At 47.5% G+C, this 57,671-nt stretch carries 46 protein-coding genes, 1 pseudogene and 1 riboswitch (1 of these 48 running past the window's edge); of the genes and pseudogenes, 9 read left to right on the top strand and 38 right to left on the bottom strand.

What is annotated here, in order from left to right; all coding sequences use genetic code 11:
* The 6 genes from CHH60_RS25650 to CHH60_RS25625 form a co-directional block, all read right to left on the bottom strand.
* Positions 1 to 866 carry the 5' portion of a CheR family methyltransferase gene (locus tag CHH60_RS25650; protein WP_095361783.1) on the bottom strand. 7 nt of this gene lie to the left of the window's left edge, so 866 of the gene's 873 nt are visible here — the first part of the coding sequence; the start codon lies at positions 864 to 866; the stop codon falls past the left edge of the window.
* Positions 867 to 937: 71 nt separating this feature from the next.
* Positions 938 to 4,657, bottom strand: a complete 3,720-nt coding sequence (locus tag CHH60_RS25645) for a response regulator (RefSeq protein ID WP_095361782.1) — start codon at positions 4,655 to 4,657, stop codon at positions 938 to 940.
* Positions 4,654 to 5,823 (bottom strand): PP2C family protein-serine/threonine phosphatase, encoded by a 1,170-nt coding sequence (locus tag CHH60_RS25640; protein WP_095361781.1) that lies wholly within the window; start codon positions 5,821 to 5,823, stop codon positions 4,654 to 4,656. Before CHH60_RS25640 ends, CHH60_RS25645 begins: the two co-directional genes overlap by 4 nt.
* 334 nt (positions 5,824 to 6,157) lie before the next feature.
* Positions 6,158 to 6,502 carry a general stress protein gene (locus tag CHH60_RS25635; RefSeq protein WP_095292442.1) on the bottom strand — a complete coding sequence of 115 codons (345 nt, stop codon included), beginning with the start codon at positions 6,500 to 6,502 and terminating at the stop codon, positions 6,158 to 6,160.
* A gap of 101 nt (positions 6,503 to 6,603) precedes the next feature.
* Complete coding sequence (locus CHH60_RS25630) at positions 6,604 to 7,137, bottom strand: hypothetical protein (protein ID WP_141236991.1); 534 nt, start codon at positions 7,135 to 7,137, stop codon at positions 6,604 to 6,606.
* Positions 7,138 to 7,207: 70 nt separating this feature from the next.
* Complete coding sequence (locus CHH60_RS25625; protein WP_095361779.1) at positions 7,208 to 7,720, bottom strand: DUF948 domain-containing protein; 513 nt, start codon at positions 7,718 to 7,720, stop codon at positions 7,208 to 7,210.
* 217 nt (positions 7,721 to 7,937) lie between these two features.
* Here CHH60_RS25625 and CHH60_RS25620 point away from each other — a divergent pair, with 217 nt between their 5' ends.
* Together CHH60_RS25620 and CHH60_RS25615 are read left to right on the top strand one after the other, a co-directional pair.
* Positions 7,938 to 8,102: a DUF1328 domain-containing protein gene (locus CHH60_RS25620; RefSeq protein WP_082704249.1), complete on the top strand. Its 165-nt coding sequence runs from the start codon at positions 7,938 to 7,940 to the stop codon at positions 8,100 to 8,102.
* A 418-nt stretch (positions 8,103 to 8,520) separates the two neighbouring features.
* A complete protein-coding gene (locus CHH60_RS25615) occupies positions 8,521 to 8,985 on the top strand; it encodes a hypothetical protein (RefSeq protein WP_095361778.1) in 465 nt (154 codons plus the stop codon).
* Between the two features lie 89 nt (positions 8,986 to 9,074).
* On the opposite strand, the gene CHH60_RS25610 is transcribed toward CHH60_RS25615, so the two are convergent.
* On the bottom strand, positions 9,075 to 9,962 hold the full coding sequence (locus CHH60_RS25610; protein WP_095361777.1) for a cation diffusion facilitator family transporter: 888 nt from the start codon (positions 9,960 to 9,962) through the stop codon (positions 9,075 to 9,077).
* 291 nt (positions 9,963 to 10,253) lie between these two features.
* Between CHH60_RS25610 and CHH60_RS25605 the strand changes: the two genes are divergently transcribed.
* Entirely contained in the window at positions 10,254 to 10,442 is a 189-nt protein-coding gene (locus CHH60_RS25605; protein WP_095292429.1) for a hypothetical protein, read from the top strand.
* Between the two features lie 107 nt (positions 10,443 to 10,549).
* On the opposite strand, the gene CHH60_RS25600 is transcribed toward CHH60_RS25605, so the two are convergent.
* The 6 genes from CHH60_RS25600 to CHH60_RS25580 all read right to left on the bottom strand — a co-directional run bounded on the left by CHH60_RS25600 (position 10,550) and on the right by CHH60_RS25580 (position 19,233).
* Complete coding sequence (locus CHH60_RS25600) at positions 10,550 to 12,175, bottom strand: ABC-F family ATP-binding cassette domain-containing protein (protein WP_095361776.1); 1,626 nt, start codon at positions 12,173 to 12,175, stop codon at positions 10,550 to 10,552.
* A gap of 206 nt (positions 12,176 to 12,381) precedes the next feature.
* Entirely contained in the window at positions 12,382 to 13,422 is a 1,041-nt protein-coding gene (locus CHH60_RS25595) for an MBL fold metallo-hydrolase (RefSeq protein WP_095361775.1), read from the bottom strand.
* A 67-nt stretch (positions 13,423 to 13,489) separates the two neighbouring features.
* A complete protein-coding gene (cydS, locus tag CHH60_RS29995) occupies positions 13,490 to 13,642 on the bottom strand; it encodes a cytochrome bd oxidase small subunit CydS (protein ID WP_170948273.1) in 153 nt (50 codons plus the stop codon).
* A gap of 5 nt (positions 13,643 to 13,647) precedes the next feature.
* On the bottom strand, positions 13,648 to 14,682 hold the full coding sequence (locus tag CHH60_RS25590; RefSeq protein WP_095361774.1) for a cytochrome d ubiquinol oxidase subunit II: 1,035 nt from the start codon (positions 14,680 to 14,682) through the stop codon (positions 13,648 to 13,650).
* On the bottom strand, positions 14,679 to 16,025 hold the full coding sequence (locus CHH60_RS25585; protein ID WP_095361773.1) for a cytochrome ubiquinol oxidase subunit I: 1,347 nt from the start codon (positions 16,023 to 16,025) through the stop codon (positions 14,679 to 14,681). The genes CHH60_RS25590 and CHH60_RS25585 overlap by 4 nt, the downstream gene beginning before the upstream one ends.
* A gap of 361 nt (positions 16,026 to 16,386) precedes the next feature.
* Positions 16,387 to 19,233, bottom strand: a complete 2,847-nt coding sequence (locus CHH60_RS25580; protein WP_095361772.1) for an ATP-binding protein — start codon at positions 19,231 to 19,233, stop codon at positions 16,387 to 16,389.
* 342 nt (positions 19,234 to 19,575) lie between these two features.
* Here CHH60_RS25580 and CHH60_RS25575 point away from each other — a divergent pair, with 342 nt between their 5' ends.
* Positions 19,576 to 20,274: a response regulator transcription factor gene (locus CHH60_RS25575; protein ID WP_095361771.1), complete on the top strand. Its 699-nt coding sequence runs from the start codon at positions 19,576 to 19,578 to the stop codon at positions 20,272 to 20,274.
* A gap of 15 nt (positions 20,275 to 20,289) precedes the next feature.
* Here CHH60_RS25575 and CHH60_RS25570 read toward each other — a convergent pair whose 3' ends face one another.
* Positions 20,290 to 20,754: a hypothetical protein gene (locus CHH60_RS25570; RefSeq protein ID WP_095361770.1), complete on the bottom strand. Its 465-nt coding sequence runs from the start codon at positions 20,752 to 20,754 to the stop codon at positions 20,290 to 20,292.
* A 225-nt stretch (positions 20,755 to 20,979) separates the two neighbouring features.
* On the opposite strand from CHH60_RS25570, the gene CHH60_RS25565 reads away from it, so the two are divergent.
* Together CHH60_RS25565 and CHH60_RS25560 are read left to right on the top strand one after the other, a co-directional pair.
* The gene (locus tag CHH60_RS25565; protein ID WP_095361769.1) at positions 20,980 to 22,122 is read left to right on the top strand and encodes a virulence factor; all 1,143 of its coding nucleotides are present in this window, start codon (positions 20,980 to 20,982) and stop codon (positions 22,120 to 22,122) included.
* A 145-nt stretch (positions 22,123 to 22,267) separates the two neighbouring features.
* A riboswitch (Lysine riboswitch) is annotated at positions 22,268 to 22,488 on the top strand.
* 117 nt (positions 22,489 to 22,605) lie between these two features.
* Positions 22,606 to 24,084, top strand: coding sequence for an amino acid permease (locus CHH60_RS25560; protein ID WP_095361768.1), 1,479 nt, complete (start codon positions 22,606 to 22,608; stop codon positions 24,082 to 24,084).
* 100 nt (positions 24,085 to 24,184) lie between these two features.
* Here CHH60_RS25560 and CHH60_RS25555 read toward each other — a convergent pair whose 3' ends face one another.
* The 8 genes from CHH60_RS25555 to xylA form a co-directional block, all read right to left on the bottom strand.
* The gene (locus CHH60_RS25555) at positions 24,185 to 25,312 is read right to left on the bottom strand and encodes a transglutaminase domain-containing protein (protein ID WP_095361767.1); all 1,128 of its coding nucleotides are present in this window, start codon (positions 25,310 to 25,312) and stop codon (positions 24,185 to 24,187) included.
* Positions 25,313 to 25,508: 196 nt separating this feature from the next.
* Positions 25,509 to 27,890 carry a YcdB/YcdC domain-containing protein gene (locus CHH60_RS25550; protein WP_176476208.1) on the bottom strand — a complete coding sequence of 794 codons (2,382 nt, stop codon included), beginning with the start codon at positions 27,888 to 27,890 and terminating at the stop codon, positions 25,509 to 25,511.
* Positions 27,891 to 28,109: 219 nt separating this feature from the next.
* The gene (locus CHH60_RS25545) at positions 28,110 to 29,045 is read right to left on the bottom strand and encodes an alpha/beta hydrolase (RefSeq protein ID WP_255248088.1); all 936 of its coding nucleotides are present in this window, start codon (positions 29,043 to 29,045) and stop codon (positions 28,110 to 28,112) included.
* A 119-nt stretch (positions 29,046 to 29,164) separates the two neighbouring features.
* Positions 29,165 to 29,797 carry a bifunctional 4-hydroxy-2-oxoglutarate aldolase/2-dehydro-3-deoxy-phosphogluconate aldolase gene (locus CHH60_RS25540; protein ID WP_095361765.1) on the bottom strand — a complete coding sequence of 211 codons (633 nt, stop codon included), beginning with the start codon at positions 29,795 to 29,797 and terminating at the stop codon, positions 29,165 to 29,167.
* A gap of 195 nt (positions 29,798 to 29,992) precedes the next feature.
* Positions 29,993 to 31,063, bottom strand: coding sequence for a glycosyltransferase (locus tag CHH60_RS30580; RefSeq protein WP_369680209.1), 1,071 nt, complete (start codon positions 31,061 to 31,063; stop codon positions 29,993 to 29,995).
* 891 nt (positions 31,064 to 31,954) lie between these two features.
* Complete coding sequence (locus tag CHH60_RS25530; protein WP_255248087.1) at positions 31,955 to 32,671, bottom strand: glycosyltransferase family 2 protein; 717 nt, start codon at positions 32,669 to 32,671, stop codon at positions 31,955 to 31,957.
* A 370-nt stretch (positions 32,672 to 33,041) separates the two neighbouring features.
* Positions 33,042 to 34,535 carry a xylulokinase gene (gene xylB / locus CHH60_RS25525; RefSeq protein ID WP_095361763.1) on the bottom strand — a complete coding sequence of 498 codons (1,494 nt, stop codon included), beginning with the start codon at positions 34,533 to 34,535 and terminating at the stop codon, positions 33,042 to 33,044.
* A gap of 472 nt (positions 34,536 to 35,007) precedes the next feature.
* Entirely contained in the window at positions 35,008 to 36,324 is a 1,317-nt protein-coding gene (gene xylA / locus CHH60_RS25520) for a xylose isomerase (RefSeq protein ID WP_095292400.1), read from the bottom strand.
* Between the two features lie 199 nt (positions 36,325 to 36,523).
* Here xylA and CHH60_RS25515 point away from each other — a divergent pair, with 199 nt between their 5' ends.
* Together CHH60_RS25515 and CHH60_RS25510 are read left to right on the top strand one after the other, a co-directional pair.
* Positions 36,524 to 37,690, top strand: a complete 1,167-nt coding sequence (locus CHH60_RS25515; RefSeq protein ID WP_095361762.1) for an ROK family transcriptional regulator — start codon at positions 36,524 to 36,526, stop codon at positions 37,688 to 37,690.
* A 145-nt stretch (positions 37,691 to 37,835) separates the two neighbouring features.
* Positions 37,836 to 38,033 (top strand): hypothetical protein, encoded by a 198-nt coding sequence (locus tag CHH60_RS25510; RefSeq protein ID WP_053779005.1) that lies wholly within the window; start codon positions 37,836 to 37,838, stop codon positions 38,031 to 38,033.
* A 236-nt stretch (positions 38,034 to 38,269) separates the two neighbouring features.
* Here CHH60_RS25510 and CHH60_RS25505 read toward each other — a convergent pair whose 3' ends face one another.
* Both CHH60_RS25505 and trxB read right to left on the bottom strand, forming a co-directional pair.
* Positions 38,270 to 38,500 carry a glutaredoxin family protein gene (locus CHH60_RS25505; protein WP_095361761.1) on the bottom strand — a complete coding sequence of 77 codons (231 nt, stop codon included), beginning with the start codon at positions 38,498 to 38,500 and terminating at the stop codon, positions 38,270 to 38,272.
* 66 nt (positions 38,501 to 38,566) lie between these two features.
* Positions 38,567 to 39,508 carry a thioredoxin-disulfide reductase gene (gene trxB, locus CHH60_RS25500; RefSeq protein ID WP_095361760.1) on the bottom strand — a complete coding sequence of 314 codons (942 nt, stop codon included), beginning with the start codon at positions 39,506 to 39,508 and terminating at the stop codon, positions 38,567 to 38,569.
* Between the two features lie 256 nt (positions 39,509 to 39,764).
* On the opposite strand from trxB, the gene CHH60_RS25495 reads away from it, so the two are divergent.
* Complete coding sequence (locus CHH60_RS25495; protein ID WP_095292393.1) at positions 39,765 to 40,496, top strand: ZIP family metal transporter; 732 nt, start codon at positions 39,765 to 39,767, stop codon at positions 40,494 to 40,496.
* Positions 40,497 to 40,680: 184 nt separating this feature from the next.
* Here the strand turns inward: CHH60_RS25495 and CHH60_RS25490 are convergent, their stop codons facing one another.
* The 14 genes and pseudogenes from CHH60_RS25490 to CHH60_RS25425 all read right to left on the bottom strand — a co-directional run.
* Entirely contained in the window at positions 40,681 to 42,630 is a 1,950-nt protein-coding gene (locus CHH60_RS25490; RefSeq protein WP_303621388.1) for a heavy metal translocating P-type ATPase, read from the bottom strand.
* A gap of 299 nt (positions 42,631 to 42,929) precedes the next feature.
* Complete coding sequence (locus CHH60_RS25485; protein WP_095361758.1) at positions 42,930 to 44,237, bottom strand: homocysteine synthase; 1,308 nt, start codon at positions 44,235 to 44,237, stop codon at positions 42,930 to 42,932.
* 235 nt (positions 44,238 to 44,472) lie between these two features.
* On the bottom strand, positions 44,473 to 45,318 hold the full coding sequence (locus CHH60_RS25480) for a sugar phosphate isomerase/epimerase family protein (RefSeq protein ID WP_095361757.1): 846 nt from the start codon (positions 45,316 to 45,318) through the stop codon (positions 44,473 to 44,475).
* Between the two features lie 35 nt (positions 45,319 to 45,353).
* Positions 45,354 to 46,106 carry a 2-dehydro-3-deoxy-D-gluconate 5-dehydrogenase KduD gene (gene kduD, locus CHH60_RS25475; RefSeq protein ID WP_095361756.1) on the bottom strand — a complete coding sequence of 251 codons (753 nt, stop codon included), beginning with the start codon at positions 46,104 to 46,106 and terminating at the stop codon, positions 45,354 to 45,356.
* 99 nt (positions 46,107 to 46,205) lie between these two features.
* Entirely contained in the window at positions 46,206 to 46,964 is a 759-nt protein-coding gene (locus tag CHH60_RS25470) for a DeoR/GlpR family DNA-binding transcription regulator (RefSeq protein ID WP_095361755.1), read from the bottom strand.
* Between the two features lie 34 nt (positions 46,965 to 46,998).
* Positions 46,999 to 47,838 carry a 5-dehydro-4-deoxy-D-glucuronate isomerase gene (gene kduI, locus CHH60_RS25465; protein WP_095361811.1) on the bottom strand — a complete coding sequence of 280 codons (840 nt, stop codon included), beginning with the start codon at positions 47,836 to 47,838 and terminating at the stop codon, positions 46,999 to 47,001.
* A 219-nt stretch (positions 47,839 to 48,057) separates the two neighbouring features.
* Entirely contained in the window at positions 48,058 to 48,387 is a 330-nt protein-coding gene (cyoD, locus tag CHH60_RS25460) for a cytochrome o ubiquinol oxidase subunit IV (RefSeq protein ID WP_095292387.1), read from the bottom strand.
* Positions 48,388 to 49,002 carry a cytochrome o ubiquinol oxidase subunit III gene (cyoC, locus tag CHH60_RS25455; RefSeq protein ID WP_095292385.1) on the bottom strand — a complete coding sequence of 205 codons (615 nt, stop codon included), beginning with the start codon at positions 49,000 to 49,002 and terminating at the stop codon, positions 48,388 to 48,390.
* Positions 49,002 to 50,972, bottom strand: a complete 1,971-nt coding sequence (locus CHH60_RS25450; protein WP_095361754.1) for a cbb3-type cytochrome c oxidase subunit I — start codon at positions 50,970 to 50,972, stop codon at positions 49,002 to 49,004. The genes cyoC and CHH60_RS25450 overlap by 1 nt, the downstream gene beginning before the upstream one ends.
* A gap of 21 nt (positions 50,973 to 50,993) precedes the next feature.
* Positions 50,994 to 51,953, bottom strand: coding sequence for a ubiquinol oxidase subunit II (gene cyoA / locus CHH60_RS25445; protein ID WP_095292383.1), 960 nt, complete (start codon positions 51,951 to 51,953; stop codon positions 50,994 to 50,996).
* 318 nt (positions 51,954 to 52,271) lie between these two features.
* Positions 52,272 to 52,535: a hypothetical protein gene (locus CHH60_RS25440; protein ID WP_024631414.1), complete on the bottom strand. Its 264-nt coding sequence runs from the start codon at positions 52,533 to 52,535 to the stop codon at positions 52,272 to 52,274.
* A 324-nt stretch (positions 52,536 to 52,859) separates the two neighbouring features.
* Positions 52,860 to 54,206 (bottom strand): GH1 family beta-glucosidase, encoded by a 1,347-nt coding sequence (locus CHH60_RS25435; protein ID WP_095361753.1) that lies wholly within the window; start codon positions 54,204 to 54,206, stop codon positions 52,860 to 52,862.
* Between the two features lie 19 nt (positions 54,207 to 54,225).
* Entirely contained in the window at positions 54,226 to 56,604 is a 2,379-nt protein-coding gene (locus CHH60_RS25430; protein WP_095361752.1) for a glycoside hydrolase family 95 protein, read from the bottom strand.
* A 274-nt stretch (positions 56,605 to 56,878) separates the two neighbouring features.
* A pseudogene (locus CHH60_RS25425) lies at positions 56,879 to 57,671 on the bottom strand (extracellular solute-binding protein); the annotation flags it as partial.

Genomic DNA, 57,671 nt, shown 5'->3' with positions numbered 1-57,671 from the left:
ATCTTCCGGTATATTTTTTCCGTCCGGTCTAACGGCTCGTAAGCATCGCTGAATTCTGTGAAATGGATCGATTCCTTGGATCCCAGAACAAGAATGCCAAAATGGCTCAAGCTCTCATGAAATAGTCCATGCACATGATTCCTTAGTTCATCATTGAAATAAATCATGACGTTGCGGCAAAAGATAACGTTAAATTCGTTAAATGACCGGTCTGTTGCCAGATTATGCTCTGCAAAAATAATGTTTTTTCGCAGATAAGGATGAAACATAACGGAGTTATACTTCGCTGTATAGTATTCGGAGAAGGCTCTGGTACCCCCTGCCTCCAAATAGTTTGTGGTGTATAATTTCATCTTTTCAATACCGTATACGCCTTCCTTGGCCTGCTGCAGTGAGCGGTCATTCATATCGGTGGCATAGATCCGTGCCTTGTCATACAAACCTTCCTCATGCAGCATAATCGCCATGGAATACACTTCTTCACCCGTGGAGCAGCCTGCGTGCCAAATCCGAATATAAGGATATGTCCTTAACACAGGTATGATCTTTTCACGGAATGTCTTGAAGAGCGCAGGATCACGAAACATTTCGGTCACCGGAATGGACAGATTCTGTACAAATCGTTCGAATGCTGAACGCTCATGCAGAACCTTTTCCTGAAGCCCAGATATCGTTTTAAGACCTTCCGAATGTGCGTAGTGCCAGATTCTTCGTCTCAAAGATGGCAATGCGTAATTTCTAAAGTCATATCCATATAGACGGTGCATACCTTCCAATAACAACTCAATCTCAATCAATTCGCGTTCTTCATCTTGCGGCATGCGGACCGATTGTTCATCAGCCTCGGTAGGTTCCCACGGTGTCATAGATTCTCTCCACTTCTTCATTTGTTACTTGCGTAATCGTTGTATTGTTGTTCATTACCCAAACTATTGGGTTACGAATACAACCACACGCGCATTAATGATAACAATTGATCTGTTTGAATCGGTTTCTTCACATAATCGGATGCACCAGCTTCAATACACTTGCCCCGATCATCTTTCATAGCTTTGGCTGTCAGTGCAATAATTGGTAATTTCTCGAATCTCGGAATCTGCCGAATACGTGTCATTGCCTCGTATCCATCCATTTCCGGCATCATCATATCCATTAACACCAGGTCGATATCCGGATTCTTATCCAAAATCTCAAGAGCTTCCCGCCCGTTCTCAGCAAATGTAACATCCATTCGATAGCCTTCAAGCACACTCGAAAGGGCAAATACATTTCGAATATCATCATCCACGAGCAGTATTTTCTTACCTTCAAACAAAGTTTCCTTGTTATGCAGCTTCTGCAGAATTCTGCGCTTGTCTTCCGGCAGATTGGCTTCTACCCGGTGAAGGAACAAGGTTGTCTCATCCAGCAGACGTTCAGGTGATTTCACGTCTTTGATAATGATGGACTCCGCATATTTGCGCAGCTTCATTTCTTCCTTGCTATCCAGCTCTTTGCCTGTGTAAATGATAATCGGAAGATCATTCAGATATTCATCATCCCTGATCTGGTCAAGCAATTCGAATCCGGTCATGTCCGTCAACATCAGATCCAGCACCATACAATCGTACCGCTGGCTATGGAGCTCGGTTAAAGCCTCGCTGCCTGTAGACACAGCCGTTATGGCAACATCATCATGCCCAATGAGTTCAATAATTGCTTTGCGCTGTATTTCGTCATCTTCCACAATTAGCAAACGTTTCAACTGGTTCTCTGTATAGGATTCGATATGCGAGAAAGCTTTATCCAGCGAATCCTTACTGGATGGTTTTTTCAGGTAGGCAATGGCCCCCATCATCAATCCTTGCTTCATATCATCAATCACGGAAATAACATGAACCGGTATATGGCGTGTTGCCGAGCTGCTCTTCAGTTCGCCCAGAATCGCCCAACCATCCATGACCGGAAGCTGAATGTCGAGAATAATCGCATCCGGCAAATATTGACGAGCCATTTCGAGCCCTTTGTCTCCTTGAGTTGCCACAATTGCCTTAAATCCTCTTCCTCTCGCCATATCCATCAAAATGTGAGCAAAATTCACGTCATCCTCAATAATAAGGAGAATTTTGTCACCATCCGCCAGATTGTCCTGATCATCATCCATCTGAACGGATACAGCTGTGTCGTTTGCTGGCATATTCATTAGGGAAATACTGTCAGGTTCTGGTGCAATGACCGTTTGCCTGTTTGAACGTAATGTCCCGGATCGGCTTGCAGACGAATCATACTCGGCAGATGCGGCCGCCAGGGAAGCACCTTCCTCTTCCGGAGCTGCTTCTTCATGATTGTCCGGAAGGTATAACGTAAACGAACTGCCCACACCTTCAGAGGACTCGACCTGAATCGCTCCGCCAAGCAGACGAGCAAGTTCACGGCTGATGGATAGGCCTAGTCCGGTTCCGCCGTATTTGCGACTGGTAGTTCCATCGACTTGCTGGAAGGCTTCAAAGATCAGATCTGTTTTGTCTGAAGGTATTCCAATTCCTGTATCCTTCACGGTAAATCCGATATATTCCTGATTGGTGTTCAGATACCCCGGAAGTTCTTCCGGTTTCATCTTCCGTCCAATAATGCTCACGGATCCCCGGTTGGTGAATTTGAAGGCATTCGATAGCAAGTTGCGTAAAATTTGCTTGACACGATGGCCGTCAGTGTACACCCATTCCGGTAGATTACTTTCAAATTCAATGTTGAGATCCAGTTCCTTTTTATTGGCCATGGGGCCAAAGTTTTGTTTCACAAAAGCGGTCAACTCATCCATTCGGACTGTCTCATAATTGATATCCATTTTTCCTGCGTCTACTTTGGACAGGTCCAAAATTTCATCAATCATTTTAAGCAGATCCGCACCGGACATATAGATCGTTTGAGCATATTCCTGCTGTTTGCTGCTCAGATTGCCTTCCTTGTTTTCAGACAGTAATTGAGACAGGATCAGCAGACTGTTCAGCGGTGTCCGAAGCTCATGCGACATATTGGCCAGGAATTCGGACTTGTATTTGCTTGTCATCGACAGCTGCATGGCTTGCTGTTCCAACTGCGTTTTCGTTTTCTCAATTTCGTCATTTTTCTCTTCGACTTCACGAACCTGCTCTTCAAGTGCACGCGTCTTGGCAATCAATTCGGTATTAAAATGTTCGAGCTCCTCCTGCTGACGCTGCAGCAATTCTTCGGAACGTTTGAGGGCATCCGTCTGTTCTTCCAGATTTTCATTGGAACGACGCAATTCTTCCTGCTGTGTCTGCAGTTCCTCGGACTGTACCTGAAGTTCCTCTGTAAGAGCCTGTGATTCACGCAGCAGCTCCTCCACACGCAGACGGCGGCGCACGTTATTAAGAATGACGCCCAGATTCATAATGAGCTGAGAGAATAACTGCTTATGCAGATCATTAAAACCTTCAAACGAAGCCAATTCGACTACACCAATGAGTTCATCTTCAAAAACGACAGGGAAGATCATAATGCTGGTCGCGCGGGTAGAACCCGATGCTGAACCAATCTGAATGTAATCTTCAGGCGTATTTTCAAGAATAATCGGTTTCATATCCAGGGCTGCTTGACCAATTAAACCTTCGCCAACCCGATATATTTCCTTGCCAATGTCCTTGTTCTCCTCAAAGGCGTAAGCCCCGTATCGTCTCAACTCATCAGGGTGCTTCTCTTCATCAATCAGATAAACTACGCCGAGCTGTGCTCCAAGGACCGGAGTAAACTCACTGATAAACATTTGCGAGATCTGGCGAATGGAACCAACACCACGCAGCAATTCAGGCACTCTGGCTATGTTGGAGCTCATCCAGTTCTGATCCTGCTGTGCCTGCATATAAGCCTTCTCGACTTCCTGTTTTTCTTCGAGATCGGCTGATACCTCTTTGAATACATTGGCAATCTGCCCAATTTCGTCTGTAGACTTGACCTGAATGCGTCTGATGGTACGATATCGGCCTTTGCCAAAACTTGTAATCATCATCGAGACGGTATTCAGCCCTCTTGTAATACTTGGGAGTACCCATAAAATCACACCAAGTGCAAGCAGCAAACCGCCGACCATAATGCCTACTGTAATCTGAACGGCACGGTTGTATTCCTCGTTCGCCTGCCTGATTTCGGTATCAATCTCCTGATCCTGAAAACGGGAAAGCGCGTTTAGACTATCTACAGCTTCCTTCTGCACGGCAAGGCCCGTTGAATTGCGGTAGTTGTTCCCATCTTCCGCACGTCCCTGGGCCATCAAGCTGATCTGTCTAGTCGCATATGAATTATATGAATCCCAGGCTGCATTTACACGGTCAACCAGCTGATGCTCGCCTGCACTGTCCGCCCGTTCACGAACTTCCTTGAGGTAACCCTCTCCCCGTTCCTGCATTTCCTTGAGTTCATTTTCAGCAGCATTCGTTGAGTTATTCGGGTTTAGCAACAAGTTAGCCAGTACTTTCGCTATATCATTAACTTCTCCACGTACAGACGAAGTATATCTAACCTTTAAGTACCGCTCCTGATACATCTGATCAACCTGTTGATTGCTGCTATTTAGCCGTTCATAGCTTACAAATGTAAGTACAATCAAGATAGCCATGAGAGCGGTAAAACCAATCAGCAGCTTATTTCTGATCTTCATTCCGTTTCCGCCCCTTTATTTAACGTAATCCACACCAGGCACTTATCATCATCTCGCTCTTGGGGAATCTCATCATCAAAGAACAGTGCCTGCATGTGAGCTTCATTCCATTGATGTGTTCCCTTCAGCTGCTCTTTCAGGAATTCCAGTTGTTCCTCCTGCTCCCCTTGAACGGCCTCGAGCAGTCCATCGGTATAAAGCGCAATATGTCCGTCACCCTCGTAGTGGATGGTCTGTGGTTCAATATCCATCTTATCGAACAAACCTACCGGACAGCATACGGCATCAAATGTCGTTACACTTCCATCTTCCTGGAAAAACAGTGCCGGCGGATGCCCTGCGTTGACATAATCAATGCGCTTCATTCGGGTATCTATCACCAGGTATATCGCTGTAAAGTAGTACTGTACCAGCTGCTTCTCCAGATGCAGCTGGTTAAAGCGACGGTTCAGCTCCTGAATCACCTTTTCGGGATCTACGTACGTCGTAACCGTATCCTTCAATACCGAAGCAATAAACATGGTAAATAAAGAAGAAGAAATACCGTGCCCCATCATATCCAGCAGCAATACGCCATAGCGGCCTTCACCAAGCGGATACCAGGAGTAGAGATCTCCTGCCAGTTCAAAAGAAGGTTTATAGATGGCATTCACATGGAACAACGGCTCTTCAATTGCCGGACTTAATACTGCATTCTGCACCATAGCAGCCAGCTTAAGCTCATCCTGAATGCGTTGGTCGCGTTCCTTATGCCAGTCCTTCTCCTGCTTCAAACGGAGAGCCAGCCGAATTCGAGCCATCAGCTCCACCTTGTTAATCGGTTTGGTTACATAATCTGACGCTCCCGCATCCAATGCTTCGGCAAGTTTCTTGGAGTCGCCGATTGCTGTAACCATAATAATAGGAATATCCTTAAGATTTTCGAATTTTTGAACAATACCGCAAGCTTCGATTCCATCCATTTCAGGCATCATCATATCTAGCAGAATCAGGTCAATATCCGACGGTCTGGGACGAAGTTCGTTGTTTTCCTCCCCGATTCCCAAAACTTCAAACATTTCCATGGCCGAACTCGCGGTTATAATGTCACGATAGTTCTCTTTTTTCAGAATCTCTCGAATAATAATGACATTCGTCGGATTGTCGTCAACAATAAGTATTTTCATTTCTATCTCCCTTATCTGTGGCGTTCCGTTCCGGGTTTGTCGATTTTTATCAAGTCATGTAACAACCCAAAATATACATTTTTCGCGATCAATACAGCGGTAGACATAATATTTCCTACTATAACTATAATCGTAAAAGCAAAAAACTTCTATCAGTAAATGGCACCACTACAGGAAAAAACACCTGTTTGCTGCCCTGTTTTTGCCGCGTTCTGATCCCGCTTCCAAACTCGCAAAAACATAGATAAGGAATGGGGATATCCCCATTCCTTATCTATGTTTTTGAATCTGAAGCTCGTCCTGTTCAGGATGCTTCAATTACCATTTGAACCATTTAATCCTTTTTCTTGGCAATAACAAGCACTTTGCCTTTATCGAGTTCACTCTCGTAAAAGTCTGCCTCAGCTTCTGTAAAGCCCATGGATACTATTTTGGCCCGGAGTTCATCACCACGTGATCGGAACAAATTCGCCATGGAGTCGAATACGCCTTCTTCCTTGATACCGATTTCCTTGGCATCCGCTGTATCAGCAATTCGATCCGTACGATCCTTCTCGTGGGCCAGAACGAAGATGTGATCAGCAAGGTAACCGGTATTCTGCAGCTCTTTCACTGCTTCTACCGCTTGAACTCCGTTTTCCACCACTTTTGCATAAGCTTGCGCATTGGTTGAATTCATCGTCTCCACTCTCCTCTGATATCTTCTTTTCGAGCTACTTTTAATATATAACCTTGCTCTATTGGTTTGAAACGCTTCTTTAATAAGAAACCATTTCTCTTCTACTGGAGATGATCTTCAAATAGATCGACTCCGTCAATCTGCTCGGTGCCAGGCTTGATATAAACCTTGATGGCTTGATTACCCCGCAGATACACTTCTCCATCTTCAGCTACCACATACGGTTCACCCAAAGCCTTGCGAATGGATTCGACATTCATGTCTATCCACTGCTGGTTGAGTTTCAACCGCTCCTCGGCTCCATCAATGTGGATATACTGGATCTCTCCGGTATCCTCACAGAGTCCAACCTTGACGTCAGCAAACTCATATTCGGGACAACCCAGATATGGATCTGCCTTTTTGTGACGGGGCTGACCCTTCTCAGATATAATATGACCTTTGCTGTCATCCAGGGAAATGCCATTCAGAGTCTGAAAATGCCGAACCGGTCCGGATCGATCAGCAGCCAGAGTAACCTCTGGCACTTGTTCTTCCACTACCGTCCATTGCATATCTTGAGCAGCAGGTACTGCCGCCGGTTGAACGGAAAAGGGAGAAATAACGCTAAACATAACAAGCAGTAGTTTCATCATGATTCTCACCCTTTCATAAGTTCAGTTCATCACCGCTCCGAAAGACATTCAGGATTACACAGCGGTCATGTTATTTACGCATACGTTGCCACACATTAGCCGCCAGATCGATGTACTTCACCCAATTTTTCCCGCCCTTTGCCGTATCATTATATGTAGCCTGATAACTTTGAAGGGTCCGATCCGTAGGTGTTGCAGGCGCTGTCTGTACTTTGGCTACCTCTGCTCGTTTGTTTTGCGGGTCTTGATTGCTGCGTTTGGTTTGAAATTTGGCGATCATCGTCGTGGATACCTGTTTGGCCGCCTCGGTCACCTCATTCAAAACCTCTCCCAGATTTTGTACCGATTCCATTACCGGATCAATTTGTTTCATCTTGTGCTGCACATCTGCCGTAATATCGTTGGCATGCCTTACCGTCTGCTTCACTTCATAACTCAGTTCATCAATCGTTTTCTGAACTTCCTGAAGTGTCTTGGACACGTTGTCCAGTGAGCCCTGAGCCGATTTTAATGTACGAATCAAAAAGAAAACCAATACTGCAAAAGCCACCGCAATCAAGGCCACACTAATTTGATAGATCATAGAAGAACCTCGCTTTCTCATATACATCGTTTTGTTATTGCTATAGTTACCCGACCATTTCAGGCGCGAAACAAAATCAGAACGGACTTTACCCTTCCCTGTTTTTGGAAAATTGATGGATGTTTCATTAAAAACCCCCCAGGTTAAAGAACAACTACACACGGCAGCGGAATAAACATCGCTGACCCCATATTCCTAAACGAAAGGATGAATACTCATGTTGAAATGGTCTGTACTATTTCTAGTTATTGCTCTTGTAGCAGGGATTTTCGGATTTTTCGGTATTGTTGAGGCAGCCGCTTCCATTGCCAAAGTCCTCTTCTTCATCTTTGTTGTATTGTTCGTCATCTCCCTGATCACTGGACGCAGCCGAATGCGATGAATCGGGTTGCTTTGGATAACCTCTTCATCAGATTACATACAGAAGCCTAGCGTGCTTGCAAAAGCCGTTAGGCTTTTGTTATGTGTCTGTCGTGTCTGTCCTTTTTGAATCGATTGTCCTAGGGCATAAGGTCCCCCCATCTAATTATTATGTATTACACTCCTTTCTTCTCTATTCCATCCGCACTCCTCTTTAAACCGGATTTTTATCCACAAACAGGACTTTTTTTACATAGCCAGCCCGGTTTTCTCCCACTGTGGTCTGATATTTACAAGCTTCCCATATACCCACAATTGCTCCAGTTGACTCTGGAGAATAAAAGAAAATATTGTTAAAATGTTGATTCACAAGTGAGGTCGCTTGGTTACTTTAAACACAGAACAACAAATTACATACCTAACCCGAGGAGGAAAAAACAATGAAAAAAATCGTAAGTTTTGCCGCTGCTTTGACTTTGATGGGTTCAATGGCTGCTGCTGCAGGTGCTGAGGAAGCGGTTACTGGAACAGTAACTCCGGAAACAGGAACCCAGGCAACAAAACCTGTGGAAACAACACCTGCTGTTGAAGTAAACAAACCGGTTGTTGAAACCGTTGAAGGTACAACAGAAACGGTTACTGGCGCAACATATGGCACGGATGATGACAAAATCTTCGACGAGCCTGTTGTAAAACCAGGTGATGAGGTTCTTGTACCTACCATGCTGCTTAATCTTCTGGAGCGCACTTGGTTCTACGATGCACCTAACGGTAAACCAATCGGTGCACTGAGTGCCCAAGTAATCGATACAACTGGTGAAGTTGTAGACGGTTTCGATGGTGGCGAATGGGTTCAAGTATACACTTGGAAAGGCAAAGCGTGGATCCACGTTGCCATTAAATAGTATCGTATAATCGTTCTAAACATAAGTAAAGAGGACAGCGCTCATAGCGACTGTCCTCTTTTTCAAACAAAATATTTAGCTCAAATCACTCAGGTAGGTTCTGCTGTGTCTTCCATTCTCGGCTCAACATGCACGTGAACATGCATAATATTGTGTGAACGCTTCAGCCGTTCCTCCACTTGATCACAGATCCGATGACCTTCAATTAAACTAAGCCCGCCATCCACTTCAATGACTACATCCACAAGCACATGACTCCCATGTACACGTGCCTTGACGTCCTTAATCATCTCTACTCCAGGAACCCGTGCTACAGATGACCTAAGATCCGTTAACTGATCTTGATCGAATCCATCCGTTAAACGATGCGTGGAATCCCGGAAGATTTCCCAGGCGGTTTTGCAAATCAGAAGTCCTACAGCAATTGCAGCTACCTTGTCCAACCACGGTAAACCAAATTGGGCCCCCACAATGCCGACTGCCGCTCCGATACTCACCCAGGCATCTGACCGATTATCCTTGGCCGCGGCCATGAGCGCCTGATTGTTAATCTGCAGCGCCAAGCGATGATTATAACGGTATACGCCCAGCATAACCACCGCACAGATTACAGCGACGGCAGCAGACCATAAGTTAGGTGCTGCAAAGTCCCCTTCATACCATGAACGTACTGCTTCAACCAAAACCTGTAGTCCAACCATGGCCATAATAAAGGATGCAATTAAAGCAGCAACGGTCTCTGCTCTGAAATGACCATAAGCATGGTCTGAGTCAGGCGGTTTCTGGGAAATCCGAAGTCCAATCAATACGGCAACCGAAGCAACAATATCCGTAAGGTTATTAAAACCATCTGCCAGCAATGCGCTGGAAGCGAATAAATATCCACAGATTAGCTTAAAGGCGGACAAGATCAGATAAGCTGCGATGCTGACCCAAGCCCCCCGCTCCCCTTTACGTATTTCTTCATAAGCGTTCAAACCGGGCGACACTCCTTTTACGTTTCGTATTACGGTTTTTACATGGTACCAAATGCCACCCTTGTGGGTCTATAGAAACAGTGTTGCCAAGTTGCATGGCTGTAGGGAAGCCGAAACAAAGTTGCCAAACCGCATGGCTGTAGGCTTAGAGAAAAAGTGTTGGTCTAGTCAAAAAGTGAAGGATCCCCGCTTATTATCAGGTTGCCCTTGTGGGGCTTTTGCAAAACGTATAAAATAGGTACATCCCGTCCAATTCGGACGGCTTACTGTAAGACCGGGAGGGAAACAATGATGAGCGAAAACACTGAACCAAAAAAAATCAGTTTGCAGGATGCCATACGCCAGAAACTGGCGCAGAAGAAACAACAGGCGAACTCTGGTAACCAATCCAGCGCCTACTTTGAAGGCGGACCAAAAGCGATGAAGAGCCAAAACAATAAAAAGCCTAACAATCAGCGCCGCCGTACAGGTGGATCCTAGAGAAATTTCGGATCTGCTTATACAAGAAAAAGAACCGCAAGCTCCTTTCAACAGGGCTTACGGTTCTTTTTTATTACATTGGGGTTCTGGACCCCAATATTTTATTTTTAAGCTTCAACCGGATACATTTTTTTGCGAAGTTCTTTAATTTCTTCACTTTCCAGATATTCATCATAGCTCATTTGGCGATCAATAAGGCCATTTGGCGTAATTTCGATAATCCGGTTCGCAATGGTTTGGATGAACTGATGGTCATGGGACGTGAACAGCATCGTGCCGTCAAAATCAATCATACCATTGTTCAGGGCAGTAATAGATTCGAGATCCAAGTGGTTTGTTGGCTCATCCAGAATCAGTGCATTCGCACCCGTTTGCATCATTTTTGCCAGCATACAGCGAACTTTCTCTCCTCCGGAGAGTACGCTTGCCTTTTTCAAGGATTCCTCGCCTGAAAAGAGCATACGACCCAAGAATCCGCGAAGATACGTTTCGTCCTGATCTTTGGAATACTGACGCAACCAATCCACCAGCGTCATGTCTACACCGTCAAAATATTTGGAGTTGTCTTTCGGGAAATACGCCTGTGATGTTGTTACACCCCAAGTATACTCACCGCTATCCGCTTCCACTTCACCCATAAGGATGTCAAACAACAGCGATTTGGCATTACCATTCGGGCCAACAAATGCGATTTTATCCCCTTTGTTCACCACGAAGCTAATTTCATTCAGCATGTTCACACCATCAATTGTCTTGCTTACACGATCGACAGTCAACAATTGCTTGCCTGCTTCACGCTCAGGTTTGAAGTTGATGAACGGATATTTACGGTTTGATGGACGAAGATCGTCCAGCGTGATTTTGTCGAGCTGTTTCTTACGCGAAGTTGCTTGCTTCGACTTGGATGCATTCGCGGAGAAGCGTTGAATAAAGGCTTGCAGCTCTTTGATCTTCTCTTCTTTTTTCTTGTTCGCATCACGCTGCAACGCGAGCGCCAGTTGGCTGGATTCGTACCAGAAGTCATAGTTACCTACATACAGCTGGATTTTACCGAAATCGATGTCCGCAATGTGCGTACATACCTTGTTCAAGAAGTGACGGTCATGGGATACAACAATAACTGTACCTTCATAATCCATCAGGAAGTTCTCGAGCCATTGAATGGATTCAAGATCCAAGTGGTTGGTAGGCTCATCGAGCAGCAAATTGTTTGGAGTACCAAACAATGCCTGTGCCAGCAAGACCCGAACCTTCTCGTTACCGCTCAGCTCTGTCATCTTCTTCTCATGCATATCACGATCGATACCCAGACCGATCAGGAGCGCCGCTGCATCCGGCTCAGCATCCCAGCCATTCAGCTCGGCGAATTCACCTTCAAGCTCACCGGCACGCAGACCATCTTCTTCGGTAAAGTCCGCTTTGGCATACAGTGCATCCTTCTCTTTCATGATGGAGTAAAGACGGCTGTGGCCCATAATTACGGTTTCGAGAACCGGGTACTCATCATATTCAAAGTGGTTTTGCTTCAAAACGGCCATACGTTCGCCCGGGGTGATGTGCACCTCTCCCGAGTTTGCTTCAATTTCACCGGACAAAATTTTCAGGAATGTTGATTTGCCGGCTCCGTTGGCGCCGATCAGGCCATAACAGTTGCCTGGCGTGAATTTGATATTCACATCTTCAAAAAGTGCACGTTTTCCGTAGCGGAGCGTGATGCCGCTTGTACTAATCATTAAGCATACCATCCTTTATTTTAATAATCTGCTACTGCATTCATAGCAATCATGGATTCAATATCCCGTAGCCTATTCTGGCACCATATTATAACACAAAAAAACGGCAAATTCGAAAATTAGCCGCTTTTTACTCGTTAAAGTTTTGGTAATTGTGCATTTGCTGCGGATATACCCCTACCTTAGCATATTTTTGCCCGCTTTTGTTAGCTCTTTCTATGATCCTCATGACGAATACGCAGGGTCTCACCGTGTCCGAGCACCCGGATTCGTTCTTTGTGGATTCCGAGTCGTTCACGTTCGACTTCCAGCCGATCCAGCGCTTCCTTAGGCGTATCATCCGCGAGTTTAAACGTACCATAATGCATCGGAACCATAAGCTGTGAGCCGGACTCCACGAATCCTTGCAGCGCTTCTTCCGGCGTGACGTGCTGGGATGTCATAAACCATTCGGGTTCATAGGCACCAATCGGCATTAACGTAACACCGATGTCAAATCGCTCTCCAATCGTTTTAAAGCCCTGAAAGTATCCTGTATCCCCAACAAAATACAAAACAGGCGGTCCCTCTGATTGCTGCGATGTCTGCGTTCTTGATTCTGAGGACGGTTCGTTCTGTTCACTTGCAGCCGCACTCTCCTCGGCCGAAGTTGTCAGTGCATGATGCTGCTCCAATACATATCCGCCCCAGTGGGATGTATTCGTATCAAATAACGTCCGGCGGGTCCAGTGCTGTGCAGGGACAAAGGTGATTTTGACGCCGCCGAGCACGATATGCTCCCACCACTTCATCTCATGGCAACGATGGAAGCCCTTGCGCACCATTTTTCGTTTAAGCCCATCCGGTACAATCAGCAAGGTTTTGGCGGTAACCAATTTCCGCAATGAAGCGAGATGCAAATGATCATAGTGAGAATGGGATATCAGGATGACATCCAGCGGTGGAATATCTTGAATCGGAATACCGGGGGCACCCAGTCTCCGTTGAAATCCCATTTTTTCGGCCCACACGGGGTCAGTCACGATGTTCAGTCCATAATATTGAATAAAAAAAGTGGAGTGACCGATCCAGGTAATAGTTGTCTCATCCCGGTTGGCATGCAGGTAATCCAGCTCAGGCGGGTGTTTGGGCACGGTATACGAATAATCCTTCACCTTGCTCCGCCGCTGCTCCCTCCACTGCTTGAATTCCTTTAACGTTTTGTCCGTACTTACATTATCAATGTTGTTATAACGGATTTTCGGCATGAAAGGGCCCTCCTCCCTTCCTAATATCTTAACCCAACCTAAGCCTTTTTGAAAAAAGAGAGGCGGATTAATCTTTTGGGTTTTTGCATACTGCCAGATACACGAACAGAAACGCAATCGCAGCAACAATAATGAGCGGCGGTGCATACATGATCGTGAATTCTTCAAAGAAGCTCAAACCCGTTATGCCCGGAATGCCTGTTGCCCCTTCCAGATTCATGAGGTTCATCCTTTCTTTTTACCCGATTGGCCACGGACGTAATTCGCATCAAACAGGAACAGCTTCATGATGAGGATTAGCGACGGAATCAGTACCAGCAGACCGAGACTGAATGCCGTTATGAGTGCGATCCCCATCGTCCGGTTGGTAAAGCTGTCATAGATGTTGATGTACGGATACAGGATATAAGGCAGATGCGACCTGCCGTATCCATACCAAGCGAAGGCGAACTGAAGCATCACGGCGATAAAGCACCACCCGAGGTACTTTCGCTTCCACACAAGAGAGACCGCAATAACAAAACAAATAAATGATGCGATAAACATCCACGAAATATTGACCATTTGCTCAAAGTGCACGGGATTCTGTTTGTTAATCTGCAGGAACGCCAGGAAGCTGGCAAAAATGGCGGGCAAGCTCCACAGCAGCGCGTATTCCCTCAGCACCTCAAATGCTGCCTCATCTTCAGCTCTCTTGGCATAATAGGACAGAAACATCGCCGAAATATAAAGCACACTGACGAGCGCAAGCAGTACAACCGACCAGGTATATGGGTTCGTCAGGAATTCACCCCAGCGAAAAAACACCTGCTCACCAACCTGCTCAATAATTCCACCCTCTGAAATGGCCAAAATCGTAGAAAAGACAGCCGGGATCAACAATCCCGTCGCACCATATAAAGCCATGTAGATGCGACTGTTTTTACCATGATTGCCATAGGTATTGTACGCGTAGTAGACCCCCCGAATCGCTAGCAGCACAATGGCCAGGGAGCCGGGAACCAGAAGAGCTGTTCCATAATAAAAGGCACTATCCGGATAGAATCCTACCAAACCTACGACGAAGAAGATCAAAAACACATTCGTCACTTCCCACACCGGTGACAGGTAGCGCTGAATAATGTTATGGATCTTGTTCTCATGACCTGTGAGCAAGCTATAAAAACTGAAAAATCCCGCTCCAAAATCAATAGAAGCCACGATCAAATAACCAAACAAAAATGTCCATAATATCGCAATGCCAGCAATTTCGAAGCTCAATGGACAATCCCTCCCTCAAGTCCAAGCGACTCCAGCTCTTTCTCGGCTTCCTTGTTCCGGAACAGCTTGCTGAGTACCCGAATGCAAGAAAAACAAAGGACCAGATATAACAGGATGAACAGAACCAACATCCACCCTACCGAGGTCGAGGTAGTAGCCGCCTCAGACACTTTCATGTATCCCCGCAGAATCCATGGCTGCCTGCCTACCTCGGCAAACATCCAACCCAGCTCAATCGCAACCATGGCTAGCGGACCGAGGAAAACAATGCCGAGCAGGAGCCATTTCGGATACGGCTTTCGTCCCGGAAGCCAGCGGCGGAATACATACAGAACAGGAATCAGCAGGATGATCACCCCTGTCGTTACTTTCAGGTCAAACATGTAATGAATGGACAACGGCGGCCGCAGATCAGCAGGATACTCTTCCAGTCCCTTCACTTCGGTGTCCAGCCGATTTCCCGCGAGAATACTGAGCGCATACGGAATTTCAATCGCATATTTCACCTCATTATTCTCGTCGAGTATTCCGCCATAGACGAGCGGGGCCTCCTTCATGGTCTTGAAGTGCCATTCTGCCGCAGCCAGCTTCTCCGGCTGGTATTTGGCCAGAAACTTGCCCGAGGAGTCGCCGAGCATGACTGTACTAACCGCAAACACTAGGGCACATACCGTGGTGAGCTTAAGTGCCTTTTTGTAATAAACATGGTCACGCCCACGCAGCAGACTGAACGCAGCAATACCTGCAAGAACACCGGCACTGAGCGTATATGAGGATCCCAGCACATGAGAAACCTTGGTTGGCGTAGCAGGGTTCAACATGGCTGCAATCGGATGAATGTCCTTCATGATGCCGTTAATCAAGGTAAATCCTTGAGGCTGATTCATGAAGGAGTTCACAGTTGTAATGAATATTGCCGAAGCGGATGATCCCAGTGCTACCGGAATGAGCAGCAGCATGTGTGTGTATTTCTTCTTGAACCGATCCCAGGTATACAGGTAAATTCCCAGAAAGATTGCTTCCACGAAAAAGGCGAACGTCTCCATAAACAGCGGCAGGGCAATCGCCTGGCCCGCGACCCGCATAAACATTGGCCACAGCAGGCTAAGCTGCAGACCGATGGAGGTTCCGGTGACGACACCTACAGCCACGGTGATGACAAATCCCCGTGCCCATCTGCGTGCCAGCAAGGTGTAATGGATATCGTTCGTTCGCAGCCCCCGCCATTCGGCCAGCGCAATCATTAGCGGAACGCCTACGCCGATGGAGGCAAATATAATATGTACAGCCAGGGTCAGACCGGTCAGAATCCGGCTGAGCAGAACAGGGTCCAGCGATGACATGGGTGACACTCCTCTTCATCATGATGTACAGCTTCATGTATCTGCTTGTCCTAATAGCTCAATAACTCATGATACGCATGATACTTTTCACAACGGCATACAGTACGACCACTGCTGCGACCAGGCAGACAATAATGAGCGTTTTCTCCTGTTTGCGAAACATATACCTGCCATCCTCCTTTTGATCCGATGCAAATTATGGCGCTATAGACAGTTTGCAAAAGTTCATGGTTTTTTATCCTGAAAATTTGAAAAACAAAAAAAGCCTTTATCCTTCAGTACATGGTTCACTGAAAAATAAAGACTTAGTGATGTGTATTCCGGCAATCAGCTACATGGCACCTCTGAACAACTCCCCTGCCTAGAGGAGATCCTCCTGCTTGGGCAAACGTACTTTGAAGGTACTTCCTTTGCCAACTGCGGATATAAACGTAATGGTTCCATGATGATCTTCGACAATTTTGCGTGAGATATACAGTCCAAGTCCGGTTCCACCGATCTGTCGGTGATCTGAGTTATCCACACGGTAAAACTTCGTAAACAGCTGGTCCTGCACATTCTCCGGAATGCCGATTCCGTAGTCGCGTACGTCAATGCATATCCACTCATTTTCTTCCCACATGGTAATGTCTATCCGTTCGGTTCCTGGCGAGTATTTCACTGCATTGCCAATCAGATTATGAAGCACCTGGGTCATCCGATTCTGGTCTGCATAAGCAAAGAAATCGCCGTTAAAGGCATGTACATAGATACGCTGGATGGATTTGATATTCCATTGTTCGGCAACACCTTCCACTAATTCCAGCAGCGGTACATAGGTCATATGATAAGTCATGCCGTCGTTGTCCAGACGCTGGATGTCCAATACATCCTCAAGTAGGCTGCTAAGCCGGCTGCCCTCCGACGAGATCGTTTCCATAAACTCCTGTCGCTGTGAAGCAGGTAAATCATACATCATCATTAATTCTACATAACCCATAATGGTTGCTACTGGGGTCCTCAGCTCATGGGACACCACGCTGATCAACTCGTTTTTCATTCGATTCAGCCGTTCTTCTTCCGTACGGTCACGGAACACAAGCAGGAACCCATGGTTTTTTCCAGGCACATCCACTTGTTTAATGTAGAGGGAAAACACACTCTTCTCCTTGTTATTGAAACTGAATTCCATCTCAACGAAAGCACGTTCTCCATGCAAAAATGCCCTCGTTTGATCCACCAGATTGAAGTCATCCGTCAGAACAACCTTATCCATGGCTTGGGCAAATTCTTCGATGGATCTGCCCAGGAAGTTACCAAGGCCGAACATTTCCTCGACCCTTCGGTTAACGATGGTAATCATGCCAGAGCGATCGGACATGACCAGCCCTTCCCGAACGGATTCAATAAAGTGTTCACTGATATCGCGCTGTTCCTGAATCGCAATTTTTTCATTAAACAATTCTGCATTCAGTTTCTCGAGCGCGAGTGCATGACGCACACGTTCTTCTTCTGCTCGTGTTTTATCCGTAATATCTTTGATAAACAAGTTATAGAGCTTCTCATTATTGCCGAGCTGAATCTCCACAATTCTGTATTCTATCGGGAAAACCGAACCATCTCTGCGAATGCCTGATATCTCCTCGACATTGGCATGCCGCTTGCCACGGATATATTCGTATCGCTCCAGCATTCCCTTGATTTCCACGCAACTCGCCCCCTGAAAAAGGGACGGAGCATCGGTCTCAAGAACGACCTCTTCCCGTTTTAGCCCAAACATTCTTTCGGCTTCGGGATTGAACTCAATGATCAGTCCGTTGGAATCCACAGCAATAATGGCATCAATAGATGAATCGATGATGGCGCGTTTGATTTCCTCACTATTTTTCAGTTCCTTGGTCCGTGCACGAACCCTGTCCTCCAGTGTTAATTTATCCTGGCGGATCTGTTCGAATTGTTCAAGCAGAACATCTGCCATTTTGCGCAGATTGCCAATCAAAATTTGAACTTCCATGACATGGCTTGTTGGCCAATCCATTTTGCCTTTACGAAATAATAATCTCGGGAGTAAACCAGTCATCCGAGTAAGCCTGATCAGAGGACTCACCACCTTTCGGCTTAATGGAGCAGCCACAACCATCGACGTTACAAAAATGAGAAACAGACTCTGAAGGGTCGTCAGATAGATCCTTTCAATTCGTGAATAATAATTGGCTGAACTTGTCTCCACAAAAACACGGTAAGAAGTATCTGACTCAACATCTGCTTTATAGATAAATGAAGCATGCTTCCAGTAGGTGAGCGCATCGCTGTAATAAGCGTCTCCTGAACGGAAGATAATGGAGGACTCCCCCTCTTTCAGGTAACGATAATTGCTTGTATTTAAATATTCGCCAATGATTACGGTATCCAGTCCGGAAGCAATCACGCGATCATTCTTATCCAGAATAATGACGTTTACATCCAATAGATGATGATAGCGCTTCATGCCCCGCTGCATATTTTGAACCGTCAAGAATCGTTCATCCAGATCCTTCGTCACTGCATTCGCTGCGTGTTTCATATTTAATATAATCGTTTCATGAATTTGACTTAACTGTCTGCGGCTATCAGCTGATAAAAGAAATAGGGAGACCACAACAACAAACACGACCACATATTTAAAAGCAATTCGGCTAAGCGGGATGGTGCCTGTCCTTTTCGATGGAAGCTCGCCGTTGGTGATCCAGAAGTCTACTATGATTCCGGCGATTAGCGCGTTAACCATACTGACCACGGCAATATGCATGTATGCATACTTTACTTCATCCAGATTCATGTTCAGGATATAATGCCCATACCCCAAGACAGGTAATAACATCACGACCCAAAACACGGCATTGGCCTTCATAATGCTTCCGTTCTTCCAGCGCATCTGCCAGCCCAGCATCCAGAGCAACTCAATAAAATGACCAAAGACCATGTAGAGACAATGTGAAGTTGGCCCATTATAAAGCAGATGTATTCCACTAATTGCAGCAAGGGTGATAAAACCATACATTCCGCCATGCAAGCGTAGGGCAACAAGGACAGCAGCACTGCCGAACATCAACTGGACGCCATAAAACAAGGTAAGTGGGTATATGCTTCCAATGGCTCCAAGCACAATAAGAATCACAGTTCCTATCCAAGCGATTCGCAATTTCTCTACAATCCATACCAGCATTTTGGCGGCCATTATTCGAAGCATGGATTACAATCCTCTTGGCCTAGTTCTATATCCGTATTCAACAACAACGTTGGTACCTCCTATAAATGAAAGCCGTTCTACCTACTTTTCTTCCCTCAAATCCCTCTGATACATTATACTGTATATATTAAAAGGTTTTTCTGTTGGAAAAATTTGATTGATCGGCAAAATAGCCACAGCTATGGTAAAATACTGAAGCTCTTCTCAAGTTTGTACTCCCCTACATATACATCCTATATATTGGAATATAAACATTAAAAAATTTGTGGTATTTCTACACTAAACTCAGCTTTTTTTTTAGTAATTTCTTAACAAATTCTTTTCATCAGGAGTGTGACCTCTATGTCTATCAAAGTACTTCTTATAGAAGATGAGAAAAATCTGGCTGACATGATTGCTTTCTTTCTTGAGGAGGAAGGATACATAACAGAACGGGTTCATCACGCCCGTGAGGCACTTCAACTATTCCCGCAGTTCGGGCCGGATATTGTTGTGACTGATCTGATGCTGCCCGAAATGGATGGAAATGATCTGGTAGATGCGTTTCGCCAGCATTCCACTGTACCGATTCTCATGATTTCAGCAAGTACAATGCTGAATGACCGGCTCCGAGCATTACATAACGGCGCTGATGATTTTCTATGTAAGCCCTTTAGTCTGAAGGAGCTGGACGCAAGGATCAAGGCACTGCTGCGCAGATCCGCTATTTCTTATCCTGATAAACCAGCAAAAGAGGATAAACCATCAGAACATACGGGACATGTGAGTGTGAATGAATATAGACGGACACTGTTCGTCAACGGGGTAGAAATCGAAGTCACTCATATTGAATTTGAGATTATGAAAGAATTGTACAAATATCCGGGTAAGGTATTTACCCGTAATGAGCTTATGGACCGAATTAAAGGATCGGAACGAGCCTACCTGGACCGTACCATTGATGTTCATATCTCCAGTTTGCGTAAGAAAATCGAACCTGACCCCAAAAATCCACGCTATATCAAGACCGTTTGGGGAACAGGTTATAAGTACGTGACTTAATTCAATATTCCTTAATTAGTGGCTATGCCCTCTCCGTGTGTATTTCTGTATCGACATGACAGAGGGCATAGCTTTTTCTTGATCCTGCAATGTGGAGTACAGCCATTTCTGAATGTCCAAATAAAGCTGATGCGGTTCGCTCTGATTCCACAGCATCAGCTTAATGACACCGTTACCTGTAATCTGCTGCACATGCTGTCTGCGAATCGACGATTGGAAATCGGTAATGACCAGCAGTGGAAGCTGTGGCAAAAAGGCACGAATGGCATTGGATGCCGAGACCGCCTGGCTTGCATCCATGTAATCGACAATGCAATAACATGATCGGCCCCAAGTAGAACTTGAACCCAGCTTCTGGTTTTGTTCCTCGCTTCGGATGGATTCTTCTTGCTCTTCCTCCATCCACTCGTTAAACAATTCGATAATATGCTCATAAGCAATACCACGGCTTCCGTCCGAAAGTACTGTTATACGTTCCATAGTTGTAACCTCCAGTTGTTTCATTCTACTTATTGTGCCGATCTTCATTTAAAAATGTTTGTGAGTGAACATGAAAGAAGTGTTAACTATCTTAGTACTTCTCACACAACTATGTAAGGTTTATCATCCATTTCGCAGTTTGCCTCCATTCATGTAAAATAGGGATATACCCGTTGCTATCACGGGAACTTAAATGATGAATCCGGTACAGGAGGTTATGAACCGATGAATATTGTTTCCATTGAACCAACACCCAGTCCCAATACGATGATGCTTCATCTCGATGAGCGTCTCGAAGACGGGATCCGCAGAACCTACACGCTGGATAATGAACGCTCTGCTCCAGCGTTTATCCGCCAGATGCTCCATATTCCTGGCGTTAAAAGTGTGTTTCATACCACGGACTTCGTTGCGCTGGATCGCAAGGGAAATGCCGACTGGTCCGTCATTCTGGGGGAAGTCCAGAACCGTCTGGGCCAACAAGGAATTGACCTCGACTGGATTGAATCCGAGGATGCGTCAGGCGAGCACTTTGGCGAAGCACAGGTATTTGTACAGTTTTTCCGTGGGGTTCCGATGCAGATTCGGGTTAAGGCCGGTGCAAAGGAAGAACGAATCTCTCTCTCCGATCGATTCGTTAAGGCCGTTACCGAAGTGGCCAGTGCAACGCTGATCAAAGAACGTAAGTTAAGTGATTACGGCGTACGGTACGGCGAACTGCCGGATATTGCCCGTGAGGTTGAGCAGGAGCTGGAGGCAGCCTATCCTCCGGAGCGTCTGAAGCAGGTCATTGAACAGGCCATTGCGCACGGAACCAATACAGAAGAGTTTGTGGAACGCCGCCGCAAGATGGAAGGTGCCGAGCTGGAAGCGGCACTGAGCAGTGAAGATTGGAATGTACGCTATGCAGCTTTTGACGGTATGGAACCTACAGAAGAGAGATTGCCGCTTATTGCCCGCGCCCTGCATGACAGTAAAATGCAGATACGCCGGTTGGCGGTAGTCTATCTTGGAGATATCAAAACGCCGGAAGCCATGGAATTGCTGTATGAAGCACTCAAAGACAGCTCCCCTGCCGTACGTCGTACCGCTGGAGACACCTTGTCCGATATCGGCGACCCGGCTGCAACCGCTGCGATGACGGCTACGCTCACCGACAGCAGCAAACTCGTGCGCTGGCGGGCAGCCCGTTTCTTATATGAAGTGGGAACCGAAGAAGCAGAACCAGCTCTGCGGAAGGCAGCGGACGATCCTGAATTTGAAGTTAGCCTGCAGGCCAAGATGGCACTGGAGCGAATTGAATCCGGTGAACAGGCAGCAGGTACCGTATGGCAGCAAATGGCCGGACGCAACAAAAAGACGGAATAGTCCTTGTTAAGAGAACATCCAACTTTTGTTATTGCATGATGAAACAAGGAAAGGTATACTGAATGTCTGTTTGAGCAACAGAACATGGCATGTAACGTTCTGCTATTCAATAATTTCATAGACAATAGATACACCTCATCCACGATGATGAGGTAGAGGTCGCGGGTGCGATCAGTAAGCTGAAGGAGGCGCTAAGGAGCCGCTCATGAGATCAGCCGAAAGGTGCACCCGCCGAAGCTTGCTGGACGGTTCCTTATATTGTCCAGTATGGTTGGGGCTGCTGCCGAAAGGTACAGAACTGTCACAGAGATACACACCAGCCCGCATGGGTGGGTATGAATTCTTCTGTGTTGAGCTATCTTATAACATCTGGGACAGGTGCGGACAATGGATAATAAGACCGCAGGCTGAAGCCTGCGGTCTTTTGTGTGTATAGTGCCATTGATCCATATCATCAGTACGCTGAATGAAGGAGTGTTTTCATTGCAAGACCGCAACAAGCAAACAACAGCAGGAAACGGTTCTCTGAAAAAAGGATTGCGTGCACGGCATATGACGATGATTGCCCTCGGTGGGTCCATCGGTACAGGGCTGTTCCTCGCAAGTGGTACCGCCATCTCCACAGCAGGACCGGGTGGTGCTTTGATTGCATATGCCGCCGTCGGTATCATGGTTTACTTTCTGATGACAAGCCTTGGAGAACTGGCTACATTTATGCCTGACTCCGGTTCATTCAATACGTATGCCGCTCGTTTCGTCGATCCCGCACTTGGCTTCGCCATGGGCTGGAATTTCTGGTACAACTGGGCCGTTACCATTGCGGCTGAACTTGCTGCAGCTACAGTACTCATCAAGTATTGGTTCCCTGACAGCTCGTCCATGTTATGGAGCCTGCTATTTCTCGTTTTAATCTTTGCTCTGAATGTGCTGTCTGTTAAAGGTTATGGTGAATCGGAATATTGGTTTGCCATCATCAAAGTGGCTACTGTCATTATCTTTTTGACCGTAGGTGTGCTGATGATCTTCGGTATTATGGGCGGAGAAGCCGTAGGTTTCAGCAACTTTACAGTGGGTGATGCGCCCATCCATGGCGGATTCTTCGCCGTACTTGGTGTGTTCATGGCTGCAGGATTCTCCTTCCAGGGAACCGAGCTCATTGGTGTAGCTGCGGGTGAGAGTGAAAATCCGCGTGAGAATGTGCCTCTTGCCATTCGGCAGGTATTCTGGCGGATTCTGATCTTCTATATTTTGGCCATCACGGTAATCAGTTTGATCATCCCGTATACGCATCCGAACCTGCTCAAAGGTGATCTGAACAATATCGGTGTCAGTCCATTTACGCTAGTATTTGAAAAAGCCGGGCTTGCCATTGCAGCTTCGGTAATGAATGCAGTCATTCTGACCTCTGTGCTGTCTGCCGGTAACTCTGGCATGTATGCTTCAAGCCGAGTTCTCTATGCTCTTGCCCGTGATGGCAAGGCGCCGCGTTTCCTTGGACGTTTGAACAAAAAAGGCATTCCGATGAATGCTCTGCTCGTAACTACAGCTGTCGGCATGCTGGCGTTTCTCGCCTCCCTGTTCGGTGACGGTATTGTGTATACCTGGCTGCTGAATGCCTCCGGTATGTGCGGATTTATCACCTGGCTAGGTATCGCAATCAGCCATTATCGCTTCCGCCGGGCTTATGTTGCCCAGGGTAGGGATTTAAAAGACCTGCCTTATCGCGCACGCTGGTTCCCGTTCGGACCGATATTCGCTTTTGTACTCTGTATCATCGTCATTATCGGTCAGAACTACCAGGCGTTTACGGGCGACCAGATCGATTGGAGCGGAGCGCTTGTTGCCTACCTGAGTGTACCGCTGTTCCTGATTCTATGGCTAGGTTACAAATGGATCAAGAAAACCAAAGTGGTACCGCTGCAGGAATGCGACTTCTCCCCTACGGATTCCTCTGTGCAGTAAACGTATAGAAAATCCCCCTGCTTCTGACCGCTCTCTACGGTTTAGAAGCAGGGGGATTTTGTTTTGTATACCATTAAGGCGTTATTTCATCCGCCTTGATTCATAACGTCCAATTGATCTTCACACGCAGATCAGTTGTATCCTCCATTTTGGACACATAATACGATATTGATTTCATCCCAAGCTGATACAAATTCTGCAAATCTTCAACCAGACTGGTCTCGGTACCTTTGTATCTGAAAGTCAGTGTGGTTCCACCTTCCTTCAGCACACTCTGCACCTTGGTTTCCAGTGCGGAATGTCCACTAACCGCATCTTTCTCGTCATAGAGCGAATATTCCAGCGCATGGTACAGCTTCTGATACGCAGGTGCCTTGCTGCCGCCGCTTTGTATCAAGGTTTGCAGGGCCTCCCGGTAGGGAGCTGGTGCAGTCGGATATTTGCCTTTGCCCGTCCAGATATGATCACGTGCCATCTCGTCGTCGCTGAGCAAATAGTAGTTATGGCTAACTTTCCCTTTGCGGTCAGGTGTCGGATCATCCCAGGTCGTGTCCATGTGGTACCATTTGCCGTCCAGCTTAACGATATTCCACGCATGCAGCTGATCACCTGCCGTACCTTCCACAATCCGGTTCTCAATGCCAACCTGTTCCAGCATGCGGTACGCAAGCAGGGAATATCCCTGACATACGGTGCTGCCCGTGACAAGTCCATCATAGGCCGTGTATTTCTGAAGAGAAGTATCGTAGGCAAGATGGAGAACAATCCAGTCATGGATCGCTTTCACCTTTTCATGATTCGTCATGCCTGGTGTGATAATCTCTTTTAAAACATGGGTTACTTTGCGGTTAACGTAATCGGTCTGTTCCTTCGTCTCCCGGTAGGACAGATTCACATGGACCTCGGCCGAAACGTTGGAACCTTTATAATTAAAAGCATAACTTTTGACGGTATATTGGATATAGGGGTCACTGGTCATTGCTTCATCAATGGAGCTCTGGAGCTGCTTTTTGAGTCCTTTCACATCGCCCTTGTATGTAAATACAAGCTCCTCCGTTCGCTGTGACATGGCTGTAAGCAACGTCTGACGTAAATCCTTGGTTGTGGAAATATCTGATGTGTCCGATGCAGCATACAGTTGATCCAGGTCAACCGCACGAGGTAAAGCCACCGCAATCAGACAGCCTGCCAGCAATATGGTTATCACTCGTTTTCCGTTTTTGCCCATGAAAGGATACCACCTCTCTTTGCAACATTCTCATGCCTCATTGTATCACAAAAGGATCTGACGTCAGGCTTCTAGTTTTGTCGAAAAGCATCAAAAGAGACCTTCCGCAGAAGGTCTCCCTTGTCTTCAGCAAAATAACACATACCCGCTATATCCAGCCTATGACTTACCAGAGCGGGTTATGCAAGAATACCTCTTAATACAGACGACTGCCTGTCATAAATGAATCTGTCTTGCCTTGCAGCTTGGCCAATCGCTCCAGCACCTGTGACGCTTCAGCTACAGTCACTTTGCGTGCCGGCATGAAACGTCCTTCAATGGAAGGAAGCAATCCCAGCTTCATGCTAAGAGATACGGCACCTTTATTGGTAATCGAATTCGCATCTACAAGGTTCGGCAGATCCGATGGCATGGTGTAGAAACCAGCCAGCTTCTCGTAACGAAGGATACGAACAAGTAATACAGCCAGTTCTTCCCGAGTCATCTCATCCTGTGGATTCAGACTGACCTCTGGATCAGCGCCAGCGAGCCAGCGCTGGTCAATTAATGTACGCACTGCCTGATAGTAAGGGCTATCGGGCGAAATGTCCGCAAACAGCTTGTCATCCCCGTTCACCGTGTAATAGATATCCAGATTCGGATTAACTGCTCTGGCGAGATAGTTAAACCAATCTCCTCGGGTAATCACCCGATCCGGGAAGACACGTCCCTGCTCATCAGGAACCAGGACGCTATGCTGGGTCATATTAAGAATTGCCTCTTCAGCCACATGACCTGCAATATCACTAGGTGCAGCTTGAGGTGCTGTGCTGGAAGTGTTGTACAAAGACGTCCATTCGCCTGTATTGGCATCAAGTACTTCATAGCTGCCGTAGATCGATTGATCATCCCGTGTAGGCATATACGCAAGATTGATCCCCGACGGAGTGACTTGGCCACTGCTCGTACCATGCCCACCGTAACGGGAGTATGCCAGAACCAGCTTGAATTCTTCGAGGTAGGCCGCTTTTGCCTCTTCGTAGCTGATCGCCGGCACCTTGCTTGCAGGCAGCTGCTCAGGCGTTGCAGCAAGATTGGCATAAAATTCGCCAATCGTTCCATCCTTCAGGACCTGTACCTGCACCAGATCATCCTTAACCGCAATTCCATTCAGGTAGCGCTGAAAAATGAATGTACGTGCGTCCTCTACCTCAAGCACGTTGGACAGCTTAAATTGTTCCGTAGCATCCGGCACAAGTGCAATAACCGAATTGATCGCAAGTTTCTCGGCTTGTGTACGGGTTAAGGACTTGCCTTCATTTTTCTCATCCGGTTTCTCTTGTGCGGCATCCGGACCCATTCGCTGATACAGGCTATAGCTGTAAATTTGTCCGGTGGTGGCATCCACTTGTGCTGAAATGTCCCGCATGAACATATAGGACATATTCGCGTTTCGGTTGCTCCAGCTCAGACTCCAAACCTGATTGTTTGGACTCCAGTAGCTGCCTTTATTTAACTGGCTGTAATCCAGCTTGTATCCTTCCGGAATGTCAAAGCTCTTTTTCACCAGGCTCTCTGCCTGCTGAGCATTCAGTCTCTGTCCTTTCGCTGGAACAAAAGCGGCCACACTGCCTTTCAGCGGTTTGTCCTGTTGTACGGTATCCTCGGTAATGACTTTTCCAGTCATAGCGTCGAACCGTTCCAACGTATTTGCCTCAAGCGGAACCATGCTGGAATCCTTCGGCGTATATCCAAGATAATACTGCTGACCTTGTTTGGAAGACAGGCGATTTTTCGAAATGTAGGCAAGCTCTACATCAAACTGGTCTTCGAATTGCTGTCTTGCCTTCTCTGCAGACACAGCCGGTTTCGATGAAGGATATTCCGCCGCAGTCGTCATTCGTGAATATCCTGTGACCAGGCCACTTTGATCCACACTTATGTAAACCGTCTCCGCCTCAGATAACAAACCGTCATGCTTCAGTTGGTATGCAAATTGATATTCGGTTCTGCCGAACAACGATTGCTGTCCCGCCGTTTGGTACAGGTCTCCCAAAGATGCGTATGCGCCTTCCTTCAAACCAGGGATGGCCTTGTACAGAAAGTCCACAGCCTGCTCTTCCACTTCATCCTTGGTCAGTTTGGCTTCTGACCCAGATAACTGCTTATCCAGTAAATCAGATGGCAAATGTACACTCAGGACTTCCCCTGTCCTTGCATGTACAGATGCGCCGAACCCCATGGAATGATTCCCCTCGGTAATCTGAAACCCGATATCCCATGTTTTGTACTCCAGCGGAGGAAAACGGTTGTTCGGATCAAATTGCGACGAGGTGATGGTCGCTTTTTTCAACATCGGAAACAGTTTCAATATATTCTCACTGGCTTGCTTGGAGGAGATTTTAGCCCCCTCAGGCACGTCATTGCTAGTCACGTCTAGTTGTTCATTTTCCCCCGGTGCAGCTTCTGTTACCTGTTCTGCTTGTGCTGCCGACACGCTGCCTGCAAACCCTGGAGTCTGCGATGCCAGAAGCAATGCCGCCATGGCTGCTGAAGCAGCTTTGGCTGTCATCATTTTGAATCGAATCTGAAAACTCAAATCTGGACCTCTCCCTTCAATTTCATACATGGATGCATGCGAAATAACCCTGCATGAATATTGCCAGTCTATTCTATGATACCATAAGCTTCCTTTTTAATCGTCGTTTTCCCAACAATTTTACAAATGAGAATTTTTGCATAATGGTTAGAACAGACCAAAAAACGCCAACCTGGTTGGCGTTTTCACGGTTAGCCCGATTGTCATGCAGGCTGACGGTTATTTAGATTTATTAGAGGTTATGTCCGAATTGTCCGGTTGAGCCTGAACCTGAACATGTTTTTTCAAGAAAGGAATGACGGTCTCCCAGAAGACAGGGTCTTCTTCTGAGCAGCTGTGTCCGCCGCTATTCACCCACAGATGTTCTACAGGCGGATCAGCCTTGGACATGAAGTATTCCAGCTCACTTGGCGGGATAAAATTATCTCCCTTGGAATGCACCATAAGCATTGGCAGCTGCATACCCTTACGCCGTTCATTCAGCAGCAGGACCGGATCGCGCTGGCGGTACGTTTTCAGTGATTCACCGAGCCTCCAGAACCAGATTCGCGGAATCAACTGCGCCAGTGGGAACAGCGGCAATCGCCGACGTTTCAGCTCCGAACTGACGATTACTTCAAACTGGGATGGCATCGAATCCGTGATGACTGCCGATACCGGAATATGTTCTGTTACCGCCATGATCGTTCCCAGACCTCCAAGGGAATGGCCGAGCACACCGATGGCACCCGGATCGATCTCCGGCCGAGAGGTGGTGTAGCGTAGTGCCGAGAGCAGATCGTCACGGAACAGATAGGCAGACGCTGCTTTTACCGGATCACTGGCCCCATGACTCCGGACATCATACATGAAGAGAGCATATCCGGCTTCCCAGATGGGACGTGCGTAACGGAGCACACGTGATCGGTTGGAACCCCAGCCATGGGCGATAATGATTAGCGGCCATGGTTTGGGAACATGGGCGCTAGCCGGAATAAACCATCCATGAACCCGTCCTCCTCCACTCTCGAAGGTGACATCTTCGAATGGCATGGGCGGAGTAATCGTGATGGGGATCTTTTTGGGTGTCTGACTCTTCACCGCTGCCTTCCATAAGCCACCTGCCGTTACGGCAGCAACCGCAATAACTCCACCAATCATCGTTTTGGCTTTCACTGTGCATTTCTCCTCTCCGGCCTTTGTCATACACCTATTCTACGCCAACACCATTAACGCCCTGTTAAATAGCTACATCTTTTATATATACCCAAATATACATATTGTTGATTGAGTTTTTACTTTTTGACTCTCGCTGCTTCCACAAATGCATGTGTACATGCTGCAATCTGTTCGTGATTCCCTGCAGCCAGTGCCTCTCTCGGCAAAAGTGCACTGCCAAGTCCTACAGCTGCTGCACCAGCAGCAAAGTAGTCAGTAATATTGTCCAGATTAGCTCCGCCCGTTGCAAGCAGCGGGATATGATTAAGCGGTGCCTTGATCTCCCGTAAATACGGCAATCCCAGACTCGCCATTGGAAATAACTTCACCACACGTGCGCCTGCTTCATAGGCAGCAACAATCTCGGTTGGTGTCATGGCTCCCGGCCAAATTTCCACCCCATGTTCTACAGCATATTCAATAACGGACAGATCGACATTGGGCGATACCAGAAATTGAGCACCTGCAGCCACTGCATCCTTGGCCATCTGCACATTAAGAACCGTTCCTGCTCCAACATAAGCCTGTCCTTCATGCCGGGTCCGCCAGTCTCCGATAATCTCATGTGCCCCGGGTGTATTGAGCGTTACTTCCATCAGACGGATTCCTCCGTCTGTCATGCCTTTTCCTGCTGTTATTGCTGCTTCCCGGCTAATGCCGCGAACAATGGCAACCAGCCTCGACTCCAGTAGTACTTCCGTCAAATTCATGCGAGCTTCCCCTTGCTTCATAGATTCGGCAGCCGAAGACAGTATTATTATCACCGCTTTTCCGTTAATTCATATTGTAAAACGAATTTATCCTTGATGAAATACACAACCCAAAAAACCTCTCTTATCAGCATGGACAAATGTCGGTGGATAACACCCATTCAACCCATGACTATAAGAGAGGTTTTGCCGCAATCAATCCTCTTCCAGTACACTTTCCTTTTCCAGATCCTTGAAATATTGATCATTGTACAGCATGCTGGGGTGTGTAGGATGAAATGCCAGAGCAATATCATTGTGCTCCTTCGCCTTGGCACGATTGCCCAGCCGGTCATAACATACACATAGCTGCAAGTGGGGCATCCATGTCCAGGCTGCTTCGTTCAGCACGACCATCGGATCGGCAGGACGAACAGCATGGGTCGCCTGTTCATACCAGAATACCGCCTTGCGATAATCTCCTCGGTCCGCGAAATACCCCCCCAGGCGGCAGCAGATCTCTGCTCTCGGCAAATCATAGGCAAACGACCTTAGAAGCGCTGAAACTTCCTGTTCTGAGCGCCCCAATGCTGCTTCGCAATCTGCAATTTTTTGGCAGGCGGAAATCTGATCCTCCACCCAACCAAGACCCGTATTTAGAAACTTCCCGTAGTATGTAATCGCATCCTCATGCTGTCCATGATCTTTCAGTTCATTACCGAAGTAATAGAGATCCCGGGGAGTAAAATGTTCACCTGCTTCCTCACGCTTGCGGTAAATCCTCAGGTTACGGTCAGTGTACTCCTTGTCTTTCTTATGGGTCACCGCAATATCGCTATGCAGCAAATTGCCGCCAACTTCCAGATATTCATGCACTGCACCAATCCAGCGGAAATTCCGATCCCGTCGCACCAGTCGATTCCTTCTCAAACTGTAGGCAACCTTCCCATCTGGAGTGAATGACAGATTATAGTCCATAGTAACGCTGTCCACCCCAGGATCAAGAGAGTGTTTCAAACCAATAAGCTTCTCCCGGTCAATCGGTTCGAACACATCGTCAGCATCCAGCCAAAGTATATATTCTGCGGTTGCCTGATCGAAGGCAAAATTGCGTGCAGCTGCAAAATCATCGATCCATTCAAAATCTACGATTCGATCTGTATATTTGGCCGCAATTTGGCGTGTGCGATCGGTTGATCCGGTATCCACGATTACGATCTCATCGGCAATGCCCTTCACCGAATCCAGGCATCTGGCGAGGGAAGCCTCTTCATTTTTCACAATCATACACAGCGTAATACGAATAACCTCTTCTCCTCGTCTGACCCTGCGATTGTACGCAGCAGCACCGGGAAGTTCTGATAATCGGTAGATATGATAGGCCGGTAGATGGGTATCCACGTATAAACGAAAACCGAGTGCCTGGGCTCGAATGCAAAAATGACGATCCTCACCCCAGAACGATACATTCGGAATCTGGTCGAAGGAAACCCCACCTACCAGAGCATTCTTGCGAATGAGCGTGCATGCACCAAGCCCACCAACTTCGTAACAGCCTGGCACTCGCAATTGGTTTAGAAAGGCATCGGTTTGCGTATTCTCATCCAGAATTTCCTTACCCGCTTCGGATTTCCCGCCTTTTCGGTACAAAGCGTACTCATCCTGCAGCCATACCTGCGGCATTTCCCTTGTACCCGGCTGCCAGCGCGTCCAAAAAATATTCGATACAATATCCTTCTGCGTGGAAACAAGCTGTTCCAACGTGCGGGGATGCAGCACAAGATCGGAATCAATCAGGAAAACAGCATCGTAATTCTGTTCGCGGGCGTACTGCAAGATGCGGTTTTTCAATCCGGCTACCCGCCAAATCTGTTCGTCGCGCCAGTAATGACCTCCCTCATCCCTGCTGTATGTCCCTTTTCCCTGAGCAGTTCCATCATCGTTATCGGATTCAAATACCGTGCCTTCCTGCTGGGATGCAAAATCACGAAGGATATTGGAAGACGCCTCCTCTTCATTATCATCTATAAACAAATAGTCCGTCTCCACCGTCGTTCGCTCCAAGAAAGTCAGAGATTCCAAAAATTCACGGAGCACTGCTGCGGTTTGACGCACCGGACTGGCAATCAGCACCTTCTCCTTCGGTTTTACCTTTTTCAAGTTCAGGCCCCCCCTTCCTTATTCCATCCAGGGCAGCAGCCTTGGATCTGTATCCAGAATGGATTCATACTGTTCTCTCCAGCCGTACCTTGCATCTGGGTCCAGTGCCTGATAACGTCCGAATTTGCGGATGCGATCCTCCTCGCGAGCCCAGCCGTAATGCTTCACACGAGGCGCATGACATCCATAGGCAAAATGCTGAATCGTAAGAGGGAAACGTCCGCAGTGCTGCGGGGTTTCCTTCCACTCATAAGTCAATCCGGGACGATAACGGACGAGAAAAGGACGGTAATATTCATGTGCCTGCCAATATTGATCCTCCCGGTAGTGCGTATCACTCCACATATCAAACAATCTAAAGTAGATCGCGTCCTCGCTACTTCCCAGGAGTTGATTGCGCTGCATGCCAAAGTCAGCCGTCAGAATCTCATCGGCATCCAGATTCAGAATCCATTCAGGTTCAGTAGCTATCGTTGCCTCCCATTGCTGCTTGCGCAGACTCACTTCATCGGCGAACCGGGACGCCCGATTTTGCACCATGACCAAGGGAATCCCTTCAAGCAGCTCTCGACACAGGGCAACCGTATTATCGGTGCTCCCATCATCTATGATGACCGCACGATCAATCCAAGGCCGGTGCGTTTGCAGCGCCTGTCTTAGATATCGCTGTTCTTCATTGCGTACGATCATGGACAGCGTAATATGTGGTCTTTCGTCTTCCTCACGGTCATTCAAAGCCTCACCCCCGCGGTCTTAAGCTGACTTTTATTATCTCTCAAGGTTTTGCTATCCGATTGCAGATAAGAAAGGGTTATAGGACTGGATCGGAGCCGATTTACAGGCTTAAGTATTCATCAGATAAACTTTCATCTTGACCAATTATCGGTCTCATCTTGTCGTTTGGCTTCTTGGCTTATGCCAATCCTCTATATTCAATCTATGCATATCCTGGATGGGGTTATGTCTGGGAACTCCCCTCTCGCTGCTCACCCGTTACTGTGATCCGGCGCTCTTAGTTGCTGTCGTTGTACAACAAAAAAGCACTCGCTTCCGCGAGTGCCTCGGTTAACCTTTGTTACATATATTGGATGATTCACATTATGAATTAACGGTACTCGGCCAGACGATCATTCAGGCTGCGTGTCTGTCCATAGACTTCCTGATACAGTGCAAAGAGTCCATTATACACGGCTACCGTTTCCGGATTCGGTACATAGGATTTGGCAGGACGAATGAACGCTGCCGCACAATCCTGCAGGGAAGGGAACCAGCCGCTGCCATATGCTGCAAGCATTGCCGCGCCCATTGCTGGGCCCTGCTCACTCTCAAGTTTAACAATCGTAGCATCAAAGATATCCGCCTGCATTTGCAGCCAGGCTTCATTTTTGGCACCACCTCCGATGGAGATGACCTCATTGACCGTTTTGCCTGCACCACGCAGAATATCGATCGATTCCCGCAGGGAGAACGTAATTCCTTCCATGACTGCACGCCCAAAGTGCTCCAGCTTATGTCCAGCATCCATACCGATAAAGCTGCCGCGAATGTTCGCATCCGGATGAGGCGTTCGCTCTCCAACAATATAAGGAGTGAATAACAAGCCGTTGCTTCCCGCCGGAACCTGATCAATCCCCTGCAAGAGCACATCAAATGATTTGTCCGCTGCAAACGTATCCTTAAACCAGGACAGGCTGTATCCAGCGGCAAGCGTTACCCCCATAATATAGAAGGCATCCTTCTCCCCATGGTTGAAAAAGTGTACTTTACCTTCAAAATCGAGATCTTTGCGTTCTTCGTAAGAAAGCACCACTCCAGACGTACCGATGCTGCACATCGTCTGCCCTTCACTCAAGATGCCTGCGCCAATCGCTCCGCATGCATTGTCGGCTCCGCCTGCAAATACTTTAGTCGCAGCCGCAAGACCCGTTTGATCTGCGATCTCAGGAAGCAATGTGCCCACTTCTTCAAACGATTCCACGAGACGCGGACACAGTGAGATCGGCAGTTCAAAAGCTTCCGCAATCTCCTTGCTCCACTGTTTGCCTGCAACGTCCAGCAGCAATGTACCTGCTGCATCCGAATAATCCATGGCATAATCGCCAGTCAGGCGATAACGAACATAGTCCTTCGGCAGCAGGAACAAGGATGCTTGCTGCAACAGCTCCGGCTCGTTTTCCTGTACCCACAGGATTTTCGGCAGCGTGAAGCCTTCCAGCGCACGGTTCCGGGCGATGCTTAATAATTTATTGTCCAATACTTTCTCTATGCGGCGGCACTGAGCCGTCGTACGTGTATCGTTCCACAGAATGGCATTGCGCAGTGGTTTCCCTTCTGTATCTACCAGAACCAGTCCATGCATTTGCCCGGAGAAGCTAAGCCCCTCAATTTCGGAAGGCTGTACGCCGGATACTTCCAGCAATTTGCGCAGGGATACAATGGTCTGTTCTACCCAATCTTCCGGATTCTGCTCACTGTAGCCAGCCTTGGGCTGGTGCAGCGGGTAAGCCTCGGATGCTTCAAATGCCACTTTTCCTTCGCGGTTAACCAGCACCGTTTTGACTGCGCTGGTTCCCAGATCGACACCAATTACGTAACTCATGAGTTAACTCCTCTCGTTTATCACAGGTTATATCCACGAAAAATCCATGTAGACATGAAAGTCACTCCGTGATCAGAAAACCCTGGGATCGCCGTTATCCCCGGATTTCCTTTATTCCCTTTGAAAAGGGAGAAATCCAGGGATAAATGCGAACGCTCCGCTTCCTCGGGTCCTTTCTGCTCACTTCGTTCTGCATTCAATATCATGGACACACATGGTTATGACACGAGTAAAACGTACTCGTTTCTGTAGCTGAAAATCGCGCCAATGACATATATCCGTCATTAGTAATGCCATGCAAACCTTGATGCGCATGAAATTTACTCCGTTCGGGTAGCAAAAAACCGCCCCCGCCTTCCCAGGGGAAAGTCGGGGACGGTCCGAATGTCATGCCTGTTCAACGTCCATGATACAAGCTCGTGCATATATGGACTGTGTCCCTAGCCAAGCTTATACAAGTTGATTCCAGTTATTAGTCAGCCAAGATGTATTGGTTGAGTTTTGCTCTCAGCAATTCTTGACGACCGGATTGGTTTTTGCGTGGGCTTTCGTTGTTCAGTGCGTATTCTGCAAGGGAAGCCAGAGTCGCTTTGCCTGCAACAACCTCAGCACCGATACCTTCTTTGAAGCTGCTGTAACGTTTTTCGATGAAGTCATCGAATACGCGATCTTCGATCAGTTTCGCAGCTACTTTCAGACCTTTAGCGTACGTATCCATACCTGCGATGTGAGCCAGGAACAGATCGTCTGCTTCGAAGGATCCACGGCGTACTTTGGCGTCGAAGTTCACGCCGCCACGGCCGATACCGCCGTTTTTCAATACTTCGTACATCGTCAATGTTGCATCGTACATATCCACTGGGAACTCATCCGTATCCCAACCGATCAGCATATCGCCTTGGTTGGCATCGAGGGAACCGAGCATGCCGTTTGTACGGGCAACACGGATTTCGTGATCGAATGTGTGACCAGCCAGAGTTGCATGGTTTGCTTCCAGGTTCAGTTTGAAGTGTTTGTCCAAACCGTATTTTTGCAGGAATGCAATGGAAGTCGCTGCATCATAGTCATATTGGTGTTTCGTTGGCTCTTTTGGTTTAGGCTCGATCAGGAATTGTGCGTCAAAGCCAATTTCCTTCGCGTAGTCTACAGCCATGTGGAACATGCGGGCAATGTTGTCCTGCTCCAGCTGCATGTCTGTGTTCAGCAATGTGTCGTAACCTTCACGGCCGCCCCAGAATACATAGTTTTCAGCGCCCAGACGTTTACCCACTTCCAAACCTTTCTTGATTTGTGCTGCTGCATGTGCGTACACGTCAGCATTGCATGTGGAAGCTGCACCAAACATGAAGCGCGGGTTGGAGAACATGTTCGCCGTGTTCCAGAGCAGTTTTTTGCCGCTGGATTTCATGTGGTCTTCAATCAGGTCAACGATCGTGTCGATGTTGCTGTAGAACTCACGCAGGCTGTTGCCTTCTGGTGCGATGTCCACATCGTGGAAACAGAAGAACGGGAGATTCATTTTTTCCAAAAATTCAAAAGCCGCTTCCACGCGTACTTTCGCGAGGTCCAGACCCGAGTATTTATCCCAAGAACGAACAGCTGTCTCTGCACCGAACGGGTCACTGCCGCCTGCAGTTAATGTATGCCAGTAAGCCATGCCGAAACGGAAGTGCTCTTCCATCGTTTTGCCGGCAACAACTTCTTCCGGATTATAATGTTTGAATGAAAAAGGATTGGTGGAGTCTTTGCCTTCAAATGCGATTTTATTAACGGATTCAAAATAGGCCATGTAAAATGCCTCCTCAATAGTTTTAAAGAAATCGTTTACACCGTTATCCTATCACATCGGTTATACTTTGTCTATTGGTTAAACAAAGTAAAATAAAATTGTTTTTTCCGGGTTTGTTTACGCTATAATAGTCGAATAGCTTGAGCACGGGATGAATGATTGAACCCTTTTATATACAGAATAGGAGTGCCTGATTGTTATGAAAATTACCGGAGACCAGATGCTGGTCAAAAAAATAAACAAGTCCATCGTCCTTGATACCATTCGCCGTCATGCCCCTCTTTCCCGCGCAAGAGTATCCGAAGTTACGGGACTTAACAAAGCAACCGTGTCCAACCTTGTTGCCGATCTCATCAGCGATGAACTTGTCCAGGAAATTGGTCCAGGTGAGTCCAGCGGTGGCCGCAAGCCGCTCATGCTGCTGTTTCGAGGTACGGCTGGATATGCAGTTGGTCTAGAGCTGAGCGTAACTCACCTGAAGGGTGTGCTTACCGATCTGGAGGGCCATATCATAACGGAGTATGCCATCAAGCTGGAACAGCATGATGTGCCTTCCGTATTGGAACAGTTGAAACGTGCAGCGGAACATCTGATTCAGTCGGCTCCTCCCTCCCCACATGGTGTAATTGGTATTGGCATCGGGGTACCTGGGATGGTAGATGAGGCTGGCACAGTGCTGTTTGCACCCAACCTGGGTTGGGAGAAGGTCGAGCTTCGCTCCATGCTGGAGGAGATGTTTGAGCTTCCTGTAACGATTGACAATGAGGCCAATGCAGGGGCTCATGGGGAATTGAATTTTGGCAGCGGCATTGGGGTACGTCATCTCATCTACATCAGTGCAGGGATGGGTATCGGATCGGGAATTATGGTAGACGGTGAATTGTACAAAGGTGCCTGGGGCTACGCCGGTGAGACAGGTCACATGTCAATTGAAGCTGAAGGCAGACCCTGCTCTTGCGGCAATCATGGCTGCTGGGAGCTCTATGCTTCCGAAAAAGCCTATGAGCACCCTGACCACCAGCTTCATTTGCCAGCTCACACCACCCGCGAGCTCGTAGAACATGCCCAGCAAGGTCATGAGGCAGTATTGAACTTATACGAGAACATCGGCCGCAAACTGGGCGTGGGCATCACGAATATCGTTAACAGCTTCAATCCCGAACGCATCATCATTGGCGGGCCACTCTCCGAAGCAGGTCCATGGATTGAAACAGCTCTCAAGCAAGTCGTCGAAGAACGTACACTGCCCTATCATCGTCGCAGTTTGCAAATCGAATGGGCAGCGCTGGGCAGCCGATCTACCCGTATTGGTGCCGCTTACTCAGCAATTTCCCAGTTTCTAGGTAAAATAAGAGTATCGGTCTAATAACCGTTGAAAATTGACATCATTTCGCCCCATTTCCTCCCTTTTTGTTAAAGAAATCCAGAGTTATAATGAGGATATGTGATTTTTGTCATGGCGAGATGATTGCCGCTGTGTTAATTCCTATAACGAAACGGAGTGAAAACCCGTGACCTACGTGGATACTTCAGATATCTCGGCGCAAATGTTTGTCACCGTACTCCTGTTCTTGATTGTGCTTGCGCCGCTGTTCAGCCTCGGCATACTTCGATTGTTTCAGAGCAAAAAGAAGGCTGGGTTCATGTATATGCTGTCAGGCGTATTGGTGTATGTTGTTTTTCAGACGTTTATGAGCATCTTTTTTTAGATGAAATACCTGGTTTAAATGACGAAATCCCCTTCGCAGTGAATCTTGAGTTCATGTTACCATGTGCTCCTAATCACTGGCGCAAGGGGATTTTTGATTTCAAATAATAACGTAATTCCAACAAAAGAAGCCTTCGTCCAGAACAGGACCAAGGCTTCTTTCTCTATATATTCAAACGGCTCGCGCGAACCGGAATAGCTCAGGTTCAGCTTGTTTTCGTCCCGGGCGGGGGACAATTAAGCGTCCAGTGCTTTTGCGAATTGTGTTTTGTTCATACCCAGGATGCGGTGTTCACCAATAACAGTCAGAGGCACTGCACGAACGCCCATATCCCATACTTGTTGTGCAAACTCGTCACTTGTCTCAATATTGCGCTCTTCATAAGAAATTCCTTTTTCAGCCAGGAACGTCTTCACCGATTTGCAGTTCGGGCAGTTGGTCGATGTGTATACAATTACGTTTTCCATTATTCATTCACCTCATAAAGTTTATATATAGTTATAACGTTAATTTACCCATTTAAAAGAGATACCTTACAGTGCTACTGCGCTATGCTCCAGGCTTTCGATGAATTTCTCTGCATCCATTGCAGCCATACATCCGCTGCCTGCCGCTGTAATCGCTTGTTTGTAGCGTGTATCTTGAACGTCTCCACAAGCGAATACGCCTGGAATGTTCGTTTCAGAAGTACCTGGTGTGGTCATAATATACCCATGTTCATCGGTTGTAATCTGTCCACCAAGGAAACCAGTGTTTGGTGTGTGACCGATCGCTACAAATACGCCGCTTGCCGGAAGAATTTCTTCTTCGCCCGTTGCGTTGTTCAACACTTTCAATCCAGTTACCCCATGATCACCAGCAATGACTTCGATCGGTGTACGGTTCAGAGCCATTTCCACTTTTTCGTTGCTGCGTGCACGGTCTTGCATGATTTTGGAACCGCGCAGCTCCTCACGACGGTGTACCAAAGTTACTTTGGAACCGAAACGGGAAAGGAAGCTTGCTTCTTCCAATGCAGAGTCGCCTCCGCCGATAACGATGATTTCTTTATTGCGGAAGAAGAATCCGTCACATGTTGCGCAAGTGCTGACACCGCGGCCCACGTTTGTTTCTTCTCCAGGAATACCAAGGTATTTAGCAGATGCACCAGTAGACAGGATTAAGGTTTCCGATACCAGTTCACCCATGCCCTCAACCTGAATTTTGAACGGACGCTCACTCATATCGACGTTGTTTACCCAACCTGTGCGGAATTCAGCGCCAAAACGTTCTGCTTGTTTACGCATGTTGTCCATCAGTTCAGGACCCATAATGCCATCAGGGAAACCTGGGAAGTTCTCCACTTCCGTTGTTGTTGTCAGTTGGCCACCAGGTTGTGGTCCTTCGATAACCAGTGGGTTAAGGTTGGCACGAGCCAGATAGATTGCTGCTGTCAGCCCTGCTGGGCCTGTTCCGATAATAATGGATTTATACATGTATAGTTCCTCCCCCGAGTTCTGCAAAAAGGTTGGGCTCACTAGCATCAAAAGCAAATGCCCTTGCATACACTAGATCGATATAAGCCTAAATCATGTCCACAAGACCTGCCCAATATGACAATTGCCCTATGCAGAAATGGAATTCTAATTTATAATCATTCTAATCTGTTGTTCATTATGATCTCTTTTAAGTACGGTGTCAATGCTCGGCAGCGATTATGAAGAAGTCTTCATCAGGAGGGAAAATGGAAGCATGAACGATGCACTCATTGGCAGCTTTATCTCAGCCATGTCTACCGGCCTTGGGGCCGTACCTATTCTATTTATGCGGAAAGTAACACACCGTTTGCGTGATATCTTGCTTGCTTACGCAGCAGGCATCATGACCTCGGCCTCGGTGTACAATCTCATTCCCGAAGCGCTGGGGCAGTCGAACCTGTTCGTGCTTGCTCTTGGGATTATGCTCGGCAGCATGGTTTTGCTGGTACTCGAAATGAAGATCCCCCATGTGGATCTGGAGAATCCAGAGAAGGTGCCATTTAAAATTGAAGCCAAAGCCTTCATGATTATTGCGGCCATCACCATGCATAACCTGCCTGAAGGCTTATCCGTAGGTGTCAGTTACGCCAGTACCGATGCCAGTCTGGGCAACCTCATTGCCTTTTCGATCGGTTTGCAAAATGCTCCCGAAGGATTCCTGGTTGCTCTGTTTCTCGTGAATCAGAACATCGGCCGCTTCAAGGCGCTTGGGATTGCAACCTTGACAGGAGCCGTCGAAATTATTACCGCCATGATCGGCTACACACTTAGCAGTCTCGTCGCAGGACTTGTTCCTTACGGGCTTGCGTTCGCCGCAGGTGCGATGATGTTCATTGTATACAAAGAGCTGATTCCCGAAAGTCACGGAGATGGCAACGCACGTGTAGCTACCGTTTCATTTTTGCTGGGACTCATTACGATGATTGGTTTGACTGAGCTATTCTAAGCAAGACTTTTCCGTAGATAAACGTACATCCCAAAGAACCTGAGGACAGATCATTCTGCCCTGCAGGTTCTTTTTTTGGTCACAAATGAAGATTACATGAAATTGATGGGAAACTTTGTAAGACTGGCTGAATACATCCCATCAGGATGCATAGAACGGTTTCCTACAGGTCAATTTTCGGATATTAACGCAGCAGTCTTAAACCATTGAGTATAACCAGGATCGTGCTGCCTTCATGCCCAACAACCCCCAGTGGCAATGCCACCCCTTGCAGAAAATTCCCCGCAATCAGTGCCAGAATAACCGTAATGGCAAAAAACATATTCTGCTTCACGGTCCGTTGTGCTCTTCGCGCCTGCTCAATCACCCAGGCAATTTCCTCGATATTATCATTCATGAGCACCACATCAGCCACCTCGAGCGCTGTCCCGCTCCCCGACATTCCCATGCCCATACCCACAGTAGCCGCTGCAAGTGCAGGAGCGTCATTCACACCATCACCAACCATGAGCACCTGTCCATACTCTTGACGCAATGCCTGTACCTGTTTCACTTTATCTTCGGGAAGCAAATCGGCATAGACGAGACCTACTCCTGTTTCCCGTGCAATCACAGCTGCAGATTTATCCCGGTCACCTGTCAGCATGGCCACCTTCACGCCCATCTCCTCCAGCTTCTTCACTGCTGCTGCAGCTTGTGGACGAACGGTATCCCGCATGGCGATCAGGCCAGCAAAATGGTTATCCGCCATCACGATGGATACCGTTTTGCCTTCACGCTCAAGTCGGGCACGTTCGTCGTGCCAGTGTGGGTGGGTATCCAAGTGCATTTCATTCGTTTTCCCAATCTTCCAAAGAACACCGTGTACGTACCCTTCAATGCCCCAACCTGTCAGTGTTTGTACCCGTTCAGCTTCTTGAGTCAATATACCTTCACGCACTGCCTGATCTACAATGGCACGAGCCAGCGGGTGCATGGACAAGTTCTCAATTGCAGCTACTGCAGACAGCAGTTCGGCGCGACTTATGCCCTCGGTTGTTATTATATCTGTAACTTGGGGAGTACCCATGGTCAATGTTCCTGTTTTATCAAAAGCCACGACCCGGGTCTGAGCCATATTCTCCACATGGGCCCCTCCCTTGAACAGAATACCGCGACGTGCACTGCTGGACATCGCAGACAGCATGACTGGCATGATGGAGGAGACCAGTGCACAAGGTGAAGCTACAACGAGAAAAACCATCGCTTTATAAAACGCCTCATTCCAAGTCCAGCCCAGCAGCAGTGGAGCTCCGGCGATAACCATCAGAGTTGCACCCACAACCACTCGTGCGTAGATGCCTTCGAATCGCTCAATAAAACGCTGTGAATCCGGTACTTCGGCTTGCGCCTCTTCGACCAGCTTAATGATTTTGCCAAACAGCGAACCTGCAGCTGACTTCGTTACCTCTACATACAAAGCACCTTCGCCATTTACCGTTCCTGCATAAACCTCGTCACCCTCAGCTTTATCCACCGGCAGGGATTCACCCGTAATGGAAGCCTGATTAATGAATGAACTCCCGCGATAAACGGTACCGTCTGCCGGGATTAATTCCCCAGGTTTAACCAGCAGCAGGTCACTAGGCTTCAGCTCATCAATGGCGACAAGGTTCATCTGTCCATTCTCGATGCGCAGTGCTGTCTCCGGCTTAAGTGCCATCAGTGATGAAATATCCTTATGACTCCGTTCCGTCGCATAACTTTCCAGCGCACCACTTAACGCAAAAATGAAGATCAGCATCGCGCCTTCATTCCAATATCCAATAGCTGCTGCACCCAATGATGCAGCAATCATGAGCAGATTCACATCCAGATCGCGGTCCTTGACCAGTGTCTCCATGCCCTCCTTGGCCTTGGTCCATCCTCCGATTGCATAAGACACGATGTACAGCATGATGGATATCGCATTGAAATAGGGTGAAGTTCCCCATGCAACAAGCATTAATAACCCGCTGCCGAGAGCCGCCTGCATCTCCTTATTCCGGAGCATGGCGCGAAAATTAGGTTTACGTCCACGGTTCGGGTTAGGTGACTGGGCGGAGTTCTGTTCTTCTTTTGCCTGGGTCGGTATAGGTTGATGTATCGCTTGCATGTGAATCACGATCCTTTCTTGTTTCGTTAATTTAAGTAGCGTCGTATTGAGAATGAGAGCCATTGTTAATGCCCTAAAAATGACACATGCTGCTGCGGGAATCCCGCAGCAGCATGGTTTTTGAATGAGAATGATAATCATTTTTGTACTTATGCAATTATGTTTACCCAATACAACTTTTAGTATATTATAGGCCTCGATTTGACGTTTGTAAATGGGCAGTTTCCTGATTATAGGCTGCTGAAACGCAAAAAAGCCGCCCGTCCTAAAGGAAGGCGGCTTTCGTATGATCCATTTGGTTACGCTCCAACACTTGCTCCCTGACTCGCCTTGATGGCCTGTTCCAGGTCATACAGGATATCCTGTATATTCTCCGTACCGATCGACAGACGGATGAGTTCAGGGTTAACGCCTGCTGCGGTCTGCTCATCTTCTGTCAGCTGCTGATGGGTTGTGCTTGCCGGGTGAATGATCAGTGACTTGGAATCACCCACGTTCGCAAGGTGTGAGAACAGCTTCACACTTTCGATCAGCTTGCGCCCTGCATCTACACCGCCTTTAATACCAAATGTCAGGATTGCACCCTGCCCTCTTGGCAGATATTTTTGTGCGAGTTCATAGGAGGCATGACTTGGCAGACCCGCGTAGCTCACCCACAGCACGTCCTCGTGCTTCTCCAGATATTCTGCAACAGCCAGCGCATTGGTGCTATGGCGCTCCACACGCAGATGCAATGTTTCCAGTCCTTGCAGAAGCAGCCATGAATTAAATGGCGAGATGGTTGCGCCCAGGTCGCGCAGCAGCTGCACCCGTGCTTTGATAATGTAGGCAATCGGTCCAACGGCTTCGGTGTATACCACACCATGGTAACTGGCATCCGGCTCTGTCAGACCCGGGAATTTGCCGCTCGCTTTCCAGTCGAATTTTCCGCTATCGACAATCACGCCACCAATGGATGTACCATGCCCGCCAATAAACTTCGTCGCCGAGTGAACCACTATATCCGCTCCATGTTCAATCGGACGAAGCAAATATGGGCTGGGGAACGTGTTATCCACGATCAGAGGAATACCATGCTCATGGGCAATCGCCGCAACAGCTTCAATGTCCAGCACGTTCCCTTGAGGATTACCGATCGTTTCCGCATATAAGGCTTTCGTTTTCTCTGTAATGGCCGCCCTGAAATTCTCGGGATCACTGGAATCAACGAACTTCACATCAATACCCAGCTTCGGCAATGTGGTTGAGAACAAATTATACGTACCACCATACAAGCTCGCCGAGGATACAATTTCATCCCCTGCACCTGCGATATTCAAGAGAGAAAACGTAATGGCTGCCTGCCCGGAAGCTGTAGCCAGCGCCCCGGCTCCTCCCTCCAATGCCGCAATCCGCTGCTCGAACACATCGGTTGTCGGGTTCATTAGACGGGTATAGATGTTGCCAAACTCTTTCAGACCAAACAGATTGGCAGCATGTTCCGTGTCCTTGAAACCATAAGATGTGGTCTGATACAAAGGCACAGCACGTGCATGAGTCGTTGGATCAATCTCCTGACCTGCATGAATTGCCAATGTTTCAAATGAAAGCTCACTTTCGTTTGACATAAATCTGAATCCTCCCTTGGATTATACGTTTCAAGATCCTGGTGTCCTCACATGGTGGCGTATGTTTTCCATATTCTCTCACAAGATGTCGTGTTTGAAAAGAGTTATTTCCGATTTATCCGATAAGAAATATTTTATATGTATTGTTGGCAAGGTTATACCAAAAAACCTTTGCGAGGGCAAAGGTTTCCTGGCTATTTCAATATCGCAGAATGAGCTTAGCTTCAGCCCATCTCTACACTCTCACACCATTCCATACTTCACGCAAATGCTTGGCTGCAGGAACTGCCTCTTCGGCGGTTACACCCTCCAGTGAGATATCGATATGTGGCTTATACGTTTTTAACAGTTCGAAAAACAGCGGATAATCCAATATGCCTGCACCGGGTACTGGATTAATTTTCTCGCCCTGTGCATTGAAGGCCACATCCTTCGCATGAATGACAATGATTCGCTGGTATAGCGTCTCCATTACATCACGCAGGAAAGCACCCTGGCCTGTAACATGCGGCTGTTTGATCAGATTGCATGGATCAAACAACATGCCTAGATTGGAGGAAGGGATCTCTTCAAACAAACGAGTCATATGTTCACGTGTATGAAGTGTGTGGGTAGACACAGGCTCAATGGCCGCATGTACGCCCCACTTTTCCGCTTCCTCCGTGATTTCCTCCAGCGTTTCCTGCAGCACGCTCCAGGCTTTTTCTTCATACCCATCTGGATGGGTGGCTTGGTAGGTGTCCAATCCTCCCGTTTCTGTTGCAACCATGCTGCAGCCAAAATCACGGGCATACCGCAGATGTTCCTTGAAACGCTCGATGTCTGCCCTTCTGCGTTCAGCATTCGGATCAATCGGATTAATATAGCAGCCCAGAACAGCGATCTTGACTCCGCGGCTTGCAAACTGGTCCCCAATTTCATTCGCCAGTCCCGGACTGAGTTTGCCGTTAGACGAGTCAACATCCGATAGGGCTTTTGCAAGTGCCAGCTGAACCGAATTGAATCCATGATCTGCGATCGTTTGCGCCAGCTGGGCTGTAGGCTGCTGGCCAAACGTATGTGCCAGAATACCAAGTTTCATGTCACTGCCTCCTTCACCATTGATAGCAGAGCAGATTAACGAGCCATCCAGCCGCCATCTACATTCAGTACATGACCATTCAAATAATCTGAAGCAGACGACGCAAGAAACACGACCGGCCCTTTCAGATCTTCCGGAGTTCCCCATCGTCCTGCCGGAATACGAGCTGTAATATCCCGATACCGGTTTTCATCCGCACGAATCTGCGTGGTATTATCCGTCTCCATGTAACCTGGTGCGATCCCGTTAATTTGTATGCCTTTGCCTGCCCACTCATTGGCAAGCGCTTTGGTCAAGCCCGCAACCCCATGCTTACTGGCTGTATAACCCGGGACGTTAATACCTCCCTGGTAGGACAACATGGAGGCGATATTGATGATTTTGCCGCTACCACGTTCAATCATGTGTCTGCCCGCCAGTTGGCTCAAGAAAAATACCGTGTTCAGGTTAAGCCCGATCACATCGTGCCAGTCCTGCTGTCCGTGGTCAGCCGCAGGTGTACGTCGAATGATCCCCGCATTGTTAACGAGAATATCAATTTTACCCTGGAAAGCTAATGCCTTCTCAAATACTGCCGGCAATTCATCTTCACGACTTAAATCGGCTTCAATGATATATGCTTTGCGCCCGAGCGCTTCAATCGCACCTGCCGTCTCGGATGGTTTTGAATAGGAAACGAGTACCACATCTGCTCCGGCTTCCGCCAGACCAATCGCCATTCCCTGCCCCAAACCACCGGAAGTACCGGTTACAAGCGCAACTTGTCCGCTTAGATCAAATGGATTCATGAATGATTCCTCCGCATGTTATGAGATGCAAACCTGTAAGTGATGCCAATCAACTTTTTGGAAATGCTTAGCGATTCAAAATTAAGTCCATCTGTGCGTTTAGCTTTGATAATCGACTTTGACACCGATTTGGTTATACAGTGCTGCTGTCTCTTCACCCAGATGACTGTCACTAATAATACAGTCCAGCTCCGAACAATGTGCGAAGGTCCGCAGCGCAAATTGCCCGAATTTATAGTGGTCCACCACGCCGAAGACCTGCTGGGAGGCAGAGATCATCGCTTTTTTTAGTGGAACCAGATCACCTGTATAGATGGAGAGTCCGAACTCCGGATGTAGTGCAGTGGTAGAGATAAATGCTTTGTGGATATTAAGACTGGAGATGAAAGCCGCCGTGTCGTCTCCCACCAGCATATTACGGACTCTCGCCCCACCAGGCACGACCAGCCGCACCTGCTCCTTCTTGGTCAGCTCGGCAATAATGAAGAGATCATTGGTTACGACAGTGAGCGGCTGATTGTCCATCCGCTTCGCCATCTCAAGTGTGGTGCTCCCTCCGTCCAGCGCAATGATTTCATGGGGACGTATGTAAGCGAGCGCACGCTCGGCGATTTCCGTCTTCTCCGAATGATGCTTCTCAGTGGCTCCTCGGCTCGTGAGGATACCATACTGGTCATTCTGAGCCAGCATGGCTCCTCCGTGGACACGTACAAGCAGTCCCATCGCTTCCAGCTTGTCGAGATCCTCCCGAACCGTCTTGCCTGTCACCTGCAGCAGTTCGCTCAGATCATTAACGGTAACTTCCTGGCGCTCCAGCAGAGCCTCCATAATTTTCTCATGTCTTTTCAATGGATTCATACAATCAACTTCCTGTTTCTTGGAATTTACTCGTTTATTTCAGATCTTTCATTGCCACGCCGTCCATATCTTCAAACGTTTGGTTCTCACCAGCCATGGCCCAACAGAAGGTATAACTGCTTGTGCCAACGCCGCTGTGAATGGACCAGCTTGGAGAGATAATCGCCTGACGATCACGCACAACCAGATGCCGTGTCTCGTTCGGCTCGCCCATCATGTGAAACACTACTCCGTCTTCGGGCAGATTCCAATACAAATATACTTCGGAGCGGCGGTTATGGGTATGTGCAGGCATCGTGTTCCACATGTTACCCTTGTCAAGCTCCGTAATGCCCATCACCAGCTGACAGCTCTGAATGCCGCCCTCTCCCTGATGGATGTAGCGATAGATGGTCCGTTCATTCGAACTTTCAATGCTGCCCAGATGATTCGGCTGAGCTTGTTCCTGGGTAGCCTTTTGCGTAGGATAAGCGTGATGTGCCGGTGTGGATACAAAGTAGAACTGAGCCGGCTGCTCATTGCCATTACTTTTAAATACGACTTCTTTTACACCTTTTCCGATATAAAGGCATTCTTTGGCACCAATCTCGTAACCCTGTCCATCTGCAGTGACCGTTCCATGTCCTCCAACATTGATGATACCGATTTCACGACGCTCCAGAAAAAAGTCCGTTCCAATGTCCTTCAGGTTCACTTCAAGCGCAATGTCCTTGCTCTGAGGTACCGCAGTTCCTACAATATAACGGTCCACATGAGAATATACAGTAACCAGCTCGTCTGTTGCGAACAATTGCTCCATTAGAAATTCTTCACGCAGGCGAGACGTATCATAATTTTTCACTTCATTGGGGTGTGCAGCATAACGATTTTCCATCATTAATCCATTCCCTTCGTCAATTGAGTGATGTTTGAGATGATTTGATTATAAAGTTCATATAAGTTCATTTTAGTTCATTATGTACCATTTGTGTACCTTTTTTTGAAAATAAACTGATTTTAATTAAGCTATACTTTGGCTTTCCACTTAAGTGAAAACAAAAAAAGGATCTCCACCGTCTGCAGTGCAGACCGGGAGATCCTCTTTATTCAAAACTTAATGTGCAACGGCATTGTTCAGCATGATCCAGATTGAACCAAGAACGATGGTCAACATGATCAGCAGGCCGAAAATCAAAGCCATGACATTCCAGCGTGGTTTTCCTGTTTCACGAATATGCATGAAGAAGAAGAGTTGAACCACAAACTGTAGTGCGGCCGTTACTAGAATAACAACCATTGTTCCTGTTCTGCCCATCATATCATTCAGTACAACCACCAATGGGATGATTGTGAGGACGATGGACAGAATGAAGCCGATGACATAGGACTTCATGGAGCCATGCTGTTCGTGAGCATGGGAATCATGTGAGTTATGCTCTGCCATCTACATCACCCCCATCAGATAAACGATCGACAGGAGGAAGATCCAGACGACGTCCAAGAAGTGCCAGTACAAGCTGATTACGTTGATTTTACCGCGAGTCACATCGGTAATACCACGTTTTTTCAATTGGAACATCAATCCGATCATCCAGATCAAACCTAACGATACGTGAAGTCCGTGAGTTCCCACGAGGGTGAAGAATGCGCCGGAAGCAGCACTCGTCGTGTAGCTGAATCCTTCGTGAATCATCTCAACAAACTCGGTTACTTCAAGTGCGATAAAGGCTGCACCGAGAACAGCTGTAACTGCCAGCCAGCTAATCAGTTGCTTCACTTTACCTTGGTTCATCGCAAGAACGGCAAGTCCGCTCGTAAATGAACTTGTGAGCAAGATAAATGTCTCGGCGATAACGCCAGGCATTTTGATCAGCTCAGACAATATTGGTCCGCCCGCCGTATTGTCACGCAACACAATAAAGGTTGCGAACAATACGGAGAACAGGATAACGTCGGATATCAGGAAGAACCAGAAACCGAGCAATTTCAATTCTTGTGGATCATGGTGACCATGGTCGTGACCGTGATCGTGACCATGCTTAGCGGCTGCTTGAGCCATTATACCGACCCCCTTAACGACGCTTCGGTACGCTTAATTTCGTCGACCGGAATGTAATAATCCGTATCGTATGAGAATGAACGAGCGATCATGCAGATCCCTACGCCAGCGAGTCCGAGAATCGCCATCCACAGCCATCCGAATACAAAGCCGAAGCCGGCGATGAACCAGAAGACAGACATGATAAACGGAATTGCGGAGTTCTTAGGCATATGAATCGGTTCGAGCGGCTGCTCTGGTGGGTAGATGCCTTTGGCACGACGTTCTTTCTCTTCCCACCACTCATCAATATCATCACCGCGCGGTGTAATGGCAAAGTTGTACTCAGGAGCTGGTGAAGGAATCGACCACTCGAGTGTACGACCATCCCATGGATCGCCGGATGCTTTGAGTGTTTTGTATTTGCGAATACCGTCTGCAATTTGTGCAACCTGGAACAAGAAACCTACACCCATCAGGAATGCCCCGATTGTGGATACGAAGTTCAGTTCCCACCAGCCGGTATCCCAGCCGTAGGTGCTCAGACGACGTGTCATACCCATCAAACCTACAGCGTACTGCGGCATGAAGCAGACATAGAAACCAATATTCCAAGTCCAGAACGCCCATTTGCCCAGTTTCTCTTCAAGTTGGAAACCGAACATTTTTGGCCACCAGTAGTACAGACCTGCGAAGTATCCGAATACTACACCACCGATCAATACTTGGTGGAAGTGGGCAATCAGGAAGTAACTGTTGTGGAACTGGAAGTCAGCTGGTGCTACGGAAAGCAGAACCCCCGTCATACCACCGACGATAAAGCATGGAATAAATGCGATTGTCCATAACATCGGGGTGGCCATGCGGATCCGTCCGCGATACATCGTGAACAGCCAGTTGAAGATTTTAACCCCTGTCGGAATCGCAATCAACATCGTTGTAACAGCGAAGAATGCATTAACGTCTGCTCCCGAACCCATCGTGAAGAAGTGATGCGCCCATGTGAAGAAGGACAGGAAGCTAATGATCAACATCGCAAATACCATTGATTTGTAACCAAACAGTTTTTTCTTCGAGAACGTACTTACAATCTCGGAGAATACACCGAATGCCGGCAAGACGACAATGTATACCTCAGGGTGACCCCACATCCAGATCAAGTTGATATACATCATTGGGTTACCGCCCATATCAAGCGTGAAGAAATGCGCCCCGCCGAACCGATCCAGGAAGAGCAATGCAAGTGTCACAGTCAGGATTGGGAATGCAAACAAGATGATGATACAAGTGGAGAATACCGACCATGTAAACATCGGCATTTTCATCCATTTCATGCCTGGCGCACGCATTTTAATGATGGTAACCAGGAAGTTGATACCGGTAGCCAGGGAACCGATACCCGAGATCTGTATACCCCATATATAGAAGTTCTGTCCTACCCCCGGACTGTGTGACAGCTCCGATAGAGGCGGATAACTCAGCCATCCTGCATCAGGTGATCCACCGATAACGAAGGATAGGTTGAACAGCATTGCTCCCAGGAAGAATAACCAGAAGCTTAAAGCATTCAGGAACGGAAATGCGACGTCCCTTGCCCCTATTTGTAGAGGCACAATTACGTTAAACAAACCGAACATAAATGGCATCGCCATGAACAAGATCATGATGGTACCATGAGTCGTAAAGACTTGGTTATAATGTTCTGGATGCAAGAAATCCATGTTAGGCATAGCTAGCTGAAGACGCATCATCAGCGCATCGACACCACCACGGAACAGCATGATGATGGAAGCAATGATATACATAATACCGATCTTTTTATGATCGACGGTTGTTAACCAGTTACGCCAGAGCCAGCCCCATTTTTTGAAATAAGTCAGCACCGCTACGATGGTAATCATCGTAATACCGATGGCCACGTCCGCACCATAAATCAGCGGGTCACCGGTAACGAAAAACTCCGATGCAAACTCCTTAAGTCTCTCTAACATTGGGGGCCTCCTTTCGAATCTTTAGTTAGCACTCTTGTCCACTTTCGTAGACGTATTTTCTTGGGCGCCTGAAGCTTCTTCCGAAGTTCCATGGTTATGAGCGCCTGTACCTTCAATGACATACTTGGTCACGATGTCTTGGAACAATCCTTCAGGGAAGGAAGAATAATAAGCAACATTGCTAGTTCCCGGTTCCGCCAGTGTGTTATACGTCTCTTGCGTCAGCGGTTGGGATTGTTGTTTTACTTCAGCCACCCATTGATCGAATTCTTCATCCGATGTTGCGTTGACGTCGAATCGCATTTGGGCGAAATGTTCGCCAGTAAAGTTGGCGCCAGAACCGAAGTAAGTTCCTTCGTGATCTGCTTGCAAATACAAGGTCATCGCCATACCCGACATCGTATAAATTTGTCCACCAAGCTGCGGAATCCAGAACGAGTTCATCGGTGAATCCGCGGTGAGCTCAAATTTCACGGGCCGGTCTGCCGGAATATTCAACGTATTGACCGTTGCAATGCCTTGCTCAGGATACATAAACAACCATTTCCAGTCCAGTGAAGATACTTGAATGGTAATGGGTTCTTTCTCAGAAGCCAGTGGCTTCGAAGGCTCCAAATCATAGGTGTAGCGAACAGTTACGATCGCAAGCAATCCAATGATAACAATTGGAACCGTCCACCAGATAGCCTCAGCTTTGGTACTATGCGCCCAGTTAGGCTCATAAGCAGCTTTATTGTCCGGCTTGTCGCGGTAACGCCAAACGATTACAGCAGACAAAATCAACACAGGTACGATAACGATCGCACAAAGAATTGTCGAAATGACAATCAAATCTCTCTGCGAAGCGCCAATAGGTCCCTTCGGATCCAGAACAACGTACTGCCCGCCTGCCAGCATTGGCCAGACAATCAATGCAATTGTAACCAACGTCAGGACAACCGGAATGATAATCCGGGTAAGCGACCTAGGTTTCTTGTTCATCTTGATCCCCTCTCCTTAAATTCGCTCATACTGAAAAATCAGTATACTACTCTCTTCCTTCTAAAGATATCAGAAATGAGCAACTTTTTTGGTCTTGTTAACAAATTTGTCGATTTTACACCTTAAATGTGTGAATTTTTTCTCACAAATCACTTGCACACTTGATATTTTTCCATTGTAATCATTACACTTCGAGTTACAAAATAAAACCCTTTGCAGTCCCGTTGAACAGTCTCAACGAATCCGCAAAGGGCTTTATTGACTGGATTCCGGGTACTTATCCAGTCTTATTATGAACGAAAGATCGCCAGATTATAATTAATCCGCTCCTTCATCTTCCCGGCGTGTATGAACAAGACCAATTGATTTGGCGATTACATAAATAAACACACTACCTACCAGAAAACCGATGCCGACCATCAAGCCAAGATTACGGTCATTAAAATCATTCAGGTTAATCAAACACATGACCACCCCAGTAATGAGGGCGATCCAGGCCAAAACTGTCATCGTCAACACTGCGCGCCGCATATTCTTATCTTTACGCTCCAATTGGCTTACCATTGCTGTCTTCGATGCCATAGTAAACACTTCCTTTTCCCTTTTTGTAAGTGCTTTCCTTTTACCAATATACCACATCAGTATGAATTTTAGTCAACAAATGTTCAAATTTATTTCGAAATTTGGACACTTTATTTTGATTTGGACTGTTGACAAACACTTGATTTATCCTCTTGTTATGTATAACCCAAAAACGCCCTCTTCATAACAGCAATAGGATTTAACCTTTTGAACGCTTTATGAACATGTCTCCTTTCCCTGAAAATCGTCACAAAAAAAACGGCGGTTCGGATAAACCGAACCACCGTCTTGTTTCAAATCTATATTATGCATGGATAGCTCCAACTAATTACGCGTCTCCAGCCAGTTGTTTTTAATGACATTCTGGTACCAGTAAAAGCTTTCCTTCGGCGTTCTTACCAGTGAACGATAGTCCACATGAACAAGACCGAAACGCATCCGGTACCCTTCCGCCCATTCAAAGTTATCCATCAGAGACCAAGCCATGTATCCCTTCAGGTTAATGCCATCGTTAATGATACGGTGAATTTGGGCTAGATGCTGTTCGTAATAGGAAATCCGGCGATCATCATTAATTTTCCCATTCTCCAGATCATCATTGATACAAGCACCATTCTCGGTAATGTAGACATCAACGTTGCCATACTTTTGCAAATAATGCATGAACTCATACAACCCACGGGATTCAATCGGCCAGCCAATGTCGGTCTTCGTCAGGCCCATATCCACTTCTTCAGACTGCAGTACCCCTGCCTCCGGATTGAAACGATTAATGCCCATCGTGTAATAGTTGATCCCCAGCAAATCAATCGGTTGCGAGATAATCTCCATATCACCTTCCTGGATTGGCACTGTGGCACCCACTTGGGCAAACCAATCCACCATGAATTGCGGGTAGGAGCCTTTGTAGATCGGGTCCAGGAACCAGTCTGTGTTGAGTGCGATAGAGCGGTCGCATGCCGCCTGATCTTCCGGTGATTTGCTGTATGGCTCAGCCCAGCATACATTAGGTGCAATACCAATTTGTCCCGTTGTGCCAAGGCGCCGGAAGGACTGTACCGCTTTACCATGAGCGACAAGCAGCCCATGAGCCACATTAAGGGAGGTCTGAAGGTCTCTGTTACCCGGTGCATGGATTCCCAGCAGGTTGGACAGGAACGCAATACACCATGGTTCGTTAAACGTCAGCCAGAACTTGATTTTACCTGTGAATTCCTTGAAGATGACCTCTGCATATTTAACAAAGGCATCGACGGTTCTCCGGTTTCCCCAACCTCCGTCATCCTCCAACACTTGAGGCAGATCCCAGTGATAGAGCGTGCAAAAAGGTTCAATACCTGCCTCAAGCAGCTTGTCCACGAATCGGTGGTAAAAGTCCAGGCCTTCACGATTGATCTCGCCATCCCCGTCCGGGATAATGCGTGGCCAGGCAATGGAGAATCGGTAGGTGTTGATACCCAGCTTCTTCATCAGCTCAATATCTTCCTCATAACGGTGGTAGCTATCACAAGCTACATCCCCATTATCCCCGTTAAAAACTTTGCCTGGTGTCCGTGCAAACGTATCCCAAATGGATACACCGCGTCCACCTTCCTGTGCTGCTCCTTCTATTTGATAGGAAGCTGTTGCTGTACCCCAGCGAAAATCCTGCGGAAATTGAAAAATTGTCATTGCTTTCTCCCCCGTCTCCTTATGATACGCGGACTGTCTGTCCTGCGGTCATGGATAAAGTAATTACATAATCCCCTTGTGGTGTCAGTTCAGCCTGATGCTGCTCCCCACTTTCACCTCGCAGCGCGTGTGCACTTCGAATGGTCACCGAACCATCCCGCTCAGCCTTGATTACGGCAGATACCAATTGGCTGTCCTTCCACTCCATGGATAGGGTATAGCCTCCCCGTGCACGTAAACCAGTTACGCTGCCTTGTGTCCATTCATCTGGCAGAGCCGGCAGCAAATGCAGTTCATTCAGATGGCTCTGCAGCAGCATCTCTGCAATGCCGGCCGTGCCCCCGAAGTTGCCATCAATCTGGAACGGAGGATGATCATCGAATAGATTAGGGTGGGTGGACCGGGCAAGCAGTGTACGTACAAACTGATGCGCCTGGCCACCGTCAAGCAGACGCGCATACAGATTGATTAACCATGCACAGCTCCAACCGGTATGCCCGCCCCCTTGCGATATGCGCCGTTCAAGCGATACACGTGAAGCTTCTACAAGCTCCGGAGTATCCATTCGATTGATCTGTTCCCCTGGATACAGGCCATACAGATGGGAAACATGGCGATGTCCTGGCTCCGATTCGGCGAAATCCTTGAACCATTCCTGCAATTGACCTTCACTGCCAATCCGGAACGGATATAATCTGCTCAGGCTGTCTTCCCATTCCGCAACCAGTGCCTGATCGACCTCAAGAGTCCCCGCTGCCTCAATACATCTGGTGAACAATTCACGAATCAGTGTCATATCCATTGTCGACGCCATCGAAATGCTGCGTGCTTCTCCTTCATCAGTCAGGAACTTGTTCTCCGGTGAGGTTGAAGGGGCAGTAACCAAATATCCATCCGGTCCTTCAATCAGCCAATCCAGACAGAAAAGTGCTGCCTCCTTCATGACCGGATATGCACGCTCCTCGAGAAAACGCTGATCTCCGGTAAAGAGGTAATGTTCCCACAGATGCGAAGTCAGCCAGACACCACCCATCGGCCAAAATGCCCAACTGGCATCACCGCCCGTAGGTGTAGTCGTTCTCCAAATATCCACGTTGTGATGGGCTGTCCATCCACGAGCACCGTACAATATGCGAGCGGTTCTACGCCCAGTCTGACTGAGGTCCTCCAACAGATCGAATAGTGGTTCATGGCATTCGCTCAGATTACACACCTCAGCTGGCCAATAATTCATTTCCGTATTGATATTGATCGTATAATCACTGTGCCACGGCGGCTCAACCTGATGATTCCATATGCCCTGCAGATTGGCTGGTTGTGTGCCTGGGCGCGAGCTGGCCATTAATAGATATCTGCCATATTGAAAATAAAGAGCTTCGAGCCCGGGATCTTGAACCCCACTCTGGTAGGATTGCAGCCGCTCATCGGTAGGCAGCTCTGCGTTAGAAGTAGATCCGAGATCAAGACGGACCCGAGAGAACAAAGACTGGTGATCAGCCTCATGCCGAATACGCAAACTTTCATGCCCTAATGTCATGGCTTTGGTGATGACATCTCTGCACTCTTGCTCAAGCAATGGTCCATCCTTTACGGGAACAATCTCATAGCTCTCAAAAGCAGTAGCTGCAGCCAAGTAAAATACAACCTGTTTGGCTCCCTGAACATGAAGCTTGCCATCCTCTGTCGATATCTTTGCCTCATTTCCGGTCACCGTCACGGCTAAACGAACTGCATACGGTGTCCCCCGGTCTTCTTCATAGATGACCGATTCGGGATGGTCTCGGAAGTAGTTCGACTCCACATGGCTCGGACAACGGCTGAACATAGTCACGCCATCTTCGGAAAGCTGGGTTGTATACGGATGCGGGCTATCCAAATGAGCAGTGATGTTAACTGCCCCGTCCCTGTCAGCCGTTAGCGTACATATCATCAGATCATCCGGTGTGCTGGTGTAGACTTCACGAATATAACGAACGCCTTCATAGACATAGCTTGTCTTCGCTATACCGGATTCCAGATCAAGTTCACGTTCAAACTCTTCATAATTCAGTGCAAGAAGTCCTTCCTGCTGCAGGATGAAGTGTCCCATCGGCTGGTAAGCTTCCACATCACGGCCCAACATTTCACGGTTGAGCAGCTCTTCAGCTTCACTATATTGTCCCGCCATGATTAGTTCTCGGGTGCGCTTCAAGTACCTCTGGCTGCTGTACTGAATGGTATCGCGTGGGAAACCTGACCACAGGGTGTCTTCGTTAAGCTGTATACGCTCTTCTGCTGCACCACCGTACACCATACCGCCGAGACGACCGTTCCCAATAGGCAGCGCCTCTTCCCATCGAGTAGCGGGCTGGCGGTACCATAGACGATTGATCTTTGCTTCCTCATTAAATGGGGACATAAAATAACTCCTCTTCATTGATCATCTATTATTTTTCCGAAATAACTAAAACGTTTTCGAATACATCAAAAACAGATGCAATTGTCATGTATTCATTGGATCTTCGTGCACCTTAATATAGTTCTCTAATAACATTAAGGTGAAAGTGCTTTCAGTAAGAAAAGTATATTGGATTTAACATTCTTCGTCAACGTAAAACATCACAAGACAAACAAGAAGAGACCCTTGTTCAGGGCCTCTTCTATACTATGGATGAACCTCCATCCATGCTTGATTATTTTACATCTTTGCCAGTCCAGAGGGATACACGGTCTTTAACCCAAACCGTATATTGTTTCTCCATTTCCACTGCACCTGCTTTATCCAGCTCAGCGAGCATGTCATCATACACTTTATCGAAATTCGCTGGCGTCGTCAGAACTGCTTCTGGAATCCGTTTACGTACGATATCCTGAGTTTTTCTGAACGTTACGTCATAGTCTGTGCCTGAAGGTACAGGCATGTTGTATGCCGCTCCCCATTCTTTGAGAGGAAGTTCCTCTTCGGATGGGTAGAACTCTTTCCATGTAGTAATGCCATAGGCTTTGAGCGTTTCTTTCTCAGCCGCTGTATAACCAGCCACAATCTGCTCAGGGAAGTTGGTTGTGTAATAGTTATCTGTAGAATCCTTCACACCATCACCATATCTTGCACTGAAGATATTGTACAGACCAATACCTGTTTCTTTGCTAAATGCAGAGTTGTCGTTGGTTTTACGATCCTGAACTTCGTCAGGGATAACACGTTTACCATTCTCTACATTATAGTGTTGACCTTCAATTCCCCAGTTTCTCAGCACTTGACCTTCGTCAGAAGCGAGCCAGTCCATAAATTTAATAATACGTACTGGATCTTCAGCAGAAGTAGTAATTCCGATTCCATAGCCGTCAAATCCAGTTGGCTGGAATGTGTGGTCCACGATATCCTCGTTCAGGGATACAGAGAAGTGAGCGTATGTGCTATCATCCTTGCCTGCACCTTTGAGTGCATTTTCAGCTTCTTGATAGTTCCATTCCTGGTCAATCAAG

The organism is Paenibacillus sp. 7523-1 (genome assembly GCF_002276415.1).
GTDB classification, from domain to species: domain Bacteria; phylum Bacillota; class Bacilli; order Paenibacillales; family Paenibacillaceae; genus Paenibacillus; species Paenibacillus illinoisensis_A.
The sequence above is the reverse complement of the archived record's forward strand: the minus strand, read 5'-3'. Positions and strand labels throughout refer to the sequence as shown.

Excerpts from the sequence above, each read along its gene's own strand:
- CHH60_RS25620 (WP_082704249.1), top strand. The coding sequence starts at position 7,938 with ATGTTGAAATGGTCTGTACTATTTCTAGTTATTGCTCTTGTAGCAGGG.
- CHH60_RS25480 (WP_095361757.1), bottom strand. The coding sequence starts at position 45,318 with ATGAAACTTGGTATTCTGGCACATACGTTTGGCCAGCAGCCTACAGCC.
- CHH60_RS25440 (WP_024631414.1), bottom strand. The coding sequence starts at position 52,535 with ATGGCATCGAAGACAGCAATGGTAAGCCAATTGGAGCGTAAAGATAAG.
- CHH60_RS25580 (WP_095361772.1), bottom strand. The coding sequence starts at position 19,233 with ATGCTTCGAATAATGGCCGCCAAAATGCTGGTATGGATTGTAGAGAAA.
- cyoD (WP_095292387.1), bottom strand. The coding sequence starts at position 48,387 with ATGGCAGAGCATAACTCACATGATTCCCATGCTCACGAACAGCATGGC.
- CHH60_RS25470 (WP_095361755.1), bottom strand. The coding sequence starts at position 46,964 with ATGAATCCATTGAAAAGACATGAGAAAATTATGGAGGCTCTGCTGGAG.
- CHH60_RS25540 (WP_095361765.1), bottom strand. The coding sequence starts at position 29,797 with ATGAATTTGACGGAAGTACTACTGGAGTCGAGGCTGGTTGCCATTGTT.
- trxB (WP_095361760.1), bottom strand. The coding sequence starts at position 39,508 with ATGTATAAATCCATTATTATCGGAACAGGCCCAGCAGGGCTGACAGCA.
- xylA (WP_095292400.1), bottom strand. The coding sequence starts at position 36,324 with ATGGCCTATTTTGAATCCGTTAATAAAATCGCATTTGAAGGCAAAGAC.
- CHH60_RS25570 (WP_095361770.1), bottom strand. The coding sequence starts at position 20,754 with ATGGAACGTATAACAGTACTTTCGGACGGAAGCCGTGGTATTGCTTAT.
- CHH60_RS25615 (WP_095361778.1), top strand. The coding sequence starts at position 8,521 with ATGAAAAAAATCGTAAGTTTTGCCGCTGCTTTGACTTTGATGGGTTCA.
- CHH60_RS30580 (WP_369680209.1), bottom strand. The coding sequence starts at position 31,063 with ATGATTGTGAAAAATGAAGAGGCTTCCCTCGCCAGATGCCTGGATTCG.
- xylB (WP_095361763.1), bottom strand. The coding sequence starts at position 34,535 with ATGAGTTACGTAATTGGTGTCGATCTGGGAACCAGCGCAGTCAAAACG.
- CHH60_RS25645 (WP_095361782.1), bottom strand. The coding sequence starts at position 4,657 with ATGAAGATCAGAAATAAGCTGCTGATTGGTTTTACCGCTCTCATGGCT.
- CHH60_RS25575 (WP_095361771.1), top strand. The coding sequence starts at position 19,576 with ATGTCTATCAAAGTACTTCTTATAGAAGATGAGAAAAATCTGGCTGAC.
- CHH60_RS25630 (WP_141236991.1), bottom strand. The coding sequence starts at position 7,137 with ATGATGAAACTACTGCTTGTTATGTTTAGCGTTATTTCTCCCTTTTCC.
- CHH60_RS25450 (WP_095361754.1), bottom strand. The coding sequence starts at position 50,972 with ATGTTAGAGAGACTTAAGGAGTTTGCATCGGAGTTTTTCGTTACCGGT.
- CHH60_RS25640 (WP_095361781.1), bottom strand. The coding sequence starts at position 5,823 with ATGAAAATACTTATTGTTGACGACAATCCGACGAATGTCATTATTATT.
- CHH60_RS25585 (WP_095361773.1), bottom strand. The coding sequence starts at position 16,025 with ATGTCATCGCTGGACCCTGTTCTGCTCAGCCGGATTCTGACCGGTCTG.
- CHH60_RS25495 (WP_095292393.1), top strand. The coding sequence starts at position 39,765 with ATGAACGATGCACTCATTGGCAGCTTTATCTCAGCCATGTCTACCGGC.
- CHH60_RS25625 (WP_095361779.1), bottom strand. The coding sequence starts at position 7,720 with ATGATCTATCAAATTAGTGTGGCCTTGATTGCGGTGGCTTTTGCAGTA.
- CHH60_RS25485 (WP_095361758.1), bottom strand. The coding sequence starts at position 44,237 with ATGTCAAACGAAAGTGAGCTTTCATTTGAAACATTGGCAATTCATGCA.
- CHH60_RS25430 (WP_095361752.1), bottom strand. The coding sequence starts at position 56,604 with ATGTCCCCATTTAATGAGGAAGCAAAGATCAATCGTCTATGGTACCGC.
- kduI (WP_095361811.1), bottom strand. The coding sequence starts at position 47,838 with ATGGAAAATCGTTATGCTGCACACCCCAATGAAGTGAAAAATTATGAT.
- CHH60_RS25565 (WP_095361769.1), top strand. The coding sequence starts at position 20,980 with ATGAATATTGTTTCCATTGAACCAACACCCAGTCCCAATACGATGATG.
- CHH60_RS25435 (WP_095361753.1), bottom strand. The coding sequence starts at position 54,206 with ATGACAATTTTTCAATTTCCGCAGGATTTTCGCTGGGGTACAGCAACA.
- CHH60_RS25555 (WP_095361767.1), bottom strand. The coding sequence starts at position 25,312 with ATGGGCAAAAACGGAAAACGAGTGATAACCATATTGCTGGCAGGCTGT.
- CHH60_RS25515 (WP_095361762.1), top strand. The coding sequence starts at position 36,524 with ATGAAAATTACCGGAGACCAGATGCTGGTCAAAAAAATAAACAAGTCC.
- cyoC (WP_095292385.1), bottom strand. The coding sequence starts at position 49,002 with ATGGCTCAAGCAGCCGCTAAGCATGGTCACGATCACGGTCACGACCAT.
- CHH60_RS25595 (WP_095361775.1), bottom strand. The coding sequence starts at position 13,422 with ATGCCGAAAATCCGTTATAACAACATTGATAATGTAAGTACGGACAAA.
- CHH60_RS25600 (WP_095361776.1), bottom strand. The coding sequence starts at position 12,175 with ATGATTAGTACAAGCGGCATCACGCTCCGCTACGGAAAACGTGCACTT.
- cydS (WP_170948273.1), bottom strand. The coding sequence starts at position 13,642 with ATGAATCTGGAAGGGGCAACAGGCATTCCGGGCATAACGGGTTTGAGC.
- CHH60_RS25635 (WP_095292442.1), bottom strand. The coding sequence starts at position 6,502 with ATGAATTCAACCAATGCGCAAGCTTATGCAAAAGTGGTGGAAAACGGA.
- CHH60_RS25605 (WP_095292429.1), top strand. The coding sequence starts at position 10,254 with ATGAGCGAAAACACTGAACCAAAAAAAATCAGTTTGCAGGATGCCATA.
- kduD (WP_095361756.1), bottom strand. The coding sequence starts at position 46,106 with ATGAATCCATTTGATCTAAGCGGACAAGTTGCGCTTGTAACCGGTACT.
- CHH60_RS25490 (WP_303621388.1), bottom strand. The coding sequence starts at position 42,630 with ATGCAAGCGATACATCAACCTATACCGACCCAGGCAAAAGAAGAACAG.
- CHH60_RS25505 (WP_095361761.1), bottom strand. The coding sequence starts at position 38,500 with ATGGAAAACGTAATTGTATACACATCGACCAACTGCCCGAACTGCAAA.
- cyoA (WP_095292383.1), bottom strand. The coding sequence starts at position 51,953 with ATGAACAAGAAACCTAGGTCGCTTACCCGGATTATCATTCCGGTTGTC.